At 75.7% G+C, this 56,115-nt stretch carries 58 protein-coding genes and 1 tRNA gene (1 of these 59 only partly in view); 34 read left to right on the top strand and 25 right to left on the bottom strand.

Annotated elements, in window-relative coordinates:
* From atpE to argS, 15 genes are all read right to left on the bottom strand, one after another.
* Window positions 1-60 carry the start of an ATP synthase F0 subunit C gene (gene atpE, locus ACI79R_RS04275; RefSeq protein WP_456572334.1) on the bottom strand. The gene continues 150 nt to the left of window position 1, outside the view, so the window shows 60 of its 210 coding nt (coding positions 1-60); its start codon is at window positions 58-60; its stop codon lies off the left edge, out of view.
* A gap of 140 nt (window positions 61-200) precedes the next feature.
* Window positions 201-1,031, bottom strand: coding sequence for a F0F1 ATP synthase subunit A (gene atpB / locus ACI79R_RS04270; RefSeq protein ID WP_456572333.1), 831 nt, complete (start codon window positions 1,029-1,031; stop codon window positions 201-203).
* Window positions 1,028-1,264: a hypothetical protein gene (locus tag ACI79R_RS04265; protein ID WP_456572332.1), complete on the bottom strand. Its 237-nt coding sequence runs from the start codon at window positions 1,262-1,264 to the stop codon at window positions 1,028-1,030. Before ACI79R_RS04265 ends, atpB begins: the two co-directional genes overlap by 4 nt.
* Before the next feature lie 104 nt (window positions 1,265-1,368).
* Window positions 1,369-1,863, bottom strand: coding sequence for a hypothetical protein (locus ACI79R_RS04260; RefSeq protein ID WP_456572331.1), 495 nt, complete (start codon window positions 1,861-1,863; stop codon window positions 1,369-1,371).
* Window positions 1,860-3,119 (bottom strand): glycosyltransferase family 4 protein, encoded by a 1,260-nt coding sequence (locus ACI79R_RS04255; protein WP_456572330.1) that lies wholly within the window; start codon window positions 3,117-3,119, stop codon window positions 1,860-1,862. The genes ACI79R_RS04260 and ACI79R_RS04255 overlap by 4 nt, the downstream gene beginning before the upstream one ends.
* Window positions 3,120-3,269: 150 nt before the next feature.
* Window positions 3,270-3,911, bottom strand: coding sequence for an L-threonylcarbamoyladenylate synthase (locus ACI79R_RS04250; protein WP_456572329.1), 642 nt, complete (start codon window positions 3,909-3,911; stop codon window positions 3,270-3,272).
* A gap of 27 nt (window positions 3,912-3,938) precedes the next feature.
* Window positions 3,939-4,796 (bottom strand): peptide chain release factor N(5)-glutamine methyltransferase, encoded by an 858-nt coding sequence (gene prmC / locus ACI79R_RS04245; protein ID WP_456572559.1) that lies wholly within the window; start codon window positions 4,794-4,796, stop codon window positions 3,939-3,941.
* Window positions 4,797-4,807: 11 nt separating this feature from the next.
* The gene (gene prfA / locus ACI79R_RS04240) at window positions 4,808-5,884 is read right to left on the bottom strand and encodes a peptide chain release factor 1 (protein WP_456572328.1); all 1,077 of its coding nucleotides are present in this window, start codon (window positions 5,882-5,884) and stop codon (window positions 4,808-4,810) included.
* A gap of 98 nt (window positions 5,885-5,982) precedes the next feature.
* The gene (rpmE, locus tag ACI79R_RS04235) at window positions 5,983-6,207 is read right to left on the bottom strand and encodes a 50S ribosomal protein L31 (RefSeq protein ID WP_456572327.1); all 225 of its coding nucleotides are present in this window, start codon (window positions 6,205-6,207) and stop codon (window positions 5,983-5,985) included.
* Between the two features lie 187 nt (window positions 6,208-6,394).
* Window positions 6,395-8,617 (bottom strand): transcription termination factor Rho, encoded by a 2,223-nt coding sequence (rho, locus tag ACI79R_RS04230; protein WP_456572326.1) that lies wholly within the window; start codon window positions 8,615-8,617, stop codon window positions 6,395-6,397.
* Window positions 8,618-8,856: 239 nt separating this feature from the next.
* Window positions 8,857-9,798, bottom strand: coding sequence for a homoserine kinase (gene thrB, locus ACI79R_RS04225; protein ID WP_456572325.1), 942 nt, complete (start codon window positions 9,796-9,798; stop codon window positions 8,857-8,859).
* Window positions 9,795-10,874 (bottom strand): threonine synthase, encoded by a 1,080-nt coding sequence (thrC, locus tag ACI79R_RS04220; protein WP_456572324.1) that lies wholly within the window; start codon window positions 10,872-10,874, stop codon window positions 9,795-9,797. The genes thrB and thrC overlap by 4 nt, the downstream gene beginning before the upstream one ends.
* Window positions 10,871-12,172: a homoserine dehydrogenase gene (locus ACI79R_RS04215; protein ID WP_456572323.1), complete on the bottom strand. Its 1,302-nt coding sequence runs from the start codon at window positions 12,170-12,172 to the stop codon at window positions 10,871-10,873. The genes thrC and ACI79R_RS04215 overlap by 4 nt, the downstream gene beginning before the upstream one ends.
* Window positions 12,169-13,662: a diaminopimelate decarboxylase gene (lysA, locus tag ACI79R_RS04210; protein WP_456572322.1), complete on the bottom strand. Its 1,494-nt coding sequence runs from the start codon at window positions 13,660-13,662 to the stop codon at window positions 12,169-12,171. Before lysA ends, ACI79R_RS04215 begins: the two co-directional genes overlap by 4 nt.
* Window positions 13,659-15,320, bottom strand: coding sequence for an arginine--tRNA ligase (gene argS, locus ACI79R_RS04205; protein ID WP_456572321.1), 1,662 nt, complete (start codon window positions 15,318-15,320; stop codon window positions 13,659-13,661). The genes lysA and argS overlap by 4 nt, the downstream gene beginning before the upstream one ends.
* A gap of 179 nt (window positions 15,321-15,499) precedes the next feature.
* Here argS and ACI79R_RS04200 point away from each other — a divergent pair, with 179 nt between their 5' ends.
* From ACI79R_RS04200 to ACI79R_RS04175, 6 genes are all read left to right on the top strand, one after another.
* Window positions 15,500-16,369: a DUF3105 domain-containing protein gene (locus tag ACI79R_RS04200; protein ID WP_456572320.1), complete on the top strand. Its 870-nt coding sequence runs from the start codon at window positions 15,500-15,502 to the stop codon at window positions 16,367-16,369.
* Window positions 16,369-17,091, top strand: coding sequence for a DUF305 domain-containing protein (locus ACI79R_RS04195; protein WP_456572319.1), 723 nt, complete (start codon window positions 16,369-16,371; stop codon window positions 17,089-17,091). Before ACI79R_RS04200 ends, ACI79R_RS04195 begins: the two co-directional genes overlap by 1 nt.
* A gap of 61 nt (window positions 17,092-17,152) precedes the next feature.
* A tRNA-Arg gene (locus ACI79R_RS04190) sits at window positions 17,153-17,224 on the top strand.
* Between the two features lie 207 nt (window positions 17,225-17,431).
* Window positions 17,432-18,034 (top strand): TetR/AcrR family transcriptional regulator, encoded by a 603-nt coding sequence (locus tag ACI79R_RS04185; protein WP_456572318.1) that lies wholly within the window; start codon window positions 17,432-17,434, stop codon window positions 18,032-18,034.
* A gap of 3 nt (window positions 18,035-18,037) precedes the next feature.
* Complete coding sequence (locus ACI79R_RS04180) at window positions 18,038-20,230, top strand: MMPL family transporter (protein ID WP_456572317.1); 2,193 nt, start codon at window positions 18,038-18,040, stop codon at window positions 20,228-20,230.
* Between the two features lie 59 nt (window positions 20,231-20,289).
* The gene (locus ACI79R_RS04175; protein WP_456572316.1) at window positions 20,290-21,183 is read left to right on the top strand and encodes an alpha/beta fold hydrolase; all 894 of its coding nucleotides are present in this window, start codon (window positions 20,290-20,292) and stop codon (window positions 21,181-21,183) included.
* 42 nt (window positions 21,184-21,225) lie between these two features.
* Here ACI79R_RS04175 and ACI79R_RS04170 read toward each other — a convergent pair whose 3' ends face one another.
* Window positions 21,226-21,996: an SDR family NAD(P)-dependent oxidoreductase gene (locus ACI79R_RS04170; RefSeq protein WP_456572315.1), complete on the bottom strand. Its 771-nt coding sequence runs from the start codon at window positions 21,994-21,996 to the stop codon at window positions 21,226-21,228.
* Window positions 21,997-22,104: 108 nt separating this feature from the next.
* Between ACI79R_RS04170 and ACI79R_RS04165 the strand changes: the two genes are divergently transcribed.
* The 4 genes from ACI79R_RS04165 (at window position 22,105) to ACI79R_RS04150 (ending at window position 24,941) form a co-directional block, all read left to right on the top strand.
* Complete coding sequence (locus tag ACI79R_RS04165) at window positions 22,105-22,509, top strand: hypothetical protein (RefSeq protein WP_456572314.1); 405 nt, start codon at window positions 22,105-22,107, stop codon at window positions 22,507-22,509.
* Window positions 22,430-23,557, top strand: a complete 1,128-nt coding sequence (locus ACI79R_RS04160) for an alpha/beta fold hydrolase (RefSeq protein ID WP_456572313.1) — start codon at window positions 22,430-22,432, stop codon at window positions 23,555-23,557. The genes ACI79R_RS04165 and ACI79R_RS04160 overlap by 80 nt, the downstream gene beginning before the upstream one ends.
* 1 nt (window position 23,558) lies before the next feature.
* Window positions 23,559-24,110 carry an N-acetyltransferase family protein gene (locus ACI79R_RS04155; RefSeq protein ID WP_456572312.1) on the top strand — a complete coding sequence of 184 codons (552 nt, stop codon included), beginning with the start codon at window positions 23,559-23,561 and terminating at the stop codon, window positions 24,108-24,110.
* A gap of 120 nt (window positions 24,111-24,230) precedes the next feature.
* Window positions 24,231-24,941 (top strand): hypothetical protein, encoded by a 711-nt coding sequence (locus tag ACI79R_RS04150; protein ID WP_456572311.1) that lies wholly within the window; start codon window positions 24,231-24,233, stop codon window positions 24,939-24,941.
* Here ACI79R_RS04150 and ACI79R_RS04145 read toward each other — a convergent pair.
* The 3 genes from ACI79R_RS04145 to ACI79R_RS04135 all read right to left on the bottom strand — a co-directional run bounded on the left by ACI79R_RS04145 (window position 24,928) and on the right by ACI79R_RS04135 (window position 28,236).
* Window positions 24,928-26,565 (bottom strand): ABC-F family ATP-binding cassette domain-containing protein, encoded by a 1,638-nt coding sequence (locus tag ACI79R_RS04145; RefSeq protein ID WP_456572310.1) that lies wholly within the window; start codon window positions 26,563-26,565, stop codon window positions 24,928-24,930. The two genes, ACI79R_RS04150 and ACI79R_RS04145, sit on opposite strands and share 14 nt — an antisense overlap.
* 87 nt (window positions 26,566-26,652) lie before the next feature.
* The gene (locus ACI79R_RS04140) at window positions 26,653-27,759 is read right to left on the bottom strand and encodes an adenylate/guanylate cyclase domain-containing protein (RefSeq protein ID WP_456572309.1); all 1,107 of its coding nucleotides are present in this window, start codon (window positions 27,757-27,759) and stop codon (window positions 26,653-26,655) included.
* An 18-nt stretch (window positions 27,760-27,777) separates the two neighbouring features.
* A complete protein-coding gene (locus ACI79R_RS04135) occupies window positions 27,778-28,236 on the bottom strand; it encodes a universal stress protein (protein ID WP_456572308.1) in 459 nt (152 codons plus the stop codon).
* Between the two features lie 221 nt (window positions 28,237-28,457).
* Here ACI79R_RS04135 and ACI79R_RS04130 point away from each other — a divergent pair, with 221 nt between their 5' ends.
* The 13 genes from ACI79R_RS04130 (at window position 28,458) to ACI79R_RS04070 (ending at window position 43,911) form a co-directional block, all read left to right on the top strand.
* Window positions 28,458-29,384, top strand: coding sequence for an ABC transporter ATP-binding protein (locus ACI79R_RS04130; RefSeq protein ID WP_456572307.1), 927 nt, complete (start codon window positions 28,458-28,460; stop codon window positions 29,382-29,384).
* Window positions 29,381-30,145, top strand: coding sequence for an ABC transporter permease (locus ACI79R_RS04125; protein WP_456572306.1), 765 nt, complete (start codon window positions 29,381-29,383; stop codon window positions 30,143-30,145). Before ACI79R_RS04130 ends, ACI79R_RS04125 begins: the two co-directional genes overlap by 4 nt.
* Before the next feature lie 37 nt (window positions 30,146-30,182).
* Window positions 30,183-30,992 (top strand): ankyrin repeat domain-containing protein, encoded by an 810-nt coding sequence (locus tag ACI79R_RS04120; RefSeq protein WP_456572305.1) that lies wholly within the window; start codon window positions 30,183-30,185, stop codon window positions 30,990-30,992.
* Window positions 30,993-31,131: 139 nt separating this feature from the next.
* Window positions 31,132-34,965 carry a multifunctional oxoglutarate decarboxylase/oxoglutarate dehydrogenase thiamine pyrophosphate-binding subunit/dihydrolipoyllysine-residue succinyltransferase subunit gene (locus ACI79R_RS04115; protein ID WP_456572304.1) on the top strand — a complete coding sequence of 1,278 codons (3,834 nt, stop codon included), beginning with the start codon at window positions 31,132-31,134 and terminating at the stop codon, window positions 34,963-34,965.
* 12 nt (window positions 34,966-34,977) lie between these two features.
* Complete coding sequence (locus ACI79R_RS04110) at window positions 34,978-35,160, top strand: DUF6104 family protein (RefSeq protein WP_456572303.1); 183 nt, start codon at window positions 34,978-34,980, stop codon at window positions 35,158-35,160.
* Complete coding sequence (locus ACI79R_RS04105) at window positions 35,157-36,392, top strand: multidrug effflux MFS transporter (RefSeq protein WP_456572302.1); 1,236 nt, start codon at window positions 35,157-35,159, stop codon at window positions 36,390-36,392. The genes ACI79R_RS04110 and ACI79R_RS04105 overlap by 4 nt, the downstream gene beginning before the upstream one ends.
* A 51-nt stretch (window positions 36,393-36,443) precedes the next feature.
* The gene (locus ACI79R_RS04100) at window positions 36,444-37,157 is read left to right on the top strand and encodes a metal-dependent hydrolase (RefSeq protein WP_456572301.1); all 714 of its coding nucleotides are present in this window, start codon (window positions 36,444-36,446) and stop codon (window positions 37,155-37,157) included.
* A 25-nt stretch (window positions 37,158-37,182) separates the two neighbouring features.
* Window positions 37,183-38,445, top strand: a complete 1,263-nt coding sequence (locus ACI79R_RS04095) for a sensor histidine kinase (protein WP_456572300.1) — start codon at window positions 37,183-37,185, stop codon at window positions 38,443-38,445.
* Window positions 38,442-39,119, top strand: a complete 678-nt coding sequence (locus tag ACI79R_RS04090) for a response regulator (protein WP_456572299.1) — start codon at window positions 38,442-38,444, stop codon at window positions 39,117-39,119. Before ACI79R_RS04095 ends, ACI79R_RS04090 begins: the two co-directional genes overlap by 4 nt.
* A gap of 80 nt (window positions 39,120-39,199) precedes the next feature.
* Window positions 39,200-40,042, top strand: a complete 843-nt coding sequence (locus ACI79R_RS04085) for an alpha/beta hydrolase (protein ID WP_456572558.1) — start codon at window positions 39,200-39,202, stop codon at window positions 40,040-40,042.
* Window positions 40,039-41,097, top strand: coding sequence for an acyltransferase family protein (locus ACI79R_RS04080; RefSeq protein WP_456572298.1), 1,059 nt, complete (start codon window positions 40,039-40,041; stop codon window positions 41,095-41,097). The genes ACI79R_RS04085 and ACI79R_RS04080 overlap by 4 nt, the downstream gene beginning before the upstream one ends.
* A 22-nt stretch (window positions 41,098-41,119) precedes the next feature.
* Entirely contained in the window at window positions 41,120-42,466 is a 1,347-nt protein-coding gene (locus ACI79R_RS04075) for an MFS transporter (protein ID WP_456572297.1), read from the top strand.
* A complete protein-coding gene (locus ACI79R_RS04070; RefSeq protein WP_456572296.1) occupies window positions 42,463-43,911 on the top strand; it encodes a pyridoxal phosphate-dependent decarboxylase family protein in 1,449 nt (482 codons plus the stop codon). Before ACI79R_RS04075 ends, ACI79R_RS04070 begins: the two co-directional genes overlap by 4 nt.
* Here the strand turns inward: ACI79R_RS04070 and ACI79R_RS04065 are convergent.
* Entirely contained in the window at window positions 43,901-45,109 is a 1,209-nt protein-coding gene (locus ACI79R_RS04065; protein ID WP_456572295.1) for an NAD(P)-dependent malic enzyme, read from the bottom strand. The genes ACI79R_RS04070 and ACI79R_RS04065 overlap by 11 nt on opposite strands.
* Before the next feature lie 52 nt (window positions 45,110-45,161).
* Here ACI79R_RS04065 and ACI79R_RS04060 point away from each other — a divergent pair, with 52 nt between their 5' ends.
* The gene (locus ACI79R_RS04060; RefSeq protein ID WP_456572294.1) at window positions 45,162-45,767 is read left to right on the top strand and encodes a dTDP-4-dehydrorhamnose 3,5-epimerase family protein; all 606 of its coding nucleotides are present in this window, start codon (window positions 45,162-45,164) and stop codon (window positions 45,765-45,767) included.
* Here ACI79R_RS04060 and ACI79R_RS04055 read toward each other — a convergent pair.
* Complete coding sequence (locus tag ACI79R_RS04055; protein ID WP_456572293.1) at window positions 45,764-46,156, bottom strand: S26 family signal peptidase; 393 nt, start codon at window positions 46,154-46,156, stop codon at window positions 45,764-45,766. The two genes, ACI79R_RS04060 and ACI79R_RS04055, sit on opposite strands and share 4 nt — an antisense overlap.
* Before the next feature lie 50 nt (window positions 46,157-46,206).
* Between ACI79R_RS04055 and sodN the strand changes: the two genes are divergently transcribed.
* The 6 genes from sodN (at window position 46,207) to ACI79R_RS04025 (ending at window position 49,986) form a co-directional block, all read left to right on the top strand.
* The gene (gene sodN, locus ACI79R_RS04050; RefSeq protein ID WP_456572292.1) at window positions 46,207-46,611 is read left to right on the top strand and encodes a superoxide dismutase, Ni; all 405 of its coding nucleotides are present in this window, start codon (window positions 46,207-46,209) and stop codon (window positions 46,609-46,611) included.
* A 129-nt stretch (window positions 46,612-46,740) separates the two neighbouring features.
* Complete coding sequence (locus ACI79R_RS04045; protein ID WP_456572291.1) at window positions 46,741-47,154, top strand: VOC family protein; 414 nt, start codon at window positions 46,741-46,743, stop codon at window positions 47,152-47,154.
* Between the two features lie 69 nt (window positions 47,155-47,223).
* Window positions 47,224-47,889, top strand: coding sequence for a phosphatidylserine decarboxylase (locus ACI79R_RS04040; RefSeq protein ID WP_456572290.1), 666 nt, complete (start codon window positions 47,224-47,226; stop codon window positions 47,887-47,889).
* Window positions 47,890-47,900: 11 nt separating this feature from the next.
* On the top strand, window positions 47,901-48,725 hold the full coding sequence (gene pssA, locus ACI79R_RS04035) for a CDP-diacylglycerol--serine O-phosphatidyltransferase (RefSeq protein WP_456572289.1): 825 nt from the start codon (window positions 47,901-47,903) through the stop codon (window positions 48,723-48,725).
* Window positions 48,722-49,207: an N-acetyltransferase family protein gene (locus ACI79R_RS04030; RefSeq protein ID WP_456572288.1), complete on the top strand. Its 486-nt coding sequence runs from the start codon at window positions 48,722-48,724 to the stop codon at window positions 49,205-49,207. The genes pssA and ACI79R_RS04030 overlap by 4 nt, the downstream gene beginning before the upstream one ends.
* Entirely contained in the window at window positions 49,204-49,986 is a 783-nt protein-coding gene (locus ACI79R_RS04025) for an HAD-IIA family hydrolase (RefSeq protein ID WP_456572287.1), read from the top strand. Before ACI79R_RS04030 ends, ACI79R_RS04025 begins: the two co-directional genes overlap by 4 nt.
* Before the next feature lies 1 nt (window position 49,987).
* Here ACI79R_RS04025 and ACI79R_RS04020 read toward each other — a convergent pair whose 3' ends face one another.
* On the bottom strand, window positions 49,988-50,482 hold the full coding sequence (locus ACI79R_RS04020; RefSeq protein WP_456572286.1) for a hypothetical protein: 495 nt from the start codon (window positions 50,480-50,482) through the stop codon (window positions 49,988-49,990).
* Window positions 50,483-50,564: 82 nt separating this feature from the next.
* On the opposite strand from ACI79R_RS04020, the gene ACI79R_RS04015 reads away from it, so the two are divergent.
* Together ACI79R_RS04015 and ACI79R_RS04010 are read left to right on the top strand one after the other, a co-directional pair.
* On the top strand, window positions 50,565-51,587 hold the full coding sequence (locus ACI79R_RS04015; RefSeq protein ID WP_456572285.1) for a diacylglycerol/lipid kinase family protein: 1,023 nt from the start codon (window positions 50,565-50,567) through the stop codon (window positions 51,585-51,587).
* 326 nt (window positions 51,588-51,913) lie between these two features.
* A complete protein-coding gene (locus ACI79R_RS04010) occupies window positions 51,914-52,165 on the top strand; it encodes a WhiB family transcriptional regulator (RefSeq protein ID WP_456572284.1) in 252 nt (83 codons plus the stop codon).
* An 88-nt stretch (window positions 52,166-52,253) separates the two neighbouring features.
* Here the strand turns inward: ACI79R_RS04010 and ACI79R_RS04005 are convergent, their stop codons facing one another.
* Window positions 52,254-53,738 (bottom strand): sensor histidine kinase, encoded by a 1,485-nt coding sequence (locus ACI79R_RS04005; RefSeq protein WP_456572283.1) that lies wholly within the window; start codon window positions 53,736-53,738, stop codon window positions 52,254-52,256.
* Window positions 53,739-53,782: 44 nt separating this feature from the next.
* On the opposite strand from ACI79R_RS04005, the gene ACI79R_RS04000 reads away from it, so the two are divergent.
* Window positions 53,783-54,295, top strand: a complete 513-nt coding sequence (locus tag ACI79R_RS04000) for a GNAT family N-acetyltransferase (RefSeq protein ID WP_456572282.1) — start codon at window positions 53,783-53,785, stop codon at window positions 54,293-54,295.
* An 18-nt stretch (window positions 54,296-54,313) separates the two neighbouring features.
* Here ACI79R_RS04000 and ACI79R_RS03995 read toward each other — a convergent pair whose 3' ends face one another.
* Complete coding sequence (locus tag ACI79R_RS03995) at window positions 54,314-54,535, bottom strand: biotin/lipoyl-binding carrier protein (RefSeq protein WP_456572281.1); 222 nt, start codon at window positions 54,533-54,535, stop codon at window positions 54,314-54,316.
* 66 nt (window positions 54,536-54,601) lie between these two features.
* Window positions 54,602-55,648, bottom strand: coding sequence for a biotin carboxylase N-terminal domain-containing protein (locus ACI79R_RS03990; protein ID WP_456572280.1), 1,047 nt, complete (start codon window positions 55,646-55,648; stop codon window positions 54,602-54,604).
* 200 nt (window positions 55,649-55,848) lie between these two features.
* Between ACI79R_RS03990 and ACI79R_RS03985 the strand changes: the two genes are divergently transcribed.
* Window positions 55,849-55,923 (top strand): 50S ribosomal protein bL37, encoded by a 75-nt coding sequence (locus ACI79R_RS03985; protein ID WP_014377707.1) that lies wholly within the window; start codon window positions 55,849-55,851, stop codon window positions 55,921-55,923.
* Window positions 55,924-56,115 lie beyond the last annotated feature (192 nt).

The raw sequence follows: 56,115 nt of genomic DNA, 5'->3' as shown, positions 1-56,115 counted from the left end.
GCCGATGCCCGGGCCGATCGCGGCGAGGCCGTAGCCGACCGAGCCGATGGAGCCGGTCAAACCCTCTGCTGCCAGAAGATCCATGACGAGGTGTTCCTCCTGTGTCGTCGCCCGGCGGTGTGCCGGGCGGCTTCGTGGGTGGTGCGGTGGTGCCGTTCAGGGGTGGTGCGACGCCGGGCGCGAGAGCTCCCGGCGCGGGCTCAGTGTTCGGCCTCGATGGAGCCGTTGAGGTAGGTGCCCATCAGCACGGTGAAGACGTAGGCCTGCAGGAAGATGACCAGCAGCTCGAAGAACGTCATCACGATGGCCATCAGCGCCGAGACGGGGCCGAAGACGACGGAGAAGTTGTCCCGGCTGAAGAGGTAGACCGCACCCAGCGAGAAGACGACCAGCAGCATGTGGCCGGCGAACATGTTCGCGAAGAGCCGGACCGCCAGCGTGAACGGCCGGACCACGAAGTTCTGCAGGATCTCGATCGGCGTGACCAGGATGTACATCGGCTTGGGGACGCCGGGCAGGAACAGGATGTCCTTGAAGTACTTGCCGGCGCCCTGCTCGCGGATGCCGATGTAGATGTAGAGCACCCAGCAGATCCCCGCGAGGACCAGCGGGAAGGCGAACTTCGACATCGGCGAGATCTGCGCCAGCGGCAGGATCGCCATGAAGTTGTTCGCGAGGATGAAGAAGAACAGCGAGGCGAGGAACGGCGCGAACGGGATGCCGCGGGGGCCGACCACGTCGCGGGCGATGCCGTCGCGGACCAGCGAGTAGCCGCTCTCCCCGATGAACTGCATCTTGCCGGGGATGATCTGCGGCTTCCGGACCGTCAGGACCATGAAGACCAGCATCGCGATCGTCGCGAACCAGAGGCCCAGCGTGATGCGGGTGATCGCGAAGTCGATCCCGAGGAAGGTGAACTCGGCCAGCGGCTCCGGGTAGAACTCCCCGAGGCCCGGGGCCTCGAAGCCGTCACCGGCACCGCCTTCGGCAGCCGCGAGCACGCTTCCGAGCGCGAGGGCGCTGGAGGTCACCGTTGTCCCTTCTGCGTCCTGGGCCGGCTCCGTCGTCCGCCCTGGGTCTTGCCTGCGCGATCCGCCCCCGACGACGAGGGCAGACCGCCGAACCGAGCGACGACCAGGTAGATCGCCACTGCCATGCCGAGGATGACGCCGACCGGGAAGAACACGCGAGTGTCCAGCCACTGGTCGAGCAGCCACCCGACCCCGCCCCAGACCGCCATACCTGAGATCAGCGTGCCGATCACCGCGTATCCGGTCTCGGCACCACTGCCACTCTGGGAGGGGGGCCCGGGCGAGGGCCGCGCGGACCCTGGTGTCGGGTCGTCCTCGGCCATCTCTGCGGACACTATCAGCCGCCCGCCGCGGGGCCGTCCGGGTGCGGGAAAGGTGCCCGATCGGTGGACGTCCGCGGGGGTGCGGGGGGCTGCACGTAGTACAGCTGGCGAGTCCAGACCCAGCGCAGCTGGACGACGCTCCACAGCAGCGCGCCGGCGACGACGGCGAAGGCCAGCGTGCGCCGGTCCAGCCAGCCCTCCTCGGGCAGCGCGGACAGGACGCCGAAGAGCACGACGGCCTTGACGAAGAACATGCCCAGCGCCGCCGGCAGCGTGAAGGTGTCGTTGACCCGTCCGGCCGCGGCGACCACGACGCCGGAGACGACGAAGAACGCCGTCACCACGACCGCGCCGACGAGCACCCCGAGCGCGTCGTCCCAGCCGGCCAGGAGCCCGGTGACGGGCGCGGCGACCGCCGTCACCGCCGCGGTGACCAGCGCACCGACCCGGAGGAACGAGAGGTCCCACGGCGCAGCGGGCGTGCCCGGGGACGGGGTCGCGCCGCTCACCGGACCACCTGGCCGGCCGGGCCGGGCGTCCGGGTCGCCGGCCCCGGCGGTGTCGGCGGCTCGGGCGGTGCCGTGCCCCGCACGGCACGGGCGGTCGGGTGGTCGGCCCGGCTGCGGCGGCGCTGGGCGGCGAGGTCGGCGGCCCGCGCCTCCCGCGCGGCCCGGCGGGCCCGCGGGCTCAGGACGACCACGACACCGATCACGAGCAGCACCCCGATGGCGACCAGGAGCTCCACGCGCCCGCCGGTGATGGACAGGGCCACCGCACCGGCCGAGAGCAGGGCGGCCCAGAAGTACATGACGAGCACCGCGCGGCGGTGCGAGTGGCCGATGGCCAGCAGCCGGTGGTGCAGGTGCATCTTGTCCGGCGAGAACGGCGACTGGCCGCGGCGGGTGCGCCGGATCACCGCCATGAGCAGGTCCATGAACGGGATGAAGAGCACCGCCACCGGCACCAGCAGGGGCAGCGTCAGCGGCAGCAGGCTGGCCGCGGAGTCGAACGACTGCGGGTCGACGTTCCCCGTGGCCGACACCGCGGCCGCCGACAGCATGAGGCCCACGAGCATCGACCCGGAGTCGCCCATGAAGATGCGGGCCGGGCTGAAGTTGTGCGGCAGGAAGCCCAGGCAGGCACCGGCCAGCAGCGCGGTGATCAGCGCCGGCGCGCTCGCGACGTCGGCGTAGCCGGTGCGGCCGAGGTGGTAGCTGTAGGCGAAGAAGGCCAGGGCGGCGACCGCGGAGACGCCGGCGGCCAGCCCGTCGAGGCCGTCGATGAAGTTCAGCGCGTTGACCGTGAGGACGGTCAGCAGGATGGTCAGCGGCACGCCGACGTCCGGGCCGAGGGAGATGGTGCCGAGGTCGGCGACCGGCAGGAACAGGAACGCCAGCTGGACGCCGAGCAGCACCATCACGCCGGCGGCGGCGATTTGCCCGGTGAGCTTGGTCAGCGCGTCCAGGCCGAACTTGTCGTCGAGCACGCCGAGCAGGCAGATCAGCCCGCCGGCGACCAGCACCGCGGCGGTCTGCGAGTCGTCGAAGGTGCGCTGCAGCGCCGGCAGCCGGGTGGCCACCAGCGTCGCCGCGGCCACGCCCAGGTACATGGCGACGCCGCCGCCGCGCGGGGTCGGGATGACGTGCACGTCCCGCTCGCGGGGGGCGGCCATCATCCGCAGCCGGACCGCCGCCATCCGCACCACGGGCGTGGCCAGGAAGGTGACCAGCGCCGCGGTGAGCAGGACGACGACGTACTCGCGCATCGGTCAGGCGGTGCGCTGCGGCTCGGGGCCCCGGGTGGGGGTGCTCATCGCGGGGACTCCGGGGGCTGGACGACGGGGCGGTGTCCACGGTATCGCCCCGGACCCGTCACGGAGGGTGGGCGCTCCAGGCCGGCCCCCGTGCAGGTTCCCCTAGTCGGTGAGCTCCGGCACGACCTCGCGCAGCCGCTCGACGGGGATCGCGCCCACCCGCAGCACCCGCGGGGTCGGCGCGGTGCAGTCGACGATCGTGCTGGCCGCCGAGTCGGCGCGCGGCCCGCCGTCCAGCACCACCGCGGCGTGCTCGCCGAGCTGGGCGGCGGCGTCCGCGGCCGTGGTGGCCGCGGGGCGGCCGGAGCGGTTGGCGCTGGAGACCGCCAGCGGGCCGGTGCGGCGCAGCAGGTCGCGGGTCAGCTCGTCGTCCGGCAGGCGGACGGCGACGGTGCCCTCCGCGTCGCCGAGGTCCCACGCCAGGGAGGGCGCGTGCTCCATGACCAGCGTCAGCCCGCCGGGCCAGAAGGCCTCGGCCAGCCGGTTGGCCGCCGCCGGGACGTCGACGACCAGCCCGGCCAGCGTCGAGGCCTCGCCGATCAGCACCGGGACCGGCATGGTGCGCCCGCGGTTCTTGGCCGCCAGCAGCCGGGTGACCGCGGCGGGGGTGAAGGCGTCGGCGGCGACGCCGTAGACGGTGTCGGTCGGCAGGAGCACCAGCTCGCCGCGGCCGATCGCCGCGGCGGCCGCGTCCAGCCCGGCGGTCCGGCCCTCGGCGTCGGTGCAGTCGTAAGTCTCGGCCACGGGGAGGCAGTCTCCCCCACCCCGCGCTCAGCCGGGACCGCGGTCCCCCGGGCGCCGGGCGGTGGTGAACCGGGGCCGGCCGGCGAGGTCGCGGTGGTCGGCGACGTCGGTCCAGCCGCCCGAGGCGCGGACCAGCGCCGGCAGCGACCCGCCCTGCTGGTCGGCGTGCTCGATGCCCAGCCACCCGTCCGGCCGCAGCAGCCGGGCCGCGGTGCCCAGCAGCCCCCGGACGACGTCCAGCCCGTCCGGGCCGCCCCACAGCGCCAGCGGCGGGTCGTGGTCGGCCACCTCCCGCGGCAGCCGGGCGCCGTCGGGCACGTACGGCGGGTTGGAGACGACGACGTCCACGGTGCCGTCGAGGTCGGTGAGCAGGCCGGGGTCGGTCATGTCGCCGGCGAGCACCTCGACCGGGGTGTCCCCCGCGGCGGCGCGGGCCGCGGCGTTGTGGCGGGTCCACTCGATCGCCGTCCCGTCGCGCTCGACGGCGACCACGCGGGCGCCGGGGTGCTCGTGCGCGACCGACAGCGCGATCGCGCCCGACCCGGCGCCGAGGTCCACGACGACGGGCGCGGCCAGCCCGGCCACCCGCTCGAGCACCCAGCCGGCGATCAGCTCGGTCTCCGGCCGGGGCACGAAGACGCCGGGCCCGACGGCCAGCTCCAGGTGACGGAACGGCGCCCGGCCGGTGAGGTGCTGCAGCGGCACCCGGGCGGCGCGCGCGTCGACGAGGTCGGCGAAGCGGGTGGCGTCGGCGTCGGACACCGCGTCGAGGGTGAGCAGGCCTGCCCGGCTGCGCCCGACGACGGCGGCGAGCAGCAGCTCGGCGTCCACCCGCGCGGACTCGACGCCGGCCTCGGCCAGCTGCCGGGCGGCGTCGGCGAGCAGCTCCCGCGGGGTCAGGAGCCGGCCGCCAGCAGCTCGGCGGTGTGCGCGCTGACCAGCGCGTCGATGACCGCGTCGAGGTCGCCGTCGATCACCTGGTCGAGGTTGTGCGCCTTGTAGCCCACCCGGTGGTCGGCGATCCGGTTCTCCGGGAAGTTGTAGGTGCGGACCCGCTCGCTGCGGTCCATCGTCCGCACCTGGCTGCGGCGCTGGTCGCTGGCCGCCGCGGCCGCCTCCTCGCGGGCCGCGGCCAGCAGCCGGGAGCGCAGGATGCGCAGCGCCGACTCGCGGTTCTGCAGCTGGCTCTTCTCGTTCTGGCAGCTGACCACGATGCCGGTCGGCAGGTGCGTGATGCGGACGGCGGAGTCGGTGGTGTTGACGCTCTGCCCGCCGGGGCCCGAGGAGCGGAAGACGTCGATGCGCAGGTCGCCCGGGTCGACGGTGACGTCGACCTCCTCGGCCTCCGGCAGCACCAGGACACCGGCCGCCGAGGTGTGGATGCGGCCCTGGCTCTCGGTGACCGGCACCCGCTGGACGCGGTGCACGCCCCCCTCGAACTTCAGCCGCGACCAGATGCCCTCGTCGGTCCGCGACTTCACCGCGACCGAGACGTCCTTGTAGCCGCCGAGGTCGGCCTCGACGGCGTCGATGACCTCGGCCGACCAGCCGCGCCGCTCGGCGTAGCGCAGGTACATGCGCAGCAGGTCGCCGGCGAACAGCGCCGACTCCGCGCCGCCCTCCCCCGCCTTGATCTCGAGGATGACGTCCTTGTCGTCGTCGGGGTCCTTGGGCAGCAGCAGCTCGCGCAGCCGGTCGGTGAGCTCCGCGATCCGCTGCTCGAGCCCGATGGCCTCGGCGGCGAACGACGGGTCCTCGGCCGCCAGCTCGCGGGCGGCGCTGAGGTCGTCGCGCGCCTGGTCGAGCGCCCGGGCGGTCTCGACGACCGGCGCGAGCTGGGCGTAGCGGCGGCCCAGCCGGCGGGCGCGGCCGGCGTCGGCGTGGACGGCCGGGTCGGCCAGCTCGGTCTCCAGCGCGGCGTGCTCGTCGAGCAGCCCGCGCAACCGGTCGGGTGCGGCGTCGGTGGTGCTCATCAGGGCTCTTCTCGGGGCGGGGTTCTGTCGGGGTCCGGACACGACGACGGCGCCCGTGCCCGCCCCTTCCGGGGTGGGCACGGGCGCCGTCGGGAGCGCTACTTGCCGGCGTTCGCGCCGCGCTTGCCGAACCGCTTCTCGAAGCGGGCGACGCGGCCACCGGTGTCGAGGATCCGCTGCTTGCCCGTGTAGAACGGGTGGCAGGCGGAGCAGGTCTCGACGGTCAGGGTGCCGCCGGGCGCCGTGCTGCGGGTGGTGAAGGTGTTCCCGCAACCACAGGTCACCGTGGTGGTGTGGTAGTCGGGGTGGATGTCGGGCTTCATGCCTTGGCCTCTTCCGGGACGTCGGTGCTGTCGTGCTGAACGCCGCCTACGGGCGCGGCATTCCATGGGCCGCCAGGCGGGACTCGACCGTCGAGTATCCCCGATCGGTCCGCCCGCCCGGCAGGCGGCCCCCTTGCCGGGCCCCGACACGAGCGTGCGAGTGGCGGGGGGCACGGGGGTCCTTCGGCTACTCGCCGCCCGGGCCCAGGGTGGTCTTCTGGATCTGCATGAGGAACTCGACGTTGTTGCGGGTCTTCCGCAGCTTGTCGATCAGCAGCTCCAGCGCCTGCTGGGGCTCCAGGGCGGCGAGCACCCGGCGGAGCTTGATGACGATGGCCAGCTCGTCGGGCGACATGAGGATCTCCTCCTTGCGCGTGCCCGACGCGTTGACGTCGACCGCCGGGAAGACCCGCTTGTCCGCCAGCCGGCGGTCGAGCTTGATCTCGGCGTTCCCGGTGCCCTTGAACTCCTCGAAGATGACCGTGTCCATCGTCGAACCGGTCTCGACCAGCGCCGAGGCGATGATCGTCAGCGAGCCGCCGTTCTCGATGTTGCGGGCGGCGCCCAGGAAGCGCTTGGGCGGGTACAGGGCCGTGGAGTCCACACCGCCGGAGAGGATCCGGCCGCTGGCCGGCGCGGCCAGGTTGTAGGCGCGGCCCAGGCGGGTGATGGAGTCCAACAGGACGACGACGTCGTGGCCCATCTCGACCAGGCGCTTGGCCCGCTCGATGGACAGCTCGGCGACCGTCGTGTGGTCGGCCGGCGGGCGGTCGAAGGTCGAGGCGATGACCTCGCCCTTCACCGACCGCTGCATGTCGGTGACCTCCTCGGGCCGCTCGTCGACGAGGACGACCATGAGGTGGCACTCGGGGTTGTTCGTGGTGATCGCGTTGGCGATCGCCTGCAGCACCATCGTCTTGCCGGCCTTGGGCGGGCTGACGATGAGCGCGCGCTGGCCCTTGCCGATCGGCATGACCAGGTCGATGACCCGGGTGGTCAGCTGGTGCGACTCGGTCTCCAGCCGCAGCCGCTCCTGCGGGTAGAGCGGGGTGAGCTTGTGGAACTCGGGGCGCTGCCGCGCCTGCTCGGGCTCCAGGCCGTTGACGGTGTCCAGCCGGACCAGCGCGTTGTACTTGTCCTTGCGCTCGCCCTCGCGGGGCTGGCGGACCGCGCCGGTGATGGCGTCACCGCGGCGCAGGCCGTAGCGGCGCACCTGCGACAGCGACACGTAGACGTCGTTGGGGCCGGTCAGGTACCCCGACGTCCGGACGAAGGCGTAGTTGTCGAGGACGTCGAGGATGCCGGCCACCGGCAGCAGGACGTCGTCCTCGCTGATGGTGGGCTCGGTGCCCGGCTCGAAGCGCTCGCGCCCGCCGCGCCGGTTCCGGTCGCGGTAGCGGCGGCCCCGGCGGCCGCGGCCGCCCTCGAAGTCGTCGTCGTCCTCGTCGGCGCCCCGGTCGTTGCGGACGTCGCGGTCGTTGCGGGTGTCGCGGTCGTTGCGGGTGTCGCGGTCGTTGCGGGCGTCCCGGCCGTCCGGCCGGCCGGCGCGCTCGGCCCGGTCCGGGCCGCGGTTGCCGTCGCGGTCGGCGCGCGGCGCCCGGTCCCCGCCGTCGCGGTCGCCGCGCGGTGCCCGGTCGCCGCCGTCACGCTCCGCGCGGGCGGCCCGCTCGCCGCCGTCGCGGGAGGCGGCACGCTCGGCGCGCTCGCCGCCGTCCCGGCTGCGCTCGGCACCCTCGCGGTTGCCGTCGCGGTTGCCGTCGCGGTCGCGGGTGCGGGCGTTGCGCTCGCGGTTGCGCTGCGGCCGGTCGCCGTCGGCGCGCTCGCCGTCGGTCTGCTCCGGCGCGGGCGCGGCCGTCTCGGACGTCACCGGCGCGGCGGGCGCCTCGGCGGCCGGGGCCTCGGCCGCGGTGTCGGCGGCCGGCGCACCGGCGGGCCGGCTGGCGGCCCGGCGGCGGCGCGGCTGGCCCTCGGCGGGGGCAGCGGTCGGCGCGGGAGCGGCCTCGGCGGGCGCCGCGGCCTCGGCCGGCGCGGTCAGCGGGCCGCCGTTGGCACCGCCGCTGACCGGCGCCTCGAGCGGCGCGGCCGTGGTGGCGACACCGCGCTGCGCGGGGACACCCGCGGCGGCGCCGGTCTCGGCGGGGGTCTCGGTGGGGGTGGGGGCGCCGGCCGACGGCGTGCTGCCGTTGCCGCCCACCTGGCGGGCGGAGATCGCCTCGACCAGGTCGCCCTTGCGCATCCGGCCGGTGCCGGTGATGCCCAGTTCGGCCGCCAGGCGCTGCAGCTCCGGCAGCAGCATCCCCGACAGCCCGCTGCCGCGGCGACGGGAGCGGCCCGCCGTCCCAGAAGCGGCAGGTGCCTCGTCGGTGGCAGCGCTCTGCGGCGCGGCGACGAGGTCGGTGGTCTCGCTCACGTACAGGTCCTTCCCTGCGGTGACCTGCGCCTACCAGCGCAGGGGGTGACCCGGCCCTCCCGTCCGGCCCGGCGGAGGGGTCGGCGCGAGAACGGGATCGAGTGGGTGCGGGGCGGGATCTGCGGACGGATCAGTCGGCAACGCCCCGCGCGAGGCTCGCCCGAGGGGGCGGCTACGCCGTGAGCCTAGAACGCGGCCCACGGGCAGGACAACACCGGTGGTTCCCAGCGTGTTCCCCGTTACCGAGACGATACCTGAACGCCCGCGTCGGAGGCGCAGGCCCCGTGCACGTCGACCTCCAGCGGCAGCACGCGCCAGCCGGCGGGTACCAGCGCGCCGACGGCGGCGGCGGCCGCCGTCGCCGCCGGCGGGACGTCCTCACCGGGGTCGCGGCGGGCCAGGACCAGCACGCTCGGGCCGGCGCCGGAGACGACGGCGGCGTGGCCGGCCTCCCGGAGCCGGTCCAGCAGCGCGATCGACCCGGGCATGGCCGCGGCCCGCTGGCGCTGGTGCAGCCGGTCGTCGGTGGCCTCGAGCAGGTGCTCGGGGTCGCGGGTCAGGGCCTGGACCAGCAGCGCGGCGCGGGCGGCGTTGTACGCGGCGTCCCCGTGCGGCACCGCCGCGGGCAGCAGCCCGCGGGCCACGTGGGTCGACAGGGTGCCCTCCGGGACGCAGACGACGGGCAGCACCGACGGGTCGACGTCGAGCCGGTCGGCCCGGGCGCCCTGCGGCGTCGTCCACGACAGCGTCGCGCCGCCCAGCAGGCAGGCCGCGACGTTGTCGGGGTGGCCCTCGAGCTCGCTGACCAGCCGCAGCACCGCGGCGTCGTCGCGCTCGACGTCCGGGCACAGCTCCCACGCGCCGACCACACCGGCGACGACGGCCGCGGCGGAGGAGCCCATCCCCCGGCCCTGCGGGATGGCGTTGCGCGCGCGCAGCCGCAGGCCCGGCGGGGTCCAGCCCAGCTCGTCGCAGGCGGCGCGGAAGGCCCGCACGACCAGGTGCGACTCGTCGGCGGGCAGGGTCTGCGCACCCTCCCCCGACATGGCGACGTCGAGACCACCGTCGGTGACGGTGAGGTCGAGCTCGTCGTGCAGCGCCAGCGCCAGGCCGGCGCAGTCGAACGCCGGGCCGAGGTTGGCGCTGGTCGCGGGGACGCGGACCGTGACGGCCGCGGTCACAGGCCGAGCTGCGCGGCGGCGACCGCCGCGTCGACCGGCACGGTGACCGGCGCCGGCGCGCCGGAGATGGCCCACTCCGGGTCCTTGAGGCCGTTGCCGGTGACCGTGCAGACCACCCGCTGCCCCGGCTCCAGGCCGCCGGCCTGGGCCACCTTCAGCAGCCCGGCCACCGACGCGGCCGAGGCCGGCTCGACGAACACGGCCTCGCTGCGGGCCAGCAGCCGGTAGGCGGCGAGGATCTCGCGGTCGGTGACGGCCTCGATGATGCCGCCGGACTCGTCGCGGGCGGCCAGCGCCCTGGTCCAGCTCGCGGGGTTGCCGATCCGGATCGCGGTGGCGATCGTCTGCGGGTTCTCCACGACCGAGCCGGTCACGATCGGCGCGGCGCCGGCGGCCTGGAAGCCCCACATCCGCGGCCGGCGCGAGGCGGTGCCGTCGGCGGCGTACTCGGTGTACCCCTGCCAGTAGGCGGTGATGTTGCCGGCGTTGCCGACCGGCAGGCAGTGGATGTCGGGGGCGTCGCCGAGGACGTCGACGATCTCGAACGAGGCCGTCTTCTGCCCCTCGATGCGGAACTGGTTGACGCTGTTGACCAGGCTGACCGGGTAGTCGATCGCCAGCTTGCTGGCCAGGGCCAGGCAGTCGTCGAAGTTGCCGTCGACCTGCAGCAGCTTGGCCCCGTGCACGAGCGCCTGGGCCAGCTTGCCGAGCGCGATCTTCCCCTGCGGCACGAGGACGGCGCAGACCAGCCCGGCGCGGGCGGCGTAGGCCGCGGCACTGGCGCTGGTGTTGCCCGTGGAGGCGCAGATGACCGCCTGCGAGCCCTCCTCGACGGCCTTGGTGATGGCCATCGTCATGCCCCGGTCCTTGAACGAGCCGGTCGGGTTGGCGCCCTCGACCTTGAGGTAGACGTCGCAGCCGGTGCGCCGGGACAGCTCCACCGCCGGCACCAGCGGGGTGGCGCCCTCCTGCAGCGTCACCACCGGCGTGCTGGCGCTCACCGGCAGCCGCGACCGGTAGGCCTCGATCAGCCCCGGCCAGTGCGGCGACACGCTCCCGCGCAGCGTCCCGGTCATGAGAGCCCCTCCACTCGAAGCACGCTGGTGACGCCGCGGACCGCGGGCATCTCGCGCAGGCCCGCGACGGTCGCCGAGAGGGCGGCGTCGGGCGCGCTGTGGGTGACGATGACGAGCGTGGCGGCGTCGCCGGAGCCGTCCTGCCGGACGGTGGCGATGCTGACGCCGTGCTGCGCGAACTCCTGGGCGACCTGGGCGAGCACGCCCGGGCGGTCGGCCACGTCGAGGCTGACGTGGTAGCGCGTCGGCGTCTCGGCGATCGGCCGCGCCGGCAGCCCCGCGTAGCCGGTGACGCCCGGGCCGGCGGCGCCGGCCAGGCGGTTGCGCGCGACGGCGACGAGGTCGCCGAGGACGGCGCTGGCGGTGGGCTCCCCGCCCGCGCCCTGGCCGTAGAACATCAGCTGGCCGGCGGCCTCGGCCTCGACGAAGACGGCGTTGAAGGCGCCGCCGACCGCGGCCAGCGGATGGCTGGTGGGGATCATCGCCGGGTGCACGCGCACGGCCACCGAGTCGGCGGCGCCGTCGCCGTTGCCGGCCACCCGCTCGCAGATCGCCAGCAGCTTGACCGTGCAGCCGATCTCGGCGGCGCGGGCGACGTCGGTGGCGGTGACCGCGGCGATGCCCTCGCGGTAGACGTCGGCGGCGGTCACCGGCGTGTGGAAGGCCAGCGAGGCGAGGATCGCGGCCTTGGCCGCGGCGTCGAAGCCGTCGACGTCGGCGGTCGGGTCGGCCTCGGCGTAGCCCAGCTCGGTGGCCTCGGCCAGCGCCTCGGTGAAGCCGGCGCCGGTCTCGGCCATGCGGGACAGGATGTAGTTCGTCGTCCCGTTGACGATGCCGACGACCCGGCGCAGCTGGTCACCGGCCAGCGACTCGCGCAGGGGGCGCAGCAGCGGGATCGCGCCGGCCACCGAGGCCTCGTAGTAGAGGTCGACGCCGGCGTCGGCCGCGGCGGCGTGCAGCGCGACGCCGTCCTCGGCGAGGAGCGCCTTGTTGGCGCTGACCACCGACTTGCCGGCCGCGAAGGCGGCCAGCAGCAGCGACCGGGCCGGCTCGATGCCGCCGATCACCTCGACGACGAGGTCGACGTCCTCCCGGGTGACCAGGGCGGAGGCATCGGTGGTGAGCAGCTCGGCGGGCACCTCGGGGTGCCGGTCGGGACGGCGGACGGCGACACCGGCCACCTCCACCTCCCGGCCGATCCGGGCGGCGAGGTCGGCGCGCTGCTCGGCGAGCAGCCGCAGCACCGCGCTGCCGACGGTGCCGCAGCCGAGCAGCGCGACCTTCAGCGGGCGGCTCACGAGCGGGCTCCCGCAGCGTGCTCGGGGGCCGGCTGGTCGATCGCCGGGGAGGGCGCGGGCACGTCGGCGAGGACGGCGTCGAGGGCGAACACGTCGGACAGTGTCTGACGTCGCACGATCTCGGTCGCGACGCCCTCCCGCACGGCCACCACCGGCGGCTTGAGCAGGTAGTTGTAGTTGCTGGCCATCGACCAGCAGTAGGCCCCGGTCGCGGCGACCGCGAGCAGGTCGCCCGGGACGACGTCGGAGGGCAGCCACAGGTCGCGGACCAGCACGTCACCGCTCTCGCAGTGCTTGCCGACCACCCGGCACAGCGCCGGCGGGGCGTCGGAGACCCGGTTGGCCAGCACGCAGGTGTAGCTCGCGTCGTAGAGGGCGGTGCGGATGTTGTCGCTCATCCCGCCGTCGACCGACACGTAGTTGCGCACCGTCGGGGTGCCGGGCGCGCCGCTGGCCCCCAGGCGGACCGGCTTGATGGTGCCGATCTCGTACAGGGTCACCGTGCCGGGGCCGGCGATGGCGCGACCGGGCTCGACGGCCAGCCGCGGCAGCGGCAGGTCGAGCGCGGCGCACTCGGCGGCGACCACCGCGCGCAGCCGCTCGGCGACGTCGGCCGGGCGCACCGGGTCGTCCTCCGGCAGGTAGGCGATGCCGAAGCCGCCGCCGAGGTTGAGCTCGCCGAGGGTCTCCCCCGTCGCCTGCCGGATCTGCGCGAGCAGGCCGACGACGCGGTGTGCGGCGGCCTCGAAGCCGGCGGTGTCGAAGATCTGCGAGCCGATGTGGCTGTGCAGCCCGGCGAGGTCGAGGGCCGGCTCGCGGATGACCCGCACCGCGGCGGCCAGCGCGTCGCCGGTGGCCAGCGAGAAGCCGAACTTCTGGTCCTCGTGGGCGGTGGCGATGAACTCGTGGGTGTGCGCCTCGATGCCGACGGTGGCGCGGATCAGCACCGGCACCGGCGCGCCGCCGGCGGCGACCCGCGCCGCGGCCAGCGGCGCCAGGCGGTCGATCTCGTCGAAGGAGTCGAGCACGACGTGCCCGATCCCGGCGTCGACGGCCAGCTGCAGCTCGACCAGCGACTTGTTGTTGCCGTGCAGCGCGATCCGCTCGGCGGGGAAGCCTGCGGCCAGCGCGACGGCCAGCTCGTTGCCGCTGCAGGCGTCCAGGTGCAGGCCGTCGTCGGCGATCCAGCGGGCCACCTGGCCGCAGAGGAACGCCTTGGAGGCGTAGTGCACGTCGGCGCCGGTGAACGCCTCGGCGAACTCGGCGGCGCGGCCGCGGAAGTCCTCCTCGTCGAGCACGAACAGCGGGGTGCCGTGCGCGCGGGCCAGCTCGGTCACCGGCCGGCCGGCCAGGTGCAGCTCGCCGTCCACGCGCTGCGCGGAGCGGGGCCACACGTGCGGGTCGAGGGCGCCCGGGTCGGCCGGCGGCATGCCGACCGACGGCGGCGGGGCGAACCCGCCGTGCAGCGGGCCCGCGGGGTGCGCCCTCACATCCGCTCCGGAGCGGTCACGCCGAGCACGCCCAGCCCGTTGCGCAGGACCACCGCGGTCGCCGCGCACAGCCACAGCCGCGCGGTGGTCAGCGGGCCGGCCTCCTCGTCGCCGCGGGGCAGCACCCGGCAGGAGTCGTAGAACCGGTGGTAGGTGCCGGCCAGCTCCTCCAGGTAGCGGGCCACCCGGTGCGGAGCGCGCAGCTCCGCGGCCGAGGCGAGGATCCGCGGGAACTCGCCCAGCGCCCGGAGCAGGTCGTTCTCCCGCTCGTGGGCCAGCAGCGCGGCGTCGACGTCCGACGCCTCGCCGAGGGCGAGGCCGAGGTCGGCGGCGTTGCGCAGCACCGAGGAGATCCGGGCGTGCGCGTACTGCACGTAGAAGACCGGGTTGTCGTTGGTCTGCCGGCTCCACAGCTCGACGTCGATGTCGATCTGCTGGTCCACCGACGCCCGGGCCAGCGCGTACCGGGCGGCGTCCACCCCGATGGCGTCGACGAGGTCGGACAGCAGCACGATCGTGCCGGCCCGCTTGCTCATCCGGACCGGCTCGCCGCCCTGCAGCAGGTTCACCAGCTGCCCGATGAGGATCTCGAGGTGGGTGTCGGGGTCGTCACCGGCCGCGGCGACCAGCGCCTTGTAGCGCCCGACGTAGCCGGAGTGGTCGGCCCCCAGCATGATCACCACGCGGTCGAAGCCGCGGGCGCGCTTGTCGAGGTAGTAGGCGCAGTCGGAGGCGAAGTAGGTCGTCTCGCCGTCGGCCTTGACCAGGACGCGGTCCTTGTCGTCGCCGAAGTCGGTGGTGCGCAGCCACACCGCGCCCTCGGACTCGTAGACGTGCCCCTGCTCGCGCAGCCGGGTGATCGCCTTCTCGACCGCGCCGGTGTCGTACAGCGACTTCTCGCTGAACCAGACGTCGAAGCCGACGCCGAAGTCCTCCATCGACCGGCGGATCTCGTCGAGCATCAGCGCCACGCCGCGGTCGCGGAACACCTGCCGCTGCTCGTCCTCGTCCCGCTCGCGCACGTCGGGCACCTCGGCCACGACGGAGGCGGCGATGTCGGCGATGTAGGTGCCGCCGTACCCGTCCTCGGGCACCGGCCGGCCGGTCGCGGCCGCCTGCAGGCTCCGGGCGAAGCGGTCGATCTGCGCGCCGGCGTCGTTGATGTAGTACTCGCGGGTCACCTCGGCGCCGCCGGTCTCCAGCAGCCGGCCGATCGCGTCACCGACGGCCGCCCAGCGGCTGCCGCCGATGTGCACCGGGCCGGTGGGGTTGGCGGAGACGAACTCCAGGTTCAGCCGCTGACCGGCCAGGGCGTCGGTGCGGCCGTAGCGCTCGCCGGCGGTGACCGCCTCGACGGCGATGCGGCCGAGCGCGCCCTGCGCGAGCGTGATGTTGAGGAAGCCGGGACCGGCGACGTCGACCCGCTCGATGCCGTCCAGCGCGCGCAGCTCGGCGGCGACGGCCTCGGCCACCTCGCGCGGCGGGCGGCCGGCCGGCTTGGCCAGCCGCAGCGCGACGTTGGTGGCGTAGTCGCCGTGCTCGGGGTTCTTGGGGCGCTCGACGACGAGGTCGTCGGGGACGGCGACGGCGAGCGTGCCGCGCTCGACGGCCGCTCCCACAGCGGTCCGGACGACGTCGCGCAACTGCTCGGGTGTCACCGCGTGATCGTACGCAGCGCGGCACGCCGCTCCCCCGGGCCGCCCCCGCGCAGCCAGGGAACGCCCAGGGACCCGACCTACACTCGACGCCCGGGGACGACCGCAGCAGCGGCCCCCGGTCGTCGCGCTGCCCCGGGCGGGCGCGGCGCCACGGACGACGTCGACACGAGGAGAGGTTCTTGGCCAAGGACCGTAAGCCCCAGGACACCAACGCCGCACGCGGTGGGTCCAGCCGGTCCGGCTCGGCCGGGTCCAGCCGCTCGGGCGGCACCACCCGTCCCGGCGGCGCCAAGGGCGGCCGCACCCGCCCGGCGACGAACGTGGTGACCCCGCAGCGGCCCTGGGGCCTGATCGCCGCGGCCATCGCCGTCGTCGTCTTCGCCGCCGCGGCGATCACCTACGCGGTGGTGAAGGTGAACGAGGCCAACGCGAACAACGTGTCCTCGCCCGACGAGATCGCCGACCTGCAGACCTACGACTACGCCGCCGGGCAGGAGCACGTGGCCACGCCGGTCACCTACGAGCAGACGCCGCCGGTCGGCGGGCCGCACGACGGCGAGTGGGCCGACTGCACCGGCACCGTCTACGACGTCGACATCCGCCACGAGAACGCGGTGCACGGCATGGAGCACGGCGCGGTCTGGATCACCTACGACCCGGAGCGGATCACCGGCGACGACGTCGACACCCTCGCCGCGCTGGTCGAGGGCGTGGACGGCCGGATGCTCTCGCCCTACGCGGGCCAGGAGTCGCCGGTCAGCGTGCAGTCGTGGAACCACCAACTGGCCGTCGACTCCGTCGACGACGAGCGGATCGAGCAGTTCGCGGAGTTCTTCACCAAGAACCCGGACTACTACCCCGAGGTCGGCGCGACCTGCCAGAACCCGACCTTCATCACCGACCCGCTGATCGCCGGTGACCCCAGCCGTGGCAGCGAGGCGATGGTGAGCGACCCGCCGTCCGACCCCACCGGCAGCACCGCGCCGTCGGCCGAGGCCACCCCCTCCACCCCGGCCGAGGAGACGGCGACCGGGACCCCGGCGCCCTGATGAGCGCCGCGACGGCGGAGAGCACCGCGACCACCGGCGCCCCGGCGGCGGCTACGGCTCGGGAGCCCGGCCGCGCCCTCCGCGCGGTCCTGGTCGCGGTGCTCGCCGTCGGGCTCCTAGCACTGGGCGGCGGCCTGGCCGTCGCCCTCGGGATCGGCCGCGACGCCCCGGCCACGCCCACGGCGGAGTCGGTCGACGCGGGCTTCTCCCGGGACATGGCCACCCACCACATGCAGGCGGTGGAGATGGCCAACGTCGCCCTCGAGCGCAGCACCGACCCGGAGGTGCGCCAGCTGGCCTTCGACATCTCCTCGACGCAGATGAACCAGGCCGGGCGCATGCAGGGCTGGCTGTCGCTGTGGGGCCTGCCGGTGACCGGCGGGGACACGATGGCGTGGATGTCCGACGGCACCACCGGCCACGGCCACGACATGGGCGGGATGGACATGTCCGGCTCGACGCTCATGCCTGGCATGGCCACCGAGGAGGAGCTGGCCGGGCTGCGCGGGCTGCGCGGCACCGCGTTCGACGTGGAGTTCCTCCGGCTGATGATCCGGCACCACCAGGGTGGCGCGGAGATGGCGGAGTACGGCGCCGAGCACGCCGCCGAGCCCGCCGTCCGCCGGCTGGCGAGCACGATCGCCGACACCCAGGCCGCCGAGACGCAGACGATGGTCGACATGCTCACCGCGCGCGGCGGCACACCGCTGCCCCCGCCGTGACGGGAGCCGCCCTCCGGGCCGCGCGGCGGGGCTGGTAACTTCCTCCCTGCCCCACCGCAGAGCCCCCGTAGCTCAGGGGATAGAGCACCGCCCTCCGGAGGCGGGTGCGCAGGTTCGAATCCTGCCGGGGGCACGCGCAGACAGGCCCCGCCGGTTCCCGGCGGGGCCTTCGTGCTTCTCCGGACCGCCGTCGCGGCGACCGTTCGTGCACCCACCGTGGTGCGGAGGCGTTGCCGGCGACCGCACGGGCACGGACCGGGGCGGTGCCTGTGGCACAGCCCACCCACCACCTCGGTCGGGTCACCGACCGAAACGGTCGGTCGGGCCGTACCCTCGACCCGTGGCCAGCGCCTTCCGCTCGCAGATCGACGCGGGCATCCTCGACCGGGCCGCCGCGCTGTTCGCCCGCCGCGGGTTCGCCAAGACCTCGCTGCAGGACGTCGCCGACGCCGTCGGGCTGTCCAAGGCCGGCCTGCTGCATCACTTCCCCAGCAAGGACGCGCTGCGCACCGCCGTCCTCGCCCAGGCCCGCGACCTGGCCGCCGAGGTGCTCCGGCGGGTCGGCGACCTGCCGGCCGGGCCGGACCGCGACCGCCGCGCGATCGAGGAACTGGTCGACGTCGCCTACGCCCACCCGGGTCTGGTCGCCCAGCTGCTGGCCCCGGTCGTCTCCGCCGGCGGCGACCCGGTCGACCCCGAGGCCGCCGAGGCGGGCCTCGCCGCGCTGCAGGTCTTCGGCGTCCAGCCCGACTGCGCCGACGACGAGCGGCAGGTGCGCGTGCTCGGCGCGCTGGCCGCGCTCGCCGTCCTCACCCTCGCCGCCCACGCCGAGGACCGCACCACCGCCTGGCGCCGGCACATCGTCACGACCTGCACCGACGCGCTCGGCTCCGACCGGGCCGCGGTGCTCCTTCCCCCCACCCCCCACCAGGGAGAGGCCTGATCCATGGCTGTCCTGCTGTCCCGACTCGGGGCGTTCGCCCACCGCCACCGGCCGGCGGTCGTGGCCGTCTGGCTGCTGGTCCTCGTCGGCGGTGGGGTCGGCGCGGCCACCCTGGCCGGTGAGACCACCAGCAGCTTCTCCATCCCCGGACAGGAGTCGACGACCGCGCTGGAGCGGATCGACGAGGAGTTCGGCACCGGCGGCGGCGCCACGGCCCGCGTGGTGGTGCAGGCGGCCGACGGGCAGACGGTGACCTCGCCGGAGAACGCCGCGGCGATCACCGAGCTGGTCGAGGTCCTCGCCGGGCTGCCGGGCGTCGAGTCGGCCGCGAACCCGCTGGACCCGGCGGCCCCGGCGGTGAACGCCGACCAGTCCGTCGCCTACAGCACGGTCACCTACTCCGCCGGGCCCGGCGAGGTCACCCCCGAGCAGCAGGACGCGCTCCTCGACGCCGTCGCCGACGCCCGCTCCGGCGGGCTGACCGTCGAGGTCGGCGGCCAGGCCACCGAGAACGTGCCCGCCATCGGCGGCATCGCCGAGGTGGCCGGCGTGGTCGTCGCGCTGCTGGTCCTCGCCGTCACCTACGGCTCGCTGGTCGCCGCCGGCATGAACCTGCTGACCGCCGTGATCGGCGTGGGCATCGGCGTCGCGGGCATCACCATCGCCACCGGCTTCATCGATCTCTCCTCGACGACGCCGATCCTCGCCGCGATGCTCGGCCTGGCCGTCGGCATCGACTACACGCTGTTCATCGTCACCCGGTTCCGCCAGGAGCTGCGCAGCGGCCAGGACGTCGCCCGCGCGGTCGCCGTGGCGGTCGGCACCGCCGGCTCCGCGGTGGTCACCGCGGGCCTCACCGTGGTCATCGCCCTGGTCGGCCTCGCCGTCGTCGGCATCCCGTTCCTCACCCAGATGGGCCTCGCCGCGGCCGCGACCATCGTGGTCGCCGTCCTGGTCGCCATCACCCTGGTGCCCGCCGTGCTCGGCTTCCTCGGCCTCCGGGCCCTGCCCAGGAAGCAGCGCAGCGCCCCCGCCGCCGGGTCGGCCACCCCCGTCGGGCGGGGCTTCCTGGCCGGCTGGATCGCCACGGTGACCCGCTACCGGGTGCTGTCGCTGCTGGTCACGGTCGCCGCGCTCGCCGTCGTCTCGATCCCGTTCTTCTCGATGCAGACGACGCTGGTGCAGCAGCCGCCCGAGGGCAGCACCCAGGCGAAGGCGCAGGAGATGCTCGCCGACGGCTTCGGCGAGGGCTTCAACGGCCCGCTGGTCATCCTGTTCGAGGGCGACGGCGCGCCCGCGGCCGCGCAGCAGCTGCTCGGTGCGATCGGCGAGCTGGACGACGTCGCGATCGTGACGCCGCCGGCACCCAACGGCCCGCCGGAGACGGCGACCGCCGCGCTGGTCAACGTCATCCCCGAGTCGGGGCCGACCGACCCCGCCACCGAGCAGCTGGTCGAGGACCTGCGCGCCCTGCTGGCCGACGCCGACGGCGTGCAGGCCTCGGTCACCGGCGCGACGGCGGTCAGCGTCGACGTCGCCGCCAGCCTCAACGAGGCCCTGCCGGTCTACCTCGCGCTGGTCGTCGGCCTGGCGCTGGTGCTGCTGGTGCTGGTCTTCCGCGCCCTGCTGGTGCCGCTGGTCGGCGTGCTCGGCTTCGTGCTGACCGTCGGTGCGTCGCTCGGTGCCACGGTCGCGGTGTTCCAGTGGGGCTGGCTGGCCGACGCGATTAACCTCGAGGGCACCGGCCCGCTGATCAGCCTCACGCCGATCCTGGTCATCGGCATCCTGTTCGGCCTGGCGATGGACTACCAGATCTTCCTGGTGTCCCGGATGCACGAGGCGCACAGCCACGGCGCCGACCCGCTGAGCGCCGTCCGCACCGGGTTCCGCCAGGCCGCGCCGGTGGTCGTGGCCGCCGCGCTGATCATGTTCTCGGTGTTCGCCGGCTTCGTGCCGGCCGGCGAGGCCACGATCAAGTCGATCGCGTTCGCGCTGGCCTGCGGCATCCTCGTCGACGCCTTCGTCGTCCGGATGGTGCTGGTGCCCGCCGCCCTGGCGCTGCTGGGCCGCGCGGCCTGGTGGTTCCCGCGCTGGCTGCGGTGGCTGCCCGAGCTCGACGTCGAGGGCACCGCGCTGGAGCGGGCCGACGCCCCGCGCGCCGACGAGCGCGACCTGGCCGGCGCGGCCCGGCACTGACCTCCCGGCCCCTCCGCCCTCCCCGGGCGGAGGGGCCGCCGCCTGGTTAGCGTCCGGCCATGGAGCACACCGGGGTGCAGCGCACCCGCGCCGGCGACGTCGAGATCGCGTACGAGACCTTCGGATCCCCCGGGGACACCCCGCTGCTCCTGGTGATGGGGCTGGCCACCCAGATGGTCGGCTGGCCCGACGAGTTCTGCCACGGGCTGGCCGGGCAGGGCCTGCACGTCGTGCGCTTCGACAACCGCGACATCGGGCTGTCCACCCACCTGCACGACGCCGGGGCGCCCGACGTGCTCGCCGTGCTCGGCGGCTCCGCCGCCGCTCCGTACGCGCTGGCCGACATGGCCGACGACACCGCCGGCCTGCTCGACGCCCTCGGCCTGGACAGCGCGCACGTCGTCGGCGCCTCGATGGGCGGGATGATCGCCCAGCTGCTGGCGATCCGGCACCCGGAGCGGGTGCGCAGCCTCACCTCGATCATGTCGACCACCGGCGACCCGGCGGTCGGCTCCCCCGCGGAGGCGGCCATGGGCGTGCTCCTCGCACCGCCGGCCACCGACCGCGAGCAGGCGCTGCAGCGGGCCGTGGACACCTACCGGGTGATCGGCTCGCCGGGCTTCGAGTTCGACGAGGCGGGCCTGCGCGAGCGGGCCGGGCTCTCCTTCGACCGGGCCCACGACCCGGCCGGTGTCGCGCGGCAGCTGGCCGCCATCCTCACCACGCACGACCGCACGCAGCACCTCGGGGAGATCACCGTGCCGACGCTGGTGGTGCACGGCGCCCAGGACCAGCTGGTCGACGTGAGCGGCGGCCGGGCGACGGCCGCGGCGATCCCCGGCGCGGAGCTCCTGGTCGTCGAGGGCATGGGCCACGACCTGCCGCGCGAGGTCTGGCCGCAGCTCACCGAGCGGATCACCGCGCTCGTGGCGCGGGCCGAGGCCGGCCGCTGAAGGCGCCCGGGCCCCGGCCGCGCGCCGGGGCCCGGGCACCGCTCAGCTGGTGAGCATCCCGCCCTCGACCGGGATGGTGGTGCCGGTGACGTAGCCGCCGGCGTCGCTGACGAGGAACACCAGCGCGGCCGCGAGCTCGCGCGGGTCGCCGGCCCGGCCGGCCAGCACCCGGGCCATCTGCTGGTCGAGGTAGCCCTCCGGGTACTGGTCGGTCATCTCCGAGGCGAAGAAGCCCGGCGCCAGCGCGTTGACCCGGATGCCCTTGCGCCCGGTCCACTGCTGGGCCAGGTCGCGGGTGAGCCCGATCAGCCCGGCCTTGCTGGCCGCGTACGCCGCCTGCGGCAGCCCCGCGGTGGTCAGCCCCAGGACGCTGGAGATGTTCACGATCGAGCTGCCCGGCTGCATCACCCGGCCGCAGGCCTGGGCCATCCAGTAGCAGCCGTTGAGGTTGACGTCGATCACCGCCCGGAACTGCTCGGGGCTCTCCCGGGTCGCGGGCGCGGCGGTGCCGATGCCGGCGTTGTTGACCAGCACGTCGACCCGGCCGAACTCGGCCATGGTGGCGTCGACCAGCGCCTGGCAGTCCTCCGGCCGCGCGACGTCGGTGCGCACGGTGATCGCCCGCCGGCCGGCCCGCTCGACGGCCGCCCGCGTCTCGGCGAGCTTCTCCTCCCGTCGGGCGCCGAGCGCGACGTCGGCACCGGCCTCGGCCAGCGCCCGGGCGAACACCACCCCCAGTCCCGACGACGCCCCCGTCACGATCGCCACCCGGCCGTCGAGCCGGAACATGTCCAGGATCGTGCTGTCCGCCACGCGTGCTCCCCTCGTCGCTGATCTCCCCGCGACCGTAACGAGGAGTGCGGTAGATCACCCTCCGGGCGGGTAGTCGCCCTGCGGCGCACGGCAGGACGGAGGACGGCGATGGGCGACGCGACACCGCTGTGGCGGCAGGCCTTCGACGCCGCCGAGCGCCGGGTGACCCCGCACGCGGACCGGCTGGTGCGCACGCCGGGCTTCGCGGTGGGCGTCTCGCTCCTGCGGCGGGCCCGCGCGCTGGCGCGCGACACCGCCCGCGGCGTGACCACGCAGGCCTGGCACCTGGTGAACCTGCCCGCCGGCACCGACGTCGCCCGGCTGCGCGCCCAGGTCGGCGCCCTCGACCGCGAGGTGCGCCGGCTGACCATCGCCCTGGAGACCGAGCGACGAGCCGCCGGCGGCGCGCGGCCGGCCGCTCCGGAGGAGAGCCATGCCCAGCCTGCCGAGCCCGCTGACCGTCCTCGACCGGGTGCGCCGCGACGTCGAGCGCAACGCCCTGCGCGCCCGTAACGGCGTCAAGCTGGTCACCGGCATCGACCGGCCGGGCGTGGGCTGCACGCCCAAGGACGTCGTCTGGCAGCGTGGCCGCAGCCAGCTGTGGCACTACCGCAACGACTCGGTGCGGTACTCCCCGCCGCTGCTCATCGTGTTCAGCCTCATCAGCCGCAGCTACGTCCTCGACCTGACACCGGGCAACAGCTTCGTCGAGCAGCTGGTCGACGCCGGGTTCGACGTCTACCTGCTCGACTGGGGCGAGCCCGACGAGCGCGACGCGCAGAACACGCTCGAGGACTACGTCGACGACTACATCCCCGCCGCCGTGGACCGGGTGCTCGAGGTGTCGGGCACCGACGAGCTCAACCTCTTCGGCTACTGCTTCGGCGGCGACCTCGCCCTGCTGTACGCCGCACACCACCCCGAGGCGCCGCTGCGCAGCCTGACGGTGCTCGCCACGCCGGTGGACTTCCGGCGGATGGGTCCGATGGCCGACGTCTTCGCCGTCGGGGGCCTGGACGTCGACGACGTGCTGGACGCCGACGGCAACGTGCCGCCGCGGATCGTCGTCCAGGGCTTCCGGTCGCTGACGCCGACGGCGGAGGTGACCCGGTACGTGACGCTGTGGGAGCGGCTCTGGAACGACGAGTACGTCGCGGCCTACCAGGCGATGACCGGGTGGTCCGACGACCACGTGCCCTTCCCCGGCGCGGCCGCCCGCCAGACCGTGCAGATGCTGGTGCGCGACAACGGGATGGTCACCGACCGGCTCACCGTGGGCGGCGACCGGGTGCACCTGCGCGACGTCACCGTGCCGTTCCTGACCGTGCGCGCCGACCGCGACCACATCGTGCCGCCGGACGCGACCGCGCCCCTGATCGACCTCGTCGGCTCCCCCGACAGGCACGAGCTGCGGCTGGCCGCCGGGCACATGGGCCTGGTGGTCGGCCGGACGGCCGCGCGGACGACGGTGCCCACGATCCTCGACTTCCTCCGGCGGCGCAGCGACGAGGTCCCCGCCGCGCCGGCCCCCCGCCCCGACGACGTCCCGGCGGAGGCCTGAGGTGCCGGTCACCGAGCTGCGCCCCGAGCACGGCGACGCGCTGCTGCGCTTCTTCGGCGAGCTGGCCGAGGGCGACCTCACGTTCATCGAGGAGGAGGTCACCGATCCGCACACCGTGCGCGCGTGGGCGCGCGGCGAGGGCGGCGGCCGGCGCTGGGTGGCCCTCACGGCGGACGGCGGCGACGGGCCCCGGGTCACCGGCTACGTCGCGGTGCGCCCGCTGCCCGGCTGGTCGGACCACGTGGGCCGGCTGCGGCTGGTGGTCTCCCCCGCTGCGCGCGGCACCGGGCTCGGCCGCGAGCTGGCCCGGCACGCCCTGGTGCGCTCGGTCGAGGACGGGCTGACCAAGCTCGTCGTCGAGGTGGTCGCCGAGCAGGGCGCGGCCCTGGCGCTCTTCACCGGCCTGGGGTTCTCCGGGGAGGCGGTGCTGGTCGACCACGTCCGCGACCGGGAGGGCCGGCTGCGCGACCTCCTGGTGCTGGCCCACCACGTGCGCGACACCTGGGCCGGGATGAGCGCGGTCGGTCTGGACGACGCCCTGGGCGCCGGCTGAGCCGTCGGGCCCGCCGGTCGCCAGCACGGGCCGGACCGTCCCGCAGTCGTCGGCCAGACCTCCGCAGCACGTCCCCCGCCGGTCATCCGCGCGTCATGCGCGGCCGCCACGCTCGCCGGCATGAGCGCGCCGACCGCCGCCGACCGCCGTGTCCGCTGGCTGCGCACCGCCGCCGCCGTCACCCGCTCCGGGCTCCTGCCCACCGGCTCCCGCCGCGCCGCGGTGTGCGGCGCCGCCCGCCTGCTCACCGCCCTGGGCGTGCGCGTGGAGGTGCACGCCTCGCGCACGGCCTGGCCCCGCACCGGGCCGGCGCCCCTGGTCGTCGCCAACCGCGTCTCGCCGCTGGACGACCTCGCGCTGCTCACCGCGGTGCCCGGCGTCCTCGCCCTCGACGGCGGCCGGGCCCGCACCCGCGGCGGCCTGCGCCTGCCGAGCGTGCCCGCCACCTCCGGCGCCGTCGCCGCCGCCCTCCTCGCGGGGACGGCGGTCACCGTGCGTCCCGAGCAGCCCGGCCCCGGCGGCGGCCTCGGCCGGTTCGACCCCTCGCTGTTCCGCGCCGCGGTCACCACCGGCGCGCCGGTCTGCCCGGTCGCCGTCCGGCACCGCGGCGGGGACGGCCGGCCGCTCCCCGGCACGGCGGCCGCGACCGGGCTGCGCGCCGAGCTGCCCCGGCTCGTGGCGACCGGCGGGCTGGTCGTCGAGGTGCACCTGCTGCCCGCCCTGGCGGTGGCCGCGGCGGACGCCGCGGAACTCGCCACGCTCGCCGAGTACGCCGTCGCCGGCGTGCTGGAGTCCGGGCTCCGGGGCGGGCCCCGGCTCAGCGCTCGGTGACCCGGCCGCCCTCCACGTGCAGCCGGCGGGTGGTCTCGACCGCCGCCAGCATCCGCCGGTCGTGGGTGACCAGCAGCAGCGTGCCGCGGTAACTCGCCAGCGCCTGCTCCAGCTGCTCGATGGCCGGCAGGTCCAGGTGGTTGGTCGGCTCGTCGAGCACCAGCACGTTGACCCCGCGGGCCTGCAGCAGGGCCAGGGCGGCGCGGGTCCGCTCCCCCGGCGACAGCGTCTCCGCCGGGCGCAGCACGTGGTCGGCTCCGAGCCCGAACTTGGCCAGCAGGGTGCGCACCTCGGCGGTCGGCCAGTCGGGCACCTCGGCCGAGAACGCGTCCAGCAGCGGCTCGGCACCGAGGAAGCGGCCGCGGGCCTGGTCGACCTCGCCGATCTGCACCGAGGGGCCCAGCGACGCCGTCCCCTCGTCGAGCGGCACCCGGCCGAGCAGCGCGGCCAGCAGCGTCGACTTCCCCGAGCCGTTCGGTCCGGTGATCGCCAGGCGGTCGCCCCAGTCGACCTGCAGGTCGACCGGGCCGAGGGTGAACGCCCCCCGGCGGACGACGGCGCCGCGCAGGGTGGCCACCACCGCACCGGCGCGGGGCGCGGCGGCGATCTCCATCCGCAGCTCCCACTCCTTGCGCGGCTCCTCGACGACCTCGAGCCGCTCGATGCGCCGCTCGGTCTGCTTGGCCTTGGCGCCCTGCTTCTCCGCGGTCGCCCGGGTGTGGGCCTTGATGTGCTTGTCCGGGTCGGTGCTCTTCTTCACCGCGTCGCGGACGCCCTTGGCCAGCCAGTTCCGCTGCATGCGGGCCCGGGCCTCGAGCTCGGCCTTGGTCTCGGCGAACTCCTCGTACTCCTCGCGGGCGTGCCGGCGGGCCACCTCGCGCTCCACGAGGTAGGCCTCGTACCCGCCGTCGTGCACCCGCACCAGCTGCTGGGCGAGGTCGAGCTCGACCACCCGGGTGACGGTGCGGGCGAGGAACTCCCGGTCGTGGCTGACCACGACGATGCCGCTGCGGCCGGCCGAGACGAACCGCTCCAGCTGCTCCAGACCGGGCAGGTCCAGGTCGTTGGTCGGCTCGTCGAGCAGCAGGACGTCGTAGCGGGACAGCAGCAGCGCCGCCAGCCCCACCCGTGCGGCCTGCCCGCCGGAGAGCCCGGTGGTGGCCGCGTCGAGCGCGACGCCGGGCGCCACCTCGGCCACGACCTGCTCCGCGCGCTCCTCGAGGTCGGCGCCGCCGAGGGCCAGCCACCGCTCCAGCGCGTCGGCGTAGGCGTCGTCGGCGCCGTCCACCCCGGCGCCCAGGTCGTCGGCCGCGGCGTCGAGGGCGGCCTGCGCCGCGGCGACGCCGGTGCGCCGGGCCAGCAGCCCGGCCACCGTCTCCCCCGGCCGGCGGTCGTGCTCCTGCGGCAGGTGGCCGATAGTGGCGCTCGGCGGGCTGACGGTGACGCTCCCGGACTCGGGGGCGTCGACGCCGGCGAGGATCCGCAGCAGCGTGGATTTACCCGCGCCGTTCACGCCGACCAGCCCGACGACGTCGCCGGGGGCGACGACGAGGTCGAGGCCGGAGAAGAGGACGCGGGTGCCGTGGCCGGCGGCGAGGTCGCGGGCGACGAGGGTGGCGCTCATGGTGGTGCTCCCGGTGGTGTCAGGTCGTCGGAGGACGGGGGTCACCGGGTCGCGAGCACGGCGCCAGGTTACCCCGGACGCCGGCGGTCACCGACCGGTTTCCGGTCCGTCCTCCTCCTCGTCGAGCTCCAGCACCTCGTCGGCCATCTCGTCGAGCATGCCCTCGAGGGCGTTGTCCTCCTCGCCCTGCGGACGGCGCCGCACCAGCCACGGCTGCAGGTGGTCGTAGCCCCGGACCGAGACCCGGCGCAGCGGCCGCACCCGGTAGGCCGGCAGCCGGCGCAGCTGCCGGGCCAGCTCCCGGTCCACGAGCACGGTGCCCGGCCGGGCCAGCGAGGTGAGCCGGCTGGCCAGGTTCACCACCGGCGAGTAGACGTCGCCGAGGTGGGTGAGCACGGTGCCGTAGGCGGCGCCGACCCGCAGCGGCGGCCGGTCCTCGGCGTACCAGGCGCCGGGCAGCTCCAGCCCGATCTCGACGGCGGCGACCGCGGTGGCGGCGGTGTAGAGGACGCCGTCCCCGACCGTCTTCACCACCCGCCCGGCGTGCCGGGCGATGACCTCGGCGGCGGTGGACTCGAAGTCCTCGATCATCGCGCCCAGCTCGCGCCCACCCATGCCGCGGCTGCGCGAGGTGTAGCCGACCAGGTCGGCGAAGCCGACGGCGAGCTGCCGGCGGTCGCCGGGCCCGGTGACGGCCAGCACGCGGTCGGCGTTGGCGGCCAGGTGCCGGCGCCACACGTAGTCCTGTACCTGGCGCAGCAGCGGCAGGAGCGTGCGCGCGGTCGCCACTGCCTGCTCGGCCACGGCGCCGGGGTCGGGGTCGGCCGCGCCGTCCTCGGCGCGCATGCCGCGGGTGAGCACGTCGGCCAGCATGTCGGCCTGCCAGTCGGCCAGCCGGGACAGCGACTGCCCCATGGCCCGGGCGATCGAGGCCTCGGTGTCGGGCCCGACGAAGCCGGACTCGATCAGCGCCGAGAGGAGGCCGAGGGCCTGCACGTCGGCATCGGTGAAGACCGCCTCGTCGTCCGCGGCGTCGGCGAAGCCGAGCGCCCGCCACAGCCGCTGGGTGCGCTCCGGCGGCATGCCCGACAGCGCGGCGACCTGCAGACGGGTGTAGCGCCGCGGACCGTCGAGCAGCAGCCGCTCGAGGGCCTCGCGGGCGTCGCGGGCCGGGTCGGGCCGCGGATCGTCCATGCCGGGTCGGGCGCCGGGTCAGCCGGTCGTGTGGACGACCAGCACGTCGCAGGCCGAGCGGCGGGTCGCGTCGGCCGGCACCGAGCCGAGCAGCCGGCCCTTGATGCTGTTGAGCCCCCGGTTGCCGACGACGAGCAGGTCGGCGGACTCGCGGCGGACGACGTCCAGGAGCGCCTCGACCGGGGAGCCGACGACCGCGACGGTGCGGACGTCGCCGGCGCCGGCGCGGCGGGCCTCGTCCGCGGCGGTGCGGACCGTCTCCTCGGCCGGCGAGGAGCCGACCACCTGGTAGGCCTCGTCGCCCAGCACGTCCTGGGCGCGGCTGAGCTCGCGGTCGTCGTCGGGCGAGGGCAGGTAGGCGCAGGCGATGACGAGGGTGGCGCCGCAGGCGCCGGAGAGGGCGCCGGCCCGGGCCACCGCGCGCAGCGAGGACTCCGAGCCGTCGGTGCCGACGACGACCGTGCGGTACGCGCTCACCTGCTGATCTCCTCCCGTGGCGCGGGCTCGGGCGCCCGCCGAGCGCAGCGTAGGCGAGCGGGCACCCCGGATGTGCCCGGGGTCACGGACGCCACCCGGCCGGGTGCGCGACGCGCCTGCCGGGGGTCCCGGGGACGCCCGGCCGTGCGCTTGGATGGACGGAGACGGGCAGCGGACGAGGAGGCGCCATCAGCACCGCCAGCAGGCCCCGGCGAGACCCCGTGCGGGTCGAGGTCCGCGGGCTCACCAAGACCTTCGGCACCGTGCGCGCCGTCGACGACCTCAGCTTCACCGTGGAACCGGGCGCCGTCACCGGCTTCCTCGGCCCCAACGGCGCCGGCAAGACCACGACCCTGCGCATGGCGCTGGGGCTGCTGGTCCCCGACTCCGGGACGGCGACCTTCGCCGACCGGCCGTACACGGCGCTGGCCGAGCCGGTGCGCACCGTCGGCGCGGTCCTGGAGACCGCCTTCCACCCCGCCCGGTCCGGCCGCAACCACCTGCGGGTCTACTGCCGCGCCGCCGGGCTGCCCCTGGGCCGCGCCGACGAGGTGCTGGGCCAGGTCGGGCTGACCGCCGCCGGCGACCGCCGGGCCGGCGGCTACTCGCTCGGCATGCGCCAGCGGCTCGCGCTGGCCACCGCGCTGCTCGGCGACCCGTCGGTGCTGGTGCTCGACGAGCCGGCCAACGGCCTGGACCCCGAGGGCATCCAGTGGCTGCGCGGCTTCCTGCGCCACCTGGCGCACGAGGAGGGGCGCACCGTCCTGGTCTCCAGCCACCTGCTCGCCGAGGTGGAGCAGACCGCCGACCGGGTGGTCATCGTCGGCGCCGGCCGGCTGGTCCGCGAGGGGTCGCTGACCGAGCTGCGGGCCGGGGCGGAGGGCGCCGGCACGGTGCTGGTGCGCAGCCCCGAGGCCGGGCGGCTGGCCGAGCTGCTCGGCCAGGACGGCCGCCGGGTGACCGTCGAGGACCCGACCCGGCTCACCATCACCGGCGTCACCACCGACGAGGTCGGGCGGGCCGCCTTCACCGCCGGCGTCGAGCTGCACGAGCTGCGCGCGCACACCAGCGGCCTGGAGGACATCTACTTCCGGCTCACCAGCGGCCAGGAGCAGTACGCCGCCACGACCCCGGGAGAGGCCCGATGACCCGCCTGGTGCGCGCCGAGTGGACCAAGCTCTTCAGCACCCGGGTGTGGATCGGGCTGGTCCTCGGCGCCTGCGTCATGGCCGGCGGCTTCGCCGCGCTGTTCACCGGGCTGGCCGGCGTCGAGCAGAACGGGCAGCCGGGCCTGCCCGAGGTCGGGACGCCGCAGTACGAGGAGGTCGTGTTCGCCGTCGCGGCCAACGCCAGCGTGCTGTTCCTGATCCTCGGCATCATCGGGATGACCCAGGAGTACCGGCACCGCACGGCGACGCCGACGTTCCTCACCACGCCCCGCCGCGGCAACGTCGTGGCCGCCAAGCTGGTCGCCTACGCGGTCGTCGCGGTGCCGTTCGCGCTGCTCGTGCTCGTCGTGGACGTCGTCGTGGTGCTGCTCTACGCCGGCGCCCGCGGCGCGGCCCCGTCGCTGGACGCGGACAACCTGCAGACCCTCACCGCCGCCGGGCTGGTGCTGGTGGTCTTCGCCGTCATCGGCGTCGGCGTCGGGGCGCTGCTGCGCAACCAGGTCGGGGCGATCGTCGGCTCGCTGGTCTACCTGTACGTCGTCGAGCCGATCGTCGCCTCCATCGGGGCGATCCAGGGCGCCTACAAGTGGCTGCCCGGCGGCGCGGTCCAGGCCGTGACCTCCGACTTCCAGGCCCCCGACCTGCTCGAACCCTGGCAGGGTGCGCTGCTGCTGCTCGGTTACGGTCTGGTGGCCGCCCTGCTCGGCACGTTGCTCGCCGTCCGCCGCGACGTGGTCTGAGCCCCGCCCGAACCCGCGACCCGGGGGGACCTCCCGCATGACCACCCGTATGACCCCGCAGCGCCTCGGCCGGCTCATCGCCGACGGCGACACCGACGCCGTCCGGACCGCCGTCGCCGGCGATCCGCGGCTGCTGGCCGGCACCGTCGAGCACGACGGCCAGTCGGGCTGGACGCCGGTGCACCTGGCCGTCGCGGGCGGCCGGGCCGAGGTGCTGCGCGTGCTGGTCGAGGCCGGGGCCGACCTCGACGCCCGCACCGACCGCGAGCGCACCCCGCTGCACACCGCCCTGGAGCGGCGGCCGGAGATGGTGCTCACGCTGCGCGAGCTGGGCGCCCGCGTCGACGCGGCCAGCGCCGCCTACCTCGACGACGTCGAGCAGCTGACCGCCGAGCTCGACGGCGGCGCCCCCCTGTCGGACCCGGTGACCGGCGTGGACCTGCTCAGCTGGGCGGCCTACGGCGGCGCCGCGGCGGCCGCGCGGCTGCTCCTGGAGCGCGGTGCCGACGCCGACGCCGGCGCGCTGCACGCCGCGGCGGCCCGCGGCCGGACCGCCGTCGTCCGGCTGCTGCTGGCCGCTGGCGCCGACGCCGACCGGCACGACCCGCGGACCGGCCGCGCCCCGCTGCACGCCGCGGTGGCCGAGGCACCGGCCGGCGACGCGCCCGAGGTCGTGCGCGAGTTGCTGGCCGCCGGCGCCGACGTCGACGCCACCACCGACGACGGCGCCAGCGCCCTCGACATCGTCCGGGTGGCCGCCGCCCGCTCCCGGCGCGACGACGCAGGTCGGGCCGGGGCGCTGGACGCGCTGGCCGAGCTCCTGGTCTCCTCCGGCGCCACCCACTGACCCCATCCGCCCCGCGGGGCGACCGCAGCCGCCGGGGCCCCGGTGCGCGCCGATCACGACCGCGTGACGGGCGTAGAGTCAACCCCTGGTCCAGACACGTCCCCCGACGACGAAGAAGGCACACGACCCCGTGTCAAGCGTGAGCTCATCCCGGCCGTCCGCCAGCCCTGCCTCGACCTCCGCGGTGGCGGGGTTCGGCACCAACGAGTGGCTGGTCGAGGAGATGTACCAGCAGTACCTCGCCGACCCCTCCAGCGTGGACCGGGCCTGGCACGACTTCTTCACCGACTACCGGCCCGGCAGCCCGGTCGCCGCCAGCGACGACCGCGAGCAGCCGCGCTCCGGGGGCAACGGCGCGGCGCCGCAGGAGGCGCAGCCGGCCCCGGCCGCCCCCGCGCAGCAGCCCGCCGCCGCCGCGCCCGCGCGGCCGCAGCAGCAGGCCGGCTCCGGGCGGCAGGCCACCACGCCGCAGGCCACCACCGTGGACGCCCGCACCGAGGCCACCGTCGTCGACCGCGCCGCCGACCGCGCCGACCAGCAGGAGAAGGCCGCCCCGGCGCCGAAGCCGGCCGCGAAGCCCGCGGCGGCCAAGCCCGCCGCCGGCGAGGGCGGGCCGAAGCAGTCCCCGCTGCGCGGCGCCGCGGCCAGCGTGGTCAAGAACATGAACGCCTCGCTGACCGTTCCGACGGCCACCAGCGTGCGCGCGGTGCCGGCCAAGCTCCTGGCCGACAACCGCATCGTCATCAACAACCACCTGACCCGCTCCCGCGGCGGGAAGGTGTCCTTCACGCACCTGATCGGCTACGCGCTGGTCCGGGCGCTGGACGACTTCCCGAACATGAACAACGCCTTCGCCGAGGTCGACGGCAAGCCGGTGCTGGTGCAGCCCGAGCACGTCAACTTCGGCCTGGCCATCGACCTGCCCAAGCCCGACGGGTCCCGCTCGCTGGTGGTCGCCTCGATCAAGGCCGCCGAGCAGATGGACTTCGCCCAGTTCTGGGGCGCCTACGAGGACATCATCCGGCGGGCGCGGAACAACAAGCTCACCCTGGAGGACTTCCAGGGCACCACGATCAGCCTCACCAACCCGGGCACCATCGGCACCAACCACTCGGTGCCGCGGCTGACCGCGGGCCAGGGCGCGATCATCGGCGTCGGCGCCATGGAGTACCCGGCCGAGTTCCAGGGGATGAGCCCCGACGCGCTCACCGACATGGCGGTCAGCAAGATCATCACGCTGACCTCCACCTACGACCACCGGATCATCCAGGGTGCGGAGTCCGGTGACTTCCTGCGCCGGCTGCACGCGCTGCTGCTGGGTGAGGACGGCTTCTACGACGAGGTCTTCCGCTCGCTGCGGATCCCCTACGAGCCGGTGCGCTGGATGCCGGACGTCCGGGTCAGCCGCGAGGGGCAGATCGACAAGGAAGCCCGGGTCATCGAGGTCATCGAGTCCTACCGGCGCAACGGCCACCTCATGGCCGACACCGACCCGCTGGAGTTCAAGGTCCGGACCCACCCCGACCTCGACATCCTCCAGCACGGCCTGACCCTGTGGGACCTCGACCGCCAGTTCCCCGTCGGCGGCTTCGCCGGCGAGCGGATGATGGCGCTGCGCGACATCCTCGGCGTGCTGCGCAACTCCTACTGCCGCACCGTCGGCGTGGAGTACATGCACATCACCGACCCCGAGGAGCGCGAGTGGATCCAGCGCCGGGTCGAGGTCAAGCACGAGCAGCCCGACCGTGACAAGCAGAAGCACGTCCTGGGCCGGCTGAACGCCGCCGAGGCGTTCGAGACCTTCCTGCAGACCAAGTACGTCGGCCAGAAGCGGTTCAGCCTCGAGGGCGGCGAGTCGCTGATCCCGGTCCTCGACGAGGTGCTGCTCGCCGGCACCGACCACGGCCTCGACGAGGTCGCGATCGGCATGCCGCACCGCGGCCGGCTCAACGTGCTGGCCAACGTGCTCGGCAAGAGCTACTCGAAGATCTTCGGGGAGTTCGAGGGCAACATCGACCCGGGCACCGTCCAGGGCTCCGGCGACGTGAAGTACCACCTGGGCGCCACCGGCCGGTTCGCCAACCCGTTCCAGCCGGACAAGGAGATCGCGGTCTCCCTGGCGAGCAACCCCTCGCACCTGGAGACGGTCAACCCCGTCCTGGAGGGCATCGCCCGCGCCAAGCAGGACATGATCGACAAGGGCGAGGGCGGCTTCACCGTCCTCCCGGTGCTCCTGCACGGTGACGCGGCCTTCGCCGGCCAGGGCGTGGTGCAGGAGACGCTGAACCTCTCGCAGCTGCGCGGCTACCGCACCGGCGGCACCGTGCACGTCGTCGTCAACAACCAGGTCGGCTTCACCACCAGCCCGGCGTCCTCGCGGTCGAGCCTCTACTCGACCGACGTCGCGCGGATGATCGGCGCGCCGGTCTTCCACGTGAACGGCGACGACCCCGAGGCGTGCGTGCGGGTGGCCCGGCTGGCGGTCGACTACCGGCAGGAGTTCAAGAAGGACGTCGTCATCGACCTCGTGTGCTACCGCCGCCGCGGGCACAACGAGGGCGACGACCCGTCGATGACCCAGCCGCTGATGTACGACATCATCGACCGCAAGCGCTCGGTCCGGAAGCTCTACACCGAGGCGCTGATCGGCCGCGGGGACATCACCCTGGCCGAGGCCGAGGAGGCGCTCAAGGACTACCGCGACCAGCTGGAGCGGGCCTTCGCCGAGACCCACGACGCCAAGGACGCCTCCAAGCCGCAGCCGGTCATGGACCCGCGCACCCCGCAGGAGTCGCAGGTCCCGACGGCGATCTCGCGCGAGGTGCTCAAGGCCGTCGGCGACGCGCACGTGTCGCTGCCGCAGGACTTCACCGTGCACCCCAAGCTCCAGCGGATGCTCGAGCGGCGCGCGGCGATGGCCAGCGAGGGCGGCATCGACTGGGCCATGGGCGAGCTGCTGGCCTTCGGGTCGCTGCTGCTGCAGGGCGTCCCGGTGCGGCTGGCCGGCCAGGACTCGCGCCGCGGCACGTTCGTGCAGCGCCACTCGGTGCTCATCGACCGCACGACCGCCGCGGAGTACACGCCACTGGCCCACCTCTCCGAGGACCAGGCGAAGTTCTTCGTCTACGACTCCCTGCTGTCGGAGTACGCCGCGCTCGGCTTCGAGTACGGCTACTCGGTCGCCAACCCCAAGGCCCTGGTGCTGTGGGAGGCGCAGTTCGGCGACTTCATCAACGGCGCGCAGATGGTCATCGACGAGTTCATCAGCTCCGGCGAGGCCAAGTGGGGCCAGCGCTCGGGCGTCGTGCTGCTGCTGCCGCACGGCCTCGAGGGCCAGGGCCCGGACCACTCCAGCGGTCGCATCGAGCGGTTCCTGCAGCTGTCGGCCGAGAACAACATGACCGTCGCCAACTGCTCCACGCCGGCGAACTACTTCCACCTGCTCCGCCGGCAGGCGCTCTCCGACGTGCACCGGCCGCTGGTCGTGTTCACGCCGAAGTCGCTGCTGCGGGCCAAGGCCGCGGTCAGCTCGGTCGCGGACTTCACCGAGGAGTCCTTCCGGCCGGTGCTGCCCGACACCGGCGTCGGCGGCGACCCGCTGGACGACGGCGCGGTGCGGCGGGTGCTGCTGTGCAGCGGCAAGGTCGCCTACGACCTGATGGCCGCCCGCGAGGCCGAGGGCCGGGCCGACACCGCGGTGGTGCGGGTCGAGCAGCTCTACCCGCTGCCCGCCGAGCAGATCGCGGCCCAGCTGGAGCGCTACCCCGACGCCTCGGACGTGGTCTGGGTGCAGGAGGAGCCGGCCAACATGGGCGCCTGGCAGTTCATGGCGGTCAACCTGCCCGAGCACCTGCCGGCCGGCCGCCGGCTGCGCCGGGTGTCCCGCCACGCCTCGGCCAGCCCGGCCGTCGGCTCGGCCAAGGTGCACGAGGTCGAGCAGAAGCAGCTGGTCGCGCAGGCCTTCGCCGACTGAGGTCGCGCACCGGTGTACTTCACTGATCGGGGCCTCGAGGAGCTGGCCGACCGGCGGGGCGAGGAGCAGGTCTCCCTCGCCTGGCTGGCCGGCCAGCTCCAGGCCTTCGTCGACCTGAACCCCGACTTCGAGGTGCCGATCGAGCGGCTGGCCACCTGGCTGGCCCGCGGCGGCACCGACGACGAGGAGGAATGACGTCGTCCGGAGGACGACGTCATCGCGGGTTGCTCGTCCTCCTCGGGGCGCTGTCGGCGTTCGGGCCGCTGTCGATGGACCTCTACCTGCCGGCGCTGCCGTCGGTGGGCGAGGACCTCGTCGCAGGGCAGAGCTCGGTCCAGCTGACCCTCTCCAGCGTCGCCGTCGGCCTGGCCGCCGGGCAGCTGGTGGCCGGGCCGCTGTCGGACCGGTTCGGCCGCCGGGTGCCGCTGCTGCTCGGCGTCGGCGCGTGGGCGCTGGCCTCGCTGCTGTGCGCCCTCTCCCCCACCGTCGGGGTGCTCGTGGCCATCCGGCTGCTGCAGGGCCTCGGCGGCGCGGCGGGCATCGTGCTGGCCCGCGCCATCGTGCGCGACCGCTACTCCGGCACCGAGTCCGCCCGCATGTTCGCCGTCCTGGCCTCGATCGGCGGTGCCGCTCCGGTGCTCGCGCCGCTGGTCGGGGGCCAGCTGCTGCGGGTGACCGACTGGCGCGGGCTGTTCGTCGTGCTCGCCGGCATCGGGCTGCTGCTCCTGGTCGCCTCGGCGTGGCGGCTGCCGGAGACGCTGCCGCCGGAGCGGCGGGTGTCCGGGGGTCTCCGGACGACCCTGCGCAACGGGCGGGCGCTGCTGGCCCGGCGCGCGTTCCTGGCCGCCGTCCTCGCGCAGGGGCTGGCCTTCGCCGCCCTGTTCACCTACATCTCCACCTCCTCGTTCGTGCTGCAGGACGGCTTCGGGCTCACCGCCCAGCAGTTCAGCCTGGTGTTCGGGGTCAACGGCATCGGCATCGTGCTGGCCGGCCAGGTCTCCCGCGTGCTGGTCGGCCGCGTCGGCGCCCGGCGGCTGCTGCGTGCCGGGCTGTTCGTGCAGGTCGCCGGTGCGGTCGCCCTGGTCGTCGCGGCGCTGGCCGGAGCCGGGCTGCCCGTCGTCCTCCCCGCCCTGTTCGTCGTCGTGGCCGCCACCGGGGTGGTGCTCCCCAACGCCACCGCGCTGGCCATGGCCGGCGCCGCCCGCATGGCCGGCACCGCCTCGGCTCTGGTGGGGGTGGGGCAGTTCGCCGTGGCCGGCGTGATCGCGCCGCTGACCGGCCTGGGCGCCGCCGGCACGCTGCTGCCCATGGCACTGGTCGTGCTCGGCTCGGCGGCACTGGGGGCGGTCGCCGCGGGGTCGGTGCCCCGGCAGCCGGACGCCGGCGACGTTCCGCTGGCCGAGCCGGCCGCCACCACCTCCGCCTGATCCCCGGAGCGCCTCCCCCGCCTCCGGCCCGGACGGCGGCACCCTGCGCACGTGCTCGGTCACTCACACGCGCTGTCCGGCCTGGCGGTGGGCGCCGCGACGCTGCCCTGGGCCCCGGTCGACGGCACGGTGGCCCAGGTCGCCTGGGTCGCCGCGGTCGGCGGCTTCGCGATGCTGCCCGACCTGGACCACTCCGGCTCCACCGTGTCGGACATGTGGGGCCCGATCACCGACGTGCCCTCCGGCGCGATCGGCCGGCTGGCTCAGGGCCACCGCTGGGGCACCCACGACGCCGTGCTCGCCCCGCTGGCGTTCGGGGCGCTGGCCCTGGCCGCGGCCAACGCGTTCTGGTCGAGCCTGCTGCTCATGGCCCTGGCGATCGGCCTGGCGCTGCGGGCGCTGCACTTCGTGATCCCGGGGCGGGCGGAGAACACCGTCGTCGGCAACCTGGCGCTGTCGTGGGCGGGGGCGTGGTTCCTGCTCGACCACACCCCACCGCCGACGTGGATGCCCTACGCGGTGGCCGCCGGCGTGCTCACCCACATCGCCGGTGACCTGATCACCAGGCAGGGCGTGCCGGTGCCCCTGGTCTGGATCCTCAAGCGCTGCCGGCTGGCGCTCACCCCGATGCGCACCGGCACCGTGCTGGAGAAGGCGGTCCTCGCGCCCGCCTTCGGCCTCGCGACGCTGTGGTTCCTCTACGAGAACACCGCCGTGCGCGAGACCATCGACCCGCTGATCCGGGACGTCCTGAGCTCGGGCTGACCCCCCGACCGGCTACCTTGCCGCCGTGACGGTCGGAGCGCCCGCAGCGCGGCTCGCCGCGCCGCTGCGCGCGCTGCCGGCTGCGGCCGGCGCCGCGCTGTGGGGGGCGGTCGACCCCGCGCGCACGCCGTGGCGGCCCCGGCGGCGGCGGTGGGACCGCGCGCTGCTGCTCCTGGCCGCGCTCTACGTCTACGTCGTGTGGCTGGTCGGCTCGGGTGCCGGTGAGAGCCGCCGGCTGTCCAGCGGGCTGTTCCTGCTCGTCGCCGCACCGCTGCTCCTGGGCACCCTGCTGGCCGTGCGCCGGCCGCTGGACGGCTGGCGGCTGAGCCTCCTGGGCCTGGCGCTCACCGGCTACGTGCTGCCCCCTCCCCCGGCGCCGGCCCCGGTCCTCGAGGAGTGGCAGTGGCTGCTCTGGTGCCCGGTGCTGCTGGCCGCGGCCTGGGCGTCGGCACGCCGGGTGGCGGTCGGGGTGGGCGCGGTCTCGCTGGCGCTCGTGGTGGTCCTCGGCGCGACCACCCCCTGGCCGGTGGACCTGCGGCTCACGCTGCCGATCGGGTTCGTCGGCGTCCTCGCACCGCTGGTCGTGGGCGCCAGCCTGGGTGCCCGGTCGGACGCCCAGCGCCGGCTGGCGGCCGAGCAGGAGCGGACGGCGGAGGCGCAGGCCGCCCGCGGCGCGCTGGCCGAGCGCGCGCGGATCGCCCGCGAGATGCACGACGTCGTCGCCCACCACCTGTCGATGATCGCGGTGCGCTGCGAGACCGCCCCCTACCGGCTGGCGCCCCTCGACGAGCGGGCCGGCGCGGAGCTCGCGGAGGTGGCCGGCACCGCCCGCGCGGCGCTGTCCGAGCTGCAGGAACTGCTGGGCGTGCTGCGCGCCGAGGACCAGTCCGCCGACCGCGCGCCGCAGCCGGGCACCGCCGACCTCGAGGAACTGTTCGCCGGGGTGCGGGCCACCGGCACCGCCGTCGACGCCCGCGTCGCGGTGTCCGGGCTGCCCGGCACGCTCGACCTCACCGTCTACCGGATCGTCCAGCAGGCGCTGTCCAACGCCGTCCAGCACGCGCCGGGGGCACCGGTGCGCGTGACGGTGGAGCAGGACGGCGGGCTGCTGCGCGTCGAGGTGGTCAACGGGCCGGGCACCGGCCCGGGCCGCACGGGCGCCGGCACGGGGCTGGCCGGCATGCGCGAGCGCGCCGAGCTGCACGGCGGGCGGCTCACCGCCGGGCCGGCTCCCGACGGCGGGTTCGCCGTGCTCGCCGAGATCCCCGCGGCGCGGGTGACCTCGTGATCCGGGTGGTGCTGGTCGACGACCAGGAGATGGTGCGGGAGGGCTTCGCCGCGCTGCTCGGCGCGCAGCCGGACGTCGAGGTCGTGGGCACCGCCGGCGACGGCGCCGCGGCGCTGCGCCTGCACGCCGAGCTGGTGGCGGCCGGCCGGGCACCGGACGTCGTCCTCATGGACGTGCGGATGCCGGTCCTCGACGGGCTGGCCGCGACCCGCTCGCTGCTCGGCGGGCAGCCGCCGCACCCGCGGGTGCTGGTGCTCACCACCTTCGACCTCGACGACTACGTCTACGACGCCCTGCGCGCCGGGGCCAGCGGCTTCCTGCTCAAGCACGCCCCGGCCGCGGACCTGCTGCACGCCGTCCGGGTGGTGGCCGCCGGTGACGCGCTGCTGGCCCCGGCGGTGACCCGCCGGCTGATCGCCGACTTCGTCGCCGCCCGCCCCGCGGCGGCGCCCGCCCGGCCGGAGGTGCTGGACGCGCTGACCCAGCGCGAGTCCGAGGTGCTCGCGCTGGTGGCCCGCGGCTGGTCCAACGCCGAGATCGCCGCCGACCTGGTGCTGGCCGAGCAGACGGTGAAGACGCACGTCAGCCGGGTCCTCACCAAGCTGGGGCTGCGCGACCGGGCCCAGGCGGTGGTACTGGCGTACGAGTCGGGGCTGGTGTCGCCCGGATCCTGAGTACCCGGGTAGCACCGCAGGTGGGTTCCGGGGAGTGACGATCCGGAGCGCCGATCTGCCTAGCGTCGGGCAGCGTGACGATGCGCCCGCTCCTCCGGTTCCTGCTGGTCAGCGCGGTGTGCGCGGGCTGCGCGACGGTCGCGCCGGCGGAGGCGGCCGTGCCGCCGCCGGTGCGGCTGGACCCCGCCTGCGCGGCGGAGCTCGAGGGCCGGCTCGGCCCGGTCGACGTGCTGGGCTGCGACCCTGCCGGGCGGGGGCTGGCCGTCGTCGCCGTCGGCGACCTGCCCTCCGCCGCGCACGTGGCGGTGCTCGTGCCGGGGTCGGACGTCGACCTCGCGCGGCTGCACGACGCGCAGCGGCCGCAGCGCCGGCCGCTCGGGTGGGCCCGGGCCCTCGCCGGCGCCGGCGGGACCGACCTCGCCGTCGTCGTGTGGGTCGGCTACGTGACGCCGGACGGGCCGGGGGTGGACGCGGCGACCGGCCGGCTGGCCCGGGCCGGTGCCGCGGCGCTGTCCCGGTTCGTCGACGACCTGCGTTCGACGCTGCGGCCGGGTGCGCACCTCACCGTCGTGGGGCACAGCTACGGCGCGGTGGTCGCCGCGCTGGCCGCCCGCGACCTGGCCGCCGACGACCTGGTGCTGCTGGCCAGCCCCGGCGCCCGCGCCGGCTCCGCGGCCGAGCTCGGCGGCACCGCGCGGATCTGGGCCGGCCGGGCCGACGACGACTGGATCGGCCGGGTGCCGCCCCTGGCGATCGGCGACCTCGGCCACGGCGCCGACCCCGCGGACCCGGGGTTCGGGGCCCGGCCGCTGCCGGTCGACGGCGTCCGCGGCCACGACGGCTACTTCGCGCCGGGAACGGGGTCGCTGGCGGGGATCGCCGCCGTCGCCACCGGCCGCGCGCCCGGGGAGACGGCGTCGTGAGCCCCGGCGCCGGCCGCGACCTCGGCGTCGACGCGCTGCGCGGGCTGGCGCTGGCCGGCGTCGTCCTCGGGCACTGGCTGGTCACCGCGCCGGGGGCACCGCGTCCGTCCGACGGCCGGGTGGTCACCGGCAGCCCGCTGGCGGCGATGCCGGCCCTCGCCCCCGCCAGCTGGCTGCTGCAGACCCTCGCGCTGTTCTTCCTCGTGGCCGGCTGGGCGGCCGCGCGCCGCCCCGTGCCGCCTCGCCGGCTGCTGCGCCGGATCGCGGCGCCGGTCGCCGCGCTGGCCGGCGCGGTGGCGGCCCTGGCCACCGCGCTGGCCGTCGCGGGGGCCTCGCAGGGCGTGGTGCGGACGGTCGTCGTCCTGTCGCTGCGGCCGCTGTGGTTCCTCGCCGTGCACCTGGTGCTGTCGCTGGCCACGCCGCTGGCCGTGCGGCTCGACGCCCGCCTCGGGACGGCGGCGGTCGCGCTGCCGCTGGGACTGGCGCTGACCGGTCCGCTGCTCGGCGCCACCCCGCTGCCGGCGGTCGCGGTCACCGCGTGGACGGCGCTGGCCGCCTGGTGGGTGCCGTGGCAGCTGGGCGTGGCGATGGCGCGCGGCCGACCGAGCCGGGGCACCGCGGGAGCCCTGCTGGCCGGCGGCGCCGCCGCGGTGGTCCTGCTCGTGGTCGCCGGAGGGCTGCCGCCGACCGCGGTGGGCGTGCCGGGCGCCGCGGCCTCGAACCTGGATCCGCCCTCGGCGGCCACGATCGCGCTCGCGCTGGCCCAGGCCGGCGCCGCCGGCCTGCTGCTACCGCGGCTGCGCCGGGCCCGCGGCCGGCTGGCCCGCGGCCTGGCCGGCCTGGGACGGGCGGCGCTGCCGGTCTTCCTCCTGCACCAGCCGGTCCTCGTGCTGCTCTGGCTCGGCACGCTGCCGCTGGCGCCGCTGCCCGGGCTGCACGACCTCCCCGACGGCGCCGCCTGGCTGCTCGCCCGGGCCGGGTGGATCGCCGTCCTGGCGCTCGCCCTGACGGCGGTGGTGCGGTCGGGCGGCCGCCGCGTGCGCACGGTGCCGTGACCAGCCGCTACGGTCCCCCGTCGTGACCGCCGTCGCACCGCGCCTCACCCGGGGCACCCACCTCGGCTACGCCGTCGGCTCGATCGGGACGGCGGCCTTCGGCACCGTGCCCGGGCTGCTGCTCCTCTACTACTTGACCGACGTGCTCGGCGTGGCCGCGGGCATCGCCGGGCTGGTGGTGTTCGCGCCCAAGGCGTGGGACGTGCTGCTCAACCCCTGGATCGGCAGCCGGTCGGACCGCACCGAGAGCCGGCTGGGCCCCCGCCGGCCGTGGATGCTGGCCGGCGGGCTGGCGCTGCCGCCGCTGTTCGTCCTGGTGTTCGCCGGGCCCTCCCAGCCGCCCGCGCTCGCCGCGGCCTGGGTGGCGGTCACCTTCCTGCTGGCCGCCACCGCCTACGGCTGCTTCCAGGTGCCCTACGTCGCGCAGCCGGCCGAGATCACCGACGACCCCGGCGAGCGCTCGACGCTGATGTCGTGGCGGGTGGCCGCGCTGACGCTCGGCATCCTGCTCGCCGGCGCCGGCGCGCCCGCGGTGGTCGACCTGGCCGGCGGCGGGCGCGCGGGGCACCTGGCCATGGCGGTGTTCGTGGCGCTGCTGCTGGCCGGCGGCATGCTCGGCGCGGTCGCCGGCACCCGCTCGGCGCCGACGCTCACCCGCGTGCGCAGCGAGGGCCGCCTCGGCCCGACGCTCGTGCTGGCCTGGCGCTCCCGGCCGTTCCGGGTGCTGCTCACCGGGTTCGTCGTCCAGGCGCTCGGCATCGGCGTGATGCTGGCCGGCGTCCCGTACTACGCCGCGCACGTGCTGGGCGACGAGTCGGCGAACACGCTGCTGTTCGTCGCGCTGGTCGCGCCCGCGATCCTCGTCATGCCGCTGTGGCTGCGCGTGGCCCGCCGGATGGGCAAGCGCAGCGGCCTGTTGCTCTCCTCGGCGCTGTTCGCCGGCGCCGCGGGCCTGCTGCTCGTCGTCCAGGAGGGCCAGACCGCCGCCGCGCTGCCGCTGGTCGTCCTCGTCGGCATCGGCTACGCCGGCATGCAGATGTTCCCCCTGGCGATGCTCCCCGACGTCATCGCCGCCGACGAGGCCGCGTCCGGGCAGCGCCGGGCCGGCGTCTTCACCGGCGTCTGGACGGCCGCCGAGACCCTCGGCCTGGCGATCGGGCCGGGGCTGCTCGGCGGGCTGCTCGCGCTCGCCGGGTACGTCTCCTCCACCAGCGGCGAGGACGTCGCGCAGTCGCCGGGAGCGGTGCTCGCCGTCCGGATCGGCTTCACCGTCGTCCCCGCGCTGCTGGTGCTGGCCAGCCTGCCGGTGCTGGCCCGCTACCGGCTCGACCCCGCCGTCCCGACCACCTCCGAGGAGACCGCCGCGTGACCACCCCGCAGGACGTCCTGGCCGAGCTCACCGCGCTGCGGTCCGGCGACGTGCCGACCCACGGCGGCGCCACGATGGCCTACGTCTACGACTCCGGCCGGGCCGGCCTCGACGACCTCGCCGCCGCCGCGCAGGCGGCCTACCAGTGGACCAACGCGCTGGACCCGACCGCCTTCCCCAGCGTCGCCCGCATCGAGGACGACCTGGTCGGCGCCGCGGCCGACCTCCTCGGCGGAGGCCCGGCGACCGTGGGCACGGTGACCACCGGCGGCACGGAGAGCTGCCTGCTCGCCGTGCTGGCCGCCCGCCAGCGGTGGCGCGCCCGCGGCGGCACGGGCACGCCGCGGCTGCTGCTGCCGGTCACCGCGCACGCGGCGTTCCGCAAGGCCGCGCACCTGTTCGACCTCGACGTCGTCGACGTGCCGGTGGACCCGGGAACCTGCCGCGCGGTGCCGGCCGCGGTGCGCGACGCGCTCGACGAGCGGACCGCACTGGTCGTGGTCAGCGCGCCGTCGTACCCGCACGGCGTGCTCGACCCGGTGGGCGAGGTGGCCGCGCTCGCCGCCGCGGCCGGCGTCCCCTGCCACGTCGACGCGTGCATCGGCGGCTGGGTGCTGCCCTTCCTCGAGGACGTCCCCGAGCCCTTCGACCTCTCCGTGCCGGGCGTGACCTCCCTGTCGGTCGACCTGCACAAGTACGGCTACGCGCCCAAGGGCGTCTCCGTGCTGCTCACCGCCGACCCGGAGCTGCGCCAGGCCCACTGGTTCGCCACCGCCGGCTGGCCCGGCTACCCCGTGGTCAACCCGACCCTGGCCGGCACCCGCCCGGCCGGGCCGATGGCCGCGGCGTGGGCGGTGCACCGCTGGCTGGGCCGCGACGGGTACCGCGACCTCGCCCGCGCCACGCGGGCGGCGACCGTGGCGCTGGCCGAGGGCGTCGCCGGCATCGACGGGCTCCGGGTGGTCGGGACGCCGGTCGCCACGCTGGTCGCCGTCGCCCAGGACGGCCCGGACGGCGTCGACGTGCTGAACCTCGCCGACGAGATGACCGCCCGCGGGTGGCTGCTGCAGCCCCAGCCGCCCTTCACCCAGCCCGGCGGCGACCTGCCGGCGACCCTGCACCTGACCGTCACCGGCGCGACCGCCGGCCGGGTCGACGCGCTGCTGGCCGACCTCGCCGACGCCGCGCGGACCGCCCGCGACCTGCCGGCCCCCGTCGCCGACCCGGGGCTCGTGGCCGCCGCGGCGGCGATCGACCCGGCCGCGCTCACCGTGGCCGAGGTCGACGCGCTGCTCGAGGTGGCCGGCGTCGGCGGCGGCCGGCTGCCCGAGCGGATGGCGCCGGTGCACGCCCTGGTGGCCGCGCTGCCCCGCCCGGTCGCCGAGCGCCTGCTGGCCGGCGTCCTCGACCTGGTCTACCGGCCGACCCGGGAGGTCACACGGTGACGTGCTGGTCGCGGGCGCACGCGGCGACCGCCTCGGCGACCGCGGTGGCCACCCGGCGGTCCAGCGGGCTGGGCACCACGTAGTCCGGCCGCAGGTCGTCGCCGACCACGCCGGCGATGGCGCCGGCCGCGGCCAGCTTCATCTCCTCGGTGATCGCGGTCGCGCCGGCGTCGATGGCCCCCCGGAAGACCCCGGGGAACGCCAGCACGTTGTTGATCTGGTTCGGCAGGTCGCTGCGGCCGGTGGCCACGACGGCGGCGTGCCGCGCGGCCATCTCCGGGTCGACCTCGGGGATGGGGTTGGCCAGCGAGAACACGATCCCGTTCGGCGCCATCGAGGCGATCGCCGCCTCCGGCACCGATCCGCCGGAGACGCCGAGGTAGACGTCGGCGCCGCGCAGCGCCGAGACCATCGACCCGGCGAACCCGGACTCGTTGGTGTTCTCCACCAGCCACTGCTTGGTCTCGGTCAGCGCCTCGCGGCCGGCGTGCAGCACGCCCTGGGAGTCGGCCACGGCGATGTCGCCGACGCCCGCCTCGAGCAGGATCTTGGTGCAGGCCACGCCGGCGGCGCCGGCGCCGGAGACGACCACCCGCAGGTCGCCGATCTCCCGGCCCACCACCCGGGCCGCGTTGCGCAGCGCGGCCAGGACGACGATCGCCGTCCCGTGCTGGTCGTCGTGCATCACCGGGATCGGCAGCCGCTCGCGCAGCCGGGCCTCGATGTCGAAGCAGCGCGGGGCGCTGATGTCCTCGAGGTTGATCCCGCCGAAGGACGGCGCCAGCGCGACGACCGTCTCGACGATCGCGTCGGGGTCGGTGGTGTCGAGCACGATCGGCACCGCCGACAGCCCGGCGAACTCGCTGAACAGGCAGGCCTTGCCCTCCATGACCGGCAGCGCCGCCGCCGGGCCGATGTCGCCCAGCCCGAGGACGGCGGTGCCGTCGGAGACCACCGCGACCGTGCGCGGCGCCCAGGTGAACCGGCGGGCGAGGGCGGGCTCGGCGGCGATGGCGCTGGACACCCGGGCCACGCCCGGGGTGTAGGTGAGGGCGAGGTCGGCGATCGAGTCGATCGAGCGGGTGGGACGTACGACGAGCTTGCCGCCCTCGTGCACCGCGAAGGCCGGGTCGTCGGCGAAGCGGTCGGGGGTGCTCCCAGGCTGGGGGCCGTGCTCGGTGTCGTGGTCCGTGCCCATGGACACGGCAGCCTAATCGGGCGTGCCGGGCGGCTCTCGCTACGGTTCCCGGGTGGAGATCGAGCAGCTCGGCGTGCGGGACGCCTACGTCGTCGACCTGGTGGCGCACGGTGACGCCCGCGGACGGTTCACCGAGTGGTACCGCGCCGACGTGCTCGCGTCGGTGACCGGCGCCGCCCTGCCGCTGGCCCAGGCCAACCACAGCGTCTCGGCCCGGGGCGTGCTGCGCGGCGTCCACTTCGCCCTCGTGCCGCCCGGCCAGGCCAAGTACGTCTACTGCCCGGCCGGCCGCGTCCTCGACGTCGTCGTCGACGTGCGCGTGGGCTCCCCGACGTTCGGGGTGCACGACGCGGTGGTGCTCGACAGCGAACAGCCGCGCGCGGTCTACCTCTCCGAGGGCCTCGGGCACGCCTTCCTCTCGCTGGCCGACGGCTCGTCGGTCACCTACCTGGTCTCCAGCGGCTACGACCCGGCCCGCGAGTTCGGCGTCCACCCGCTGGACCCGGCGCTGGACCTGCCGTGGCCGGCCGACGTCGCGTTCGAGCTCTCCGCCAAGGACCAGGCCGCGCCGACCCTCGAGCAGGCCCGCGAGCAGGGCATCCTGCCCACGATGGAGGAGTGCACCGCGCACTACGCGCGGCAGCGGGGCGGCCGCTAGGGCGCGAGCTCGCCGGGGTCCGGCGGCGGGGGGCCCAGCCGGCCCGGCCGCGGCCGGAGCCGGCCGACGACCCGGCCGACCACCACCGCGGGGCCGAAGGCGCGGCTGTCGTCGGCCACCAGCGGGTTGTCGCCCTGCACCCAGTGCCCGCCGGGCACGGCGCGCACCACGCGCTTGACCACCAGCAGCTCCGGCCGGGCCGGGAACCGGGCGAGGACGACGTCGCCCGGGCGCACCGGCCGGCGCCCGCCGGCCCGGCGGACCAGCAGCCGGTCACCGTGCCGGACGGTCGGCGTCATCGACGGGCCGCTCACCCGGGCCAGCACCCAGGGCGTGGGCAGCGGCGGGACCCCCGCCCCGGGCTGCTCGGACGTGTCCCTCTCGATCACCGCGAGTAGGGTCGCAGACGACCCACCCCACGACATCCGGAGGCACGTCCATGCGTCTCACCCGCATGTTCTCCGCCGTGGAGGCCACCGCTCACTGCGACCTCCCCTGCGGCGTGTACGACCCGGCCCAGGCCCGCATCGAGGCGGAGTCCGTCAAGGCCATCCAGGAGAAGTACCAGGCCAGCGACGACGAGGTCTTCAAGATGCGCGCCGTGCTCATCAAGGAGCACCGGGCCGACCTGGTCAAGCACCACCTGTGGGTGCTCTGGACCGACTACTTCAAGCCCCCGCACTTCGAGAAGTACCCGCACCTGAACGAGCTGTTCAACAAGGCCACCAAGCAGGCCGGTGCGGCCGGTGGCAAGGGCAGCATGGACCCCGCCGAGGGCCAGAAGCTGCTCGACTACATCGCCGAGATCGACAAGATCTTCTGGGAGACCAAGGCCGCGGCCTGATCCCTCCCGTCCCCCGGCCGGTCAGCCTCGTGCTGGCCGGCCGGTGGCGTTCCCGGGCCGGGCGATGAGTTCCCGGCCGCCGGCCGGTCTGCCTCCTCGACGACCCCGCCTCCCGAGGAGCCGACCCCCATGGCCATCCAGCTCAACCCGTACCTGCACTTCGCCGGCGACGCGCGCGCGGCGATGGAGTTCTACCGGTCGGTCCTCGGCGGCCGGCTGGACGTGATGACCTTCGGCGACGTCGGCGGCGGGGGCGGCGAGTACCCCGAGGACGGCGTCATGCACGCCTCGCTGCGCACCGACGCCGGGCTGGAGCTCATGGCCTCCGACGGCCACGACCCCGCCGCCGGCGGCCCCGACAAGGTCTCCTGCTCGTTGTCCGGCGACGACGTCGACACGCTCACCCGCTGGTTCCAGGGTCTGGCCGAGGGCGGCACGGTCGACGTGCCCTTCGAGAAGCAGATGTGGGGCGACCTGTTCGGGCAGGTCACCGACCGGTTCGGGATCCGCTGGCTGGTCAACGCCACCGCACCCGCCTCCTGAGCCCCGGCCGGCGGTCGCGTCCCGCGACGCGCCCGCCGGCCCGGCGCGCCCCGGTAGCGTGGGGCCACCATGCGCATCGACCCCGCCGGTTGGCCCTTCATCACCGGCCCGCTGGCCCCTGCCGCCGTCCTGACGACCGCCGGCCGCCTGAGCGGCCGCCGCTGGGCCCGGCGGGCGGCCTGGCCGTTCCTCGGCCTGTCGGCCTACATGGCGCTGTTCTTCCGCGACCCCGACCGGCGCTGCGACACCGTGCCCCCCGACCGCGACGACGTGCTCTCCCCCGCCGACGGCATGGTCATGGTGGCCGGGGAGCCGCAGGAGGGCGTGGCCCCCGACGGCGACTGGCAGCAGGTCAGCGTCTTCCTCTCGGTGGTCGACGTGCACGTCAACCGCTCCCCCTACTCCGGCGAGGTCGTGGAGAGCTCCTACCGCAAGGGCAGCTTCCTGGCCGCCTACCGCAAGGAGTCCGCGCACCGGAACGAGCGCAGCGAGATCCGGCTGGTCGACGGCGAGCGCACCGTGGTGTTCCGGCAGATCGTCGGCGTGCTGGCCCGCCGCATCGTCACCCGCACCGGCCCCGGCGACCGGCTGGCCACCGGGCAGCGGATGGGCCTGATGAAGTTCGGCTCCCGGATGGACGTGTTCGTACCGCCGGAGTGCGAGATCACCGTGCGCACAGGGCAGCGGGTGAGGGGCGGCGAGACCGTGATCGCGCGCTGGCCCGCCGCCGGCTGAGGAGGCCAGCCATGCCCAGTTCGGCGTCCGGACAGCGGCCGCAGACCCGGCGCACCGCCACCGTGGAGTTCGTCCGCGGCTCGGTCCGCAGTACCCGCCGGCGCGCGCTGGCCACCCTGCCCAGCCTCTTCACGCTGGCCAACATGATGTGCGGCTTCGCCGCGATCCTGGTCTCCATCCGCGGGGACCACACCCTCGCCGCCGTCCTGGTCGGCCTGTCGGTGGTCTTCGACATCACCGACGGCGCCGTCGCCCGGCTGGTCGGGGCGGTCACGCCCTTCGGCCTGCAGTTCGACTCGCTGGCCGACCTCGTCTCCTTCGGCCTGGCCCCGGCGCTGCTGGCGTTCACGCTGTTCTCCGAGGGGCGCGACGGGCTGGACCCGCTGGGCTGGATCGCGTGCTGCCTGTGGGTGGCCTGCGCCGCCATCCGGCTGGCCCGCTTCAACACCACGATCGACCCCACCGCCGACAAGCGGTACTTCACCGGCATGCCCAGCCCCGGCGCGGCCGGCGTCGTCCTCGCCTCGGTGTTCGCCTTCGGCGACCAGATGCAGGGCCGCGACCGGCTGTGGGTGCTGCTGATCGTCGCCGTCCCGGCGCTGCTCATGGTCAGCACCATCCGGTTCCGCTCGTTCCGGTCGCTGGTCAGCCCCAAGAGCGGCCGCCCGTACGGGCTGGTCCTCGCGGCGATCGCCATCGCCGTCGGCTTCGCCACCGTGCCGGTGCTGACCGGCTGCGTGCTGGCCTACGGCTACCTGCTGGCACCGGTCCTCGTCCCCGCCCTCGCGCCGCTGACCCGGCTGCTGCCCACCCGCCTCAAGGAGCTGCTCACGTGAGCGTCCGACCCGTCCGCCCCGACGACGTCCCGGCCCTGGTCGGGCTGGTCCGGGAACTGGCCGCCTACGAGAAGGCCGAGCACGAGGTGCGGCTGACCGAGGAGCAGCTGGCCACCGCCCTGTTCGGCGACTCCCCCGCCCTGTTCGGGCACGTCGCCGTCCGCGACGAGCAGGTGGTCGGCCTGGCGCTGTGGTTCCTCAACTTCTCGACCTGGCGCGGCACGCACGGGATCTACCTCGAGGACCTCTACGTGCAGCCGGCGCACCGCGGCACGGGCCTGGGCCGGGAGCTGCTGCGCACGCTGGCCGCCGTCTGCGTGGAGCGGGGCTACTCGCGGCTGGAGTGGTCGGTGCTGGACTGGAACACCCCGTCGATCGACTTCTACCGGGCCGCCGGGGCGGTGCCGATGGACGAGTGGACGGTCTTCCGGCTCACCGACGACGCGCTGACCGCGTTCGCCGCTCCCCGGGTCACGGCATGACCATCGAGCGCGGCCCGGCCGAGTGCTGGCTCACCGACATGGACGGCGTCCTGGTGCACGAGGGCCACGCGCTGCCCGGCGCGGCGGACTTCCTCGCCCGACTGGTGGAGCGCCGCCGCCGGTTCCTGGTGCTCACCAACAACTCGATCTTCACGCCGCGCGACCTCGCCGCCCGGCTGGCCCGCTCGGGCCTGCAGGTGCCCGAGGAGGCGATCTGGACCTCGGCGCTGGCGACGGCGGACTTCCTGTCCACCCAGCTGCCCGGCGGCTCGGCCTACGTGATCGGCGAGGCGGGGCTCACGACGGCGCTCTACGAGGCCGGCTACACGCTCACCGACATCGACCCGGACTACGTCGTCCTCGGGGAGACGCGGACCTACTCGTTCGAGGCGATCACGCGGGCGATCCGGCTGGTCGAGCGCGGTGCGCGGTTCATCGCGACCAACCCCGACGCCACCGGCCCCTCGGCCGAGGGGCCGCTGCCGGCCACCGGCGCGGTGGCCGCGATGATCACCAAGGCGACCGGCGCGCAGCCCTACTTCGTCGGCAAGCCCAACCCGATGATGTTCCGCAGCGCCATGAACCGGATCGAGGCGCACTCGGAGGCCACGGTGATGATCGGCGACCGGATGGACACCGACGTCGTCGCCGGCATCGAGGCCGGCCTCGACACGATCCTGGTGCTGACCGGCTCCACCCGCGCCGCCGACGTCGCCCGCTTCCCGTTCCGGCCCGGCCGGGTGCTCAACTCGATCGCCGACGTCGTCGACCTGGTGTGACTCAGCGGTCGTAGTAGGCCAGCCGCGCCTCCGGCGTGGCCAGCAGGTACAGCTCCACCGCGACCAGGGCCAGCACCGGGATGCCGAGCAGCGGGCGCTCGGCCTCGAACGCCGTCGTGTAGCCGAGCAGGCCGAGCAGCAGCTGCAGCACGACGACCGGCCCCCGCGCCCACGGCGAGACCCGCCAGAGGCCGACGGCCGCGGCGGCCAGCAGGACGCCGAAGAGACCGACGTAGACCACCTCGGCGACGGCACGGCCGACGCTGTCGGGGTTCCCGGTGAGGGTCAGCCACAGCAGCACGAGGGCGCCGCCGACCAGCAGCGCGGCCTCCACCGCCACCACGAGCGCCGCGCGGCGCAGCGCGACGGGGGTCTCCGAGGCCTCGCGGGCCGGGCGGGGTGCGGCCGGCTCGGCCGCGGCGCCGAGCAGGCGCTCGGCGCGGCCCTGACCCCGGCTCCGGCCCCGGCGAGGCTGCGCTGCGCTCTCGTCCGTCACAGGAGCGAGGCTACGCGTCAGCGGTCACACGCCTGCCGCGTCCGCACCGGCCGGGGACGTCGCTGCTGGTTAGCCTGGCGTCATGCGTGCGCTGGTGGTGGCCAACCCTGCGGCGACGTCCACCAGCGCCAAGGTCCGCGACGTGCTGGTGAACGCCCTCGGCAGTGAGCTCAAGGTCGACCTGGCGGAGACGACGCACCGCGGGCACGCCCGCGACCTCGGCCGGCAGGCCTGCCGCGACGAGGTGGACGTCGTCGTCGCCCTCGGCGGCGACGGCACGGTCAACGAGGTGGTCAACGGGCTGCTGCACGACGGCCCGGGCGGCCGCGTGCCGACCCTCGCCGTGGTGCCCGGCGGCTCGACCAACGTGTTCTCCCGCGCCCTGGGCATCTCCCGCGACCCGGTGGAGGCCACCGCGGAGATCCTCGACTCGCTGCGCGCCGGCCGCAGCCGCCGGGTGTCGCTGGGCACCGCCGCGGCGGCCGGCACCAGCACCGCCCCCGCGGAGGGCGCCGATCCCGCCGACGCGCCGCAGGTGGCCGCGGAGGACGCCGCCGCGCACCCGGAGTGGACCGAGCCGCGCTGGTTCGTCTTCGCCGCGGGCCTGGGCTTCGACGCCGACGTCATCGCGCGGGTCGAGGCCCAGCGCGCCCGCGGCCGGCGGTCCACCGGCGCGCTCTACGTGCGCGAGGCGACGTCGGCGTTCCTGCTCGGCCGCGAGCGCCGCCGGCCGGCCATGACGCTCGAGGTGCCCGGCGAGGAGCCGCTGGACGGGCTGTTCCTCACCCTGGTGTCCAACGTCAGCCCGTGGACCTACCTGGGCGCCCGGCCGATCAACCCGAGCCCCGAGGCGTCCTTCGACACCGGGCTCGACGTCTTCGCCATGGGCCGCATGGGCCCGCTGCGGATGCTGCACACGCTGCGCCAGGTGATGGCCCGCGAGCCCGACGCCCGCGGTCGCGGGGTGCACCGGTGGCACGACCTGCCGGGCCTGGTGCTGCGCGCCTCCCGCCCGCAGGGCTGGCAGCTGGACGGCGACCACCTGGGCACCGCCACCGCGCTCCGGCTGACCTCCGTGCCGGCGGCGCTGCGCGTCCTCGCCTGACCCCGGCACCGCGGCGCGGTGCCCCAGGTCACGGCTGCGCCGAGGACACGGCGCGCGCATGTTGTCAACGGAACCCGCAGCGTTCCGTCCGCCCGAGTGGCGCCCCTATCACGCCCGTGGTGAGGTTGCTCACGAGGGGTCTCACCAGGCCCCCGTTGCGCTTGACAGGCGCTTCTGAGGTGAAAACATCGCGTCAGGAACGCAACCTGCCAGTAACAAGCGCAGGCGGTCGCTGGGAGCGGCGCTGGGTCACCGGTGTCGTCAGCGCAACCGGTCCGACCAGCGGCCTGCACGACACCGTAGACGACTTCGAGGAGTACACCGCCATGGACTGGCGCCACCGCGCCCTCTGCCGGGACGAGGACCCCGAGCTGTTCTTCCCCATCGGGACGACCGGCCCGGCCCTCGTGCAGATCGAGCAGGCGAAGGCGGTGTGCCGGCGCTGCCCGGTCGTGCAGTCCTGCCTCGACTGGGCCCTGCGCTCGGGTCAGGACTCCGGCGTCTGGGGCGGGCTGTCCGAGGACGAGCGCCGCGCCCTCAAGCGCCGCCAGGCCCGCACCCGGGTCCGCACCGCCTGACCTGCCGCACACCGCGCCCGGCTCCGCCGGGCGTCTGCACCGACCCTCCGAGGCCGGTCCGGGAGCTCCCGGACCGGCCTCGGTGCATTCAGCGCCGGGGGCGCCCGGCGCCCGGCAGGTCGAGCACCACCTCGGTGCCTCGGCCGCCACCGGCCGGGCGGCCCATGGACAGGCCGCCGCCGAGCTCGGTGGTCACCAGCGTCCGCACGATCTGCAGGCCCAGCCCGTCGCTGGCGGCCGGGTCGAAGTCCTCGGGCAGCCCCTGGCCGTCGTCCCGCACGCGGACGACGAGGTCGTCGCCGTCCCGCTCCGCCTGCAGCTCGATGCTGCCGGTCTCCCCCTCGGGGAAGGCGTGCTCGGCGGCGTTGTGCAGCAGCTCGGTCACCGCGAGCACCAGCGGCGTCGCGGCGGCCGCGGGCAGCTCGCCGAACTGGCCGACCCGGCGGGTGCGGGCGACCGGGCCGATCGAGGCGAGGTCGCCGAGCATCGGCAGCACCTGGTCCAGGACGTCGTCGACGTCGACGACGTCCTCCCGGCTGCCGGCCAGCGTCTCGTGGACCACCGCGATCGAGGAGACCCGGCGCACCGACTCCTCGAGCGCCGCCCGGGCCGCCGGCTCGCTCATCCGCCGGGCCTGCAGGCGCAGCAGCGCGGCCACCGTCTGCAGGTTGTTCTTCACCCGGTGGTGGATCTCGCGGATGGTGGCGTCCTTGGTGAGCAGCGCCCGGTCCCGCCGGCGGACGTCGGTGACGTCGCGGACCAGCACCAGCGCGCCCTCCTCGCCGCCGGGCGCCTGCAGCGGCAGCGCGCGGACCAGCATCGTGGCGCTGACGCCCTCCAGGTCCATGGGGTCGGGGAAGCGGCCCCCGACCGCGGAGGCGATCCCCGCGGCCACCGCCTCGCCGGCCACCCGGTCGACGGCCACCGAGCGGCACAGCCGGGCCAGGTCGGCCCCGACGACGTCGCCGGTCACCCCGATGCGGCGGTAGGCCGACAGCGCGTTGGGGCTGGCGTAGACCGCCCGGCCGGCGGCGTCCAGCCGCACCAGCCCGTCACCCACCCGCGGGCCGAGCTCGGCGTCGAGCAGCTTCTCCGGCGGGAAGGTGCCGGCCGACACCATGAGGCAGAGGTCGGCGGCGATGTCGAGGTAGGTCAGCTCGAGGGTGGACGGCGAGCGGGTGACCGCCAGGTTGGTGTCGCGCGCCAGGACGGCGACGACGACGCCGTCGTGCCGCACCGGGATGACCTCCCGCCGGCGCGGCGCGGCCCCCGACCAGTCCGGCTCGCCCTCGGTCACCGGCCGGCCCTCCCGGTGGGCGAGCACGAAAGGCTCGGCGGCCGGCCCCTCGACCTCGCTGCCGACCAGGTCGTCGGGCTGGCTGGTGGGCGCGGTGAGGGGCCGGACCTGGGCCACGCACCACCACGCGCCGGTCCTCAACGGCACCCAGAGCGTGAGGTCGGCGAAGGAGAGGTCGGCCAGCAGCTGCCAGTCGGCCACCAGCCGGCGGGCGTGGTCGACCTGGGAGGGGGCGGACGCCGCCCCGCGGGTGAGTCGGTCGGAGAGGCTGCTCATCGTGCGGCCGAGCCTATGGCCCCGCCCCGCCTACCCTTCGGGGCGTGGTCGGAGCCCAGCCCGTCGGGTCCTCGCCGCTCGTCTCGGTCTCGGAGGCCGGCCCCGCCGACCACGAGCGCATCCGCGAGCTCACCGTCGCCGTCTACCGGGACGAGGACCTGGCCTCCCCCGCGTACCTGCGGGAGCTGGCCGACGTCGAGGGCCGGGCGGCGCGGGCCCGGCTGCTCGTGGCGCGTCTGGCCGGCCGGGTGGTGGGCAGCGTCGCGCTCGTGCTCGACGGCGACTTCGGCGAGGTGACCACCGACCCGGCGGAGGCGGCGTTCCGGATGCTGGTCGTCGACCCGGCCGCGCGGGGCGCGGGCATCGGGGAGCGGCTGGTGCAGGAGTGCCTGGCCCGGGCGCGCGCCGCCGGCAAGCGGCGCATGGTGCTCTCCACCGATCCGCGGATGCTCGCCGCGCACCGGCTCTACCGGCGGCTGGGCTTCACCCGCCTGCCGGAGCGGGATTGGTCACCGATGCCGGGCGTGGACCTGCTGGTGTACGCCCGGGACGTGTAGGGCCCGCGGGAGGGACGCTCAGCCCTCGACGGTGGCGATGAGGTCGCCCTCCTGGAGCACCTCGCCCTCCACCACGTGCAGCTCGCGCACGGTGCCCGCGCGCTCGGTGAGCACCGGGATCTCCATCTTCATGGACTCGAGGATCACCAGCGTGTCTCCGGCGGCCACCTGCGCTCCCGGGGACACCAGGACCTTCCACACGCTCGACACCATCTCGGCGTGGATCTCCTCGACCGCCACGACCCCTCCTCGACCGACTGAGGCCATCCAACCACCCGTGCCCGCAGTGCCCGGCCAGCTGCCCGGTCAGCCGGCCGGTGCGAGGTGCCCCTCGGCCAGCCGCTCCAGGACCGCGCACACCTCGGAGCCGTCGTGCGGCACCCCGGTCTCCGGCAGCCCGGACAGCGCCTCGCTGACCGCCCGGGCGGCCGCGGCGGTGTCCGGGCCGGCGGCGCTGACCGTGGCCAGCAGGGCGTCGTACCAGCCGTCCAGGCGGTCCCCGGGGTCGTATCCGGAGACCGCGACGACCTCGACGTGGCGGTCGCGGGCCCGCCGCCGGCGGCCGGAGCCGGGCAGCCGGCCGGTGACCCGGCCGGCCTGCCCCGGCGGCAGCGTGGCGCGCAGCTGGACGGCGACCGCGTCGCGCGGATCGCCGCCGGGCTCGGGCACCCGGGCGCCGGTGCCCGCGGCGCTGCGCAGGGCCAGCTCCACGGCGTCGACGCCGTGCGCGCGCTCGAGCACCGCCATGTCGAGGGAGAAGCCGGCGGCCACCTCGGCCAGTTCGCCGTCCGGGTCGACGCCGACGGTGACCAGGCCGCGCCAGCCGACGTCGACCAGCCGGCGGGCGGCCGGGGGCAGCGGTGCGCCGTCCCCGGGCGTCCAGGAGACCCGCGCGATGCCCGCCGCCCGGTCGCGGGCGAGCGGCGTGGTGCAGCGCAGCCCGTCGTCGGTCACCCAGGCCAGCAGGCCGCGCTCGCTGGCCGGCTCCACGCCGTCCCCGCCGAGCCGTTCGAGCACCGCGGCGTCCGGACCCACCCAGGTCAGCCCGGCGGCCACGACGGCGCCGGCGAGGCGCGCGTTGCCGGCCAGCGCCGGCGGCACCGGCAGGACGGCGGTCGCGCCGCTGCGGCGGGCGGCCTCCACGATGCGGTCCACGGCGAGGTAGGACTCCGCCGCCGGGGCCGGGCCCAGGAGGACGGCGTCGTCGGCGAGGCGGACGTGGCGGGCGGAGCGGTCGGCCTCGGAGTGGACCGCGATCGCCTTCACCTCCAGCCGGGAGCAGGCGGCGATGACCGCGCAGGCCGCGGGCCCCCGTCCCGCCACGAGCACGCTCTCGATCCCCAGCTGGGCCACGCTGTCGGTCCTCCCCGTGTCCGTCGGCGCCTGTGCACGCCCCCGTCCCGCGCCGGCCGGGCAGCGGGACGTGAGAAACTCGTCCGGTCAGCTTGGCGGGTCCGCCGGGCATGTGCACGCCCGGCACCCGGGCTCGGACCCGCAGAGCACGAGGGGTCCGACCGGACTCCGCGCGGCACCAGTGAGGAAGGAGGGCAGCGATGTCCAAGCGTGGACGCAAGCGCCGCTCCCGCAAGGGGAACAAGGCCAACCACGGCAAGCGGCCCAACGCCTGAGCACGGACCCCCTGCCCCACCGCTCGCAGGCTCGCGGCGGGACCCCGCAGGGGGCCACTCGGCACAGGGGTGGGGCGGGGGGGGGGGGCGGGGGGGGGGGCGGGGGGGGGGGGGGGGGGGGGGGGGGGGGGGGGGTGGGGGTGGCCGCCGCGCGGCCGGGGGGGGGGGGCGGCGGCGCGGGGCGGGCGGGGG

This window comes from Blastococcus sp. SYSU D00820 (genome assembly GCF_054050695.1).
This window is presented reverse-complemented; position numbering and strand designations above follow the sequence as displayed.

Coding starts and splice junctions, on each gene's coding strand:
- ACI79R_RS04255 (WP_456572330.1), bottom strand. CDS start 3,119: ATGCGCGAGTACGTCGTCGTCCTGCTCACCGCGGCGCTGGTCACCTTC.
- prfA (WP_456572328.1), bottom strand. CDS start 5,884: ATGAGCACCACCGACGCCGCACCCGACCGGTTGCGCGGGCTGCTCGAC.
- rpmE (WP_456572327.1), bottom strand. CDS start 6,207: ATGAAGCCCGACATCCACCCCGACTACCACACCACCACGGTGACCTGT.
- thrC (WP_456572324.1), bottom strand. CDS start 10,874: ATGACCGGGACGCTGCGCGGGAGCGTGTCGCCGCACTGGCCGGGGCTG.
- ACI79R_RS04195 (WP_456572319.1), top strand. CDS start 16,369: ATGAGCGCCGCGACGGCGGAGAGCACCGCGACCACCGGCGCCCCGGCG.
- ACI79R_RS04180 (WP_456572317.1), top strand. CDS start 18,038: ATGGCTGTCCTGCTGTCCCGACTCGGGGCGTTCGCCCACCGCCACCGG.
- ACI79R_RS04175 (WP_456572316.1), top strand. CDS start 20,290: ATGGAGCACACCGGGGTGCAGCGCACCCGCGCCGGCGACGTCGAGATC.
- ACI79R_RS04165 (WP_456572314.1), top strand. CDS start 22,105: ATGGGCGACGCGACACCGCTGTGGCGGCAGGCCTTCGACGCCGCCGAG.
- ACI79R_RS04160 (WP_456572313.1), top strand. CDS start 22,430: ATGCCCAGCCTGCCGAGCCCGCTGACCGTCCTCGACCGGGTGCGCCGC.
- ACI79R_RS04150 (WP_456572311.1), top strand. CDS start 24,231: ATGAGCGCGCCGACCGCCGCCGACCGCCGTGTCCGCTGGCTGCGCACC.
- ACI79R_RS04145 (WP_456572310.1), bottom strand. CDS start 26,565: ATGAGCGCCACCCTCGTCGCCCGCGACCTCGCCGCCGGCCACGGCACC.
- ACI79R_RS04140 (WP_456572309.1), bottom strand. CDS start 27,759: ATGGACGATCCGCGGCCCGACCCGGCCCGCGACGCCCGCGAGGCCCTC.
- ACI79R_RS04125 (WP_456572306.1), top strand. CDS start 29,381: ATGACCCGCCTGGTGCGCGCCGAGTGGACCAAGCTCTTCAGCACCCGG.
- ACI79R_RS04120 (WP_456572305.1), top strand. CDS start 30,183: ATGACCACCCGTATGACCCCGCAGCGCCTCGGCCGGCTCATCGCCGAC.
- ACI79R_RS04105 (WP_456572302.1), top strand. CDS start 35,157: ATGACGTCGTCCGGAGGACGACGTCATCGCGGGTTGCTCGTCCTCCTC.
- ACI79R_RS04085 (WP_456572558.1), top strand. CDS start 39,200: ATGCGCCCGCTCCTCCGGTTCCTGCTGGTCAGCGCGGTGTGCGCGGGC.
- ACI79R_RS04065 (WP_456572295.1), bottom strand. CDS start 45,109: ATGGGCACGGACCACGACACCGAGCACGGCCCCCAGCCTGGGAGCACC.
- sodN (WP_456572292.1), top strand. CDS start 46,207: ATGCGTCTCACCCGCATGTTCTCCGCCGTGGAGGCCACCGCTCACTGC.
- ACI79R_RS04045 (WP_456572291.1), top strand. CDS start 46,741: ATGGCCATCCAGCTCAACCCGTACCTGCACTTCGCCGGCGACGCGCGC.
- ACI79R_RS04040 (WP_456572290.1), top strand. CDS start 47,224: ATGCGCATCGACCCCGCCGGTTGGCCCTTCATCACCGGCCCGCTGGCC.
- pssA (WP_456572289.1), top strand. CDS start 47,901: ATGCCCAGTTCGGCGTCCGGACAGCGGCCGCAGACCCGGCGCACCGCC.
- ACI79R_RS04025 (WP_456572287.1), top strand. CDS start 49,204: ATGACCATCGAGCGCGGCCCGGCCGAGTGCTGGCTCACCGACATGGAC.
- ACI79R_RS04015 (WP_456572285.1), top strand. CDS start 50,565: ATGCGTGCGCTGGTGGTGGCCAACCCTGCGGCGACGTCCACCAGCGCC.
- ACI79R_RS04010 (WP_456572284.1), top strand. CDS start 51,914: ATGGACTGGCGCCACCGCGCCCTCTGCCGGGACGAGGACCCCGAGCTG.
- ACI79R_RS04005 (WP_456572283.1), bottom strand. CDS start 53,738: ATGAGCAGCCTCTCCGACCGACTCACCCGCGGGGCGGCGTCCGCCCCC.